At 72.3% G+C, this 54,037-nt stretch carries 60 protein-coding genes, 3 tRNA genes and 1 pseudogene (2 of these 64 only partly in view); 26 read left to right on the top strand and 38 right to left on the bottom strand.

Annotated features, from left to right (window positions below; translation table 11 throughout):
• On the bottom strand, positions 1 to 44 hold the start of the coding sequence (locus KSED_RS03015; RefSeq protein WP_012802105.1) for a response regulator. It extends 643 nt beyond the left edge of the window; only the first 44 of its 687 coding nucleotides appear in the window; its start codon is at positions 42 to 44; the stop codon falls past the left edge of the window.
• A gap of 48 nt (positions 45 to 92) precedes the next feature.
• Positions 93 to 1,367 (bottom strand): sensor histidine kinase, encoded by a 1,275-nt coding sequence (locus KSED_RS13425; RefSeq protein ID WP_049758305.1) that lies wholly within the window; start codon positions 1,365 to 1,367, stop codon positions 93 to 95.
• Between the two features lie 180 nt (positions 1,368 to 1,547).
• Between KSED_RS13425 and KSED_RS13420 the strand changes: the two genes are divergently transcribed.
• A complete protein-coding gene (locus tag KSED_RS13420; protein WP_012802103.1) occupies positions 1,548 to 2,330 on the top strand; it encodes a DUF4352 domain-containing protein in 783 nt (260 codons plus the stop codon).
• A 17-nt stretch (positions 2,331 to 2,347) separates the two neighbouring features.
• Here the strand turns inward: KSED_RS13420 and KSED_RS03000 are convergent, their stop codons facing one another.
• The 3 genes from KSED_RS03000 to KSED_RS02990 form a co-directional block, all read right to left on the bottom strand.
• Entirely contained in the window at positions 2,348 to 2,710 is a 363-nt protein-coding gene (locus KSED_RS03000; protein WP_049758304.1) for a PQQ-dependent sugar dehydrogenase, read from the bottom strand.
• Between the two features lie 96 nt (positions 2,711 to 2,806).
• Complete coding sequence (locus tag KSED_RS02995; RefSeq protein ID WP_012802102.1) at positions 2,807 to 3,229, bottom strand: cupin domain-containing protein; 423 nt, start codon at positions 3,227 to 3,229, stop codon at positions 2,807 to 2,809.
• A gap of 78 nt (positions 3,230 to 3,307) precedes the next feature.
• Complete coding sequence (locus KSED_RS02990) at positions 3,308 to 3,766, bottom strand: GNAT family N-acetyltransferase (RefSeq protein WP_012802101.1); 459 nt, start codon at positions 3,764 to 3,766, stop codon at positions 3,308 to 3,310.
• Positions 3,767 to 3,854: 88 nt separating this feature from the next.
• Here KSED_RS02990 and KSED_RS02985 point away from each other — a divergent pair, with 88 nt between their 5' ends.
• From KSED_RS02985 to KSED_RS02965, 5 genes are all read left to right on the top strand, one after another.
• Positions 3,855 to 4,937 carry a PHP domain-containing protein gene (locus KSED_RS02985; RefSeq protein WP_012802100.1) on the top strand — a complete coding sequence of 361 codons (1,083 nt, stop codon included), beginning with the start codon at positions 3,855 to 3,857 and terminating at the stop codon, positions 4,935 to 4,937.
• Between the two features lie 40 nt (positions 4,938 to 4,977).
• A tRNA-Glu gene (locus KSED_RS02980) sits at positions 4,978 to 5,050 on the top strand.
• A gap of 144 nt (positions 5,051 to 5,194) precedes the next feature.
• Positions 5,195 to 5,268 (top strand) — tRNA-Asp (locus tag KSED_RS02975).
• 29 nt (positions 5,269 to 5,297) lie between these two features.
• A tRNA-Phe gene (locus KSED_RS02970) sits at positions 5,298 to 5,370 on the top strand.
• A gap of 118 nt (positions 5,371 to 5,488) precedes the next feature.
• Complete coding sequence (locus KSED_RS02965) at positions 5,489 to 6,100, top strand: DedA family protein (protein ID WP_041291152.1); 612 nt, start codon at positions 5,489 to 5,491, stop codon at positions 6,098 to 6,100.
• 68 nt (positions 6,101 to 6,168) lie between these two features.
• On the opposite strand, the gene KSED_RS02960 is transcribed toward KSED_RS02965, so the two are convergent.
• Positions 6,169 to 8,058, bottom strand: coding sequence for a chorismate-binding protein (locus KSED_RS02960; protein ID WP_049758602.1), 1,890 nt, complete (start codon positions 8,056 to 8,058; stop codon positions 6,169 to 6,171).
• A gap of 85 nt (positions 8,059 to 8,143) precedes the next feature.
• Entirely contained in the window at positions 8,144 to 8,467 is a 324-nt protein-coding gene (ilvN, locus tag KSED_RS14475; RefSeq protein WP_012802097.1) for an acetolactate synthase small subunit, read from the bottom strand.
• 175 nt (positions 8,468 to 8,642) lie between these two features.
• Between ilvN and lpdA the strand changes: the two genes are divergently transcribed.
• Complete coding sequence (gene lpdA, locus KSED_RS02950) at positions 8,643 to 10,037, top strand: dihydrolipoyl dehydrogenase (protein WP_012802096.1); 1,395 nt, start codon at positions 8,643 to 8,645, stop codon at positions 10,035 to 10,037.
• 194 nt (positions 10,038 to 10,231) lie between these two features.
• Positions 10,232 to 11,497, top strand: coding sequence for a carboxylate--amine ligase (locus KSED_RS02945; RefSeq protein ID WP_012802095.1), 1,266 nt, complete (start codon positions 10,232 to 10,234; stop codon positions 11,495 to 11,497).
• A gap of 57 nt (positions 11,498 to 11,554) precedes the next feature.
• Here the strand turns inward: KSED_RS02945 and KSED_RS02940 are convergent, their stop codons facing one another.
• Entirely contained in the window at positions 11,555 to 12,187 is a 633-nt protein-coding gene (locus KSED_RS02940; protein ID WP_012802094.1) for an IMPACT family protein, read from the bottom strand.
• Between the two features lie 91 nt (positions 12,188 to 12,278).
• On the opposite strand from KSED_RS02940, the gene KSED_RS13415 reads away from it, so the two are divergent.
• The 3 genes from KSED_RS13415 to KSED_RS02925 all read left to right on the top strand — a co-directional run bounded on the left by KSED_RS13415 (position 12,279) and on the right by KSED_RS02925 (position 13,713).
• Positions 12,279 to 12,980, top strand: a complete 702-nt coding sequence (locus KSED_RS13415) for a copper resistance CopC family protein (RefSeq protein ID WP_012802093.1) — start codon at positions 12,279 to 12,281, stop codon at positions 12,978 to 12,980.
• 114 nt (positions 12,981 to 13,094) lie between these two features.
• Positions 13,095 to 13,310, top strand: coding sequence for a hypothetical protein (locus KSED_RS02930; RefSeq protein ID WP_143827332.1), 216 nt, complete (start codon positions 13,095 to 13,097; stop codon positions 13,308 to 13,310).
• Between the two features lie 208 nt (positions 13,311 to 13,518).
• Positions 13,519 to 13,713 carry a DUF3073 domain-containing protein gene (locus tag KSED_RS02925; protein ID WP_012802091.1) on the top strand — a complete coding sequence of 65 codons (195 nt, stop codon included), beginning with the start codon at positions 13,519 to 13,521 and terminating at the stop codon, positions 13,711 to 13,713.
• Between the two features lie 95 nt (positions 13,714 to 13,808).
• On the opposite strand, the gene purM is transcribed toward KSED_RS02925, so the two are convergent.
• Positions 13,809 to 14,936, bottom strand: a complete 1,128-nt coding sequence (gene purM, locus KSED_RS02920) for a phosphoribosylformylglycinamidine cyclo-ligase (RefSeq protein ID WP_012802090.1) — start codon at positions 14,934 to 14,936, stop codon at positions 13,809 to 13,811.
• An 82-nt stretch (positions 14,937 to 15,018) separates the two neighbouring features.
• A complete protein-coding gene (gene purF / locus KSED_RS02915) occupies positions 15,019 to 16,575 on the bottom strand; it encodes an amidophosphoribosyltransferase (protein WP_012802089.1) in 1,557 nt (518 codons plus the stop codon).
• A gap of 87 nt (positions 16,576 to 16,662) precedes the next feature.
• Here purF and KSED_RS02910 point away from each other — a divergent pair, with 87 nt between their 5' ends.
• On the top strand, positions 16,663 to 16,953 hold the full coding sequence (locus KSED_RS02910; protein ID WP_143827331.1) for a hypothetical protein: 291 nt from the start codon (positions 16,663 to 16,665) through the stop codon (positions 16,951 to 16,953).
• A gap of 7 nt (positions 16,954 to 16,960) precedes the next feature.
• Here the strand turns inward: KSED_RS02910 and KSED_RS02905 are convergent, their stop codons facing one another.
• Both KSED_RS02905 and KSED_RS02900 read right to left on the bottom strand, forming a co-directional pair.
• On the bottom strand, positions 16,961 to 17,377 hold the full coding sequence (locus KSED_RS02905) for a sterol carrier family protein (protein WP_012802087.1): 417 nt from the start codon (positions 17,375 to 17,377) through the stop codon (positions 16,961 to 16,963).
• A gap of 1 nt (position 17,378) precedes the next feature.
• The gene (locus KSED_RS02900) at positions 17,379 to 18,608 is read right to left on the bottom strand and encodes an arginine deiminase (RefSeq protein ID WP_012802086.1); all 1,230 of its coding nucleotides are present in this window, start codon (positions 18,606 to 18,608) and stop codon (positions 17,379 to 17,381) included.
• Between the two features lie 128 nt (positions 18,609 to 18,736).
• On the opposite strand from KSED_RS02900, the gene KSED_RS02895 reads away from it, so the two are divergent.
• The 3 genes from KSED_RS02895 (at position 18,737) to KSED_RS02885 (ending at position 22,038) form a co-directional block, all read left to right on the top strand.
• The gene (locus KSED_RS02895; RefSeq protein ID WP_012802085.1) at positions 18,737 to 19,792 is read left to right on the top strand and encodes a zinc-dependent alcohol dehydrogenase family protein; all 1,056 of its coding nucleotides are present in this window, start codon (positions 18,737 to 18,739) and stop codon (positions 19,790 to 19,792) included.
• A gap of 79 nt (positions 19,793 to 19,871) precedes the next feature.
• On the top strand, positions 19,872 to 20,741 hold the full coding sequence (locus tag KSED_RS02890) for a spermidine synthase (protein WP_143827330.1): 870 nt from the start codon (positions 19,872 to 19,874) through the stop codon (positions 20,739 to 20,741).
• A 49-nt stretch (positions 20,742 to 20,790) separates the two neighbouring features.
• Complete coding sequence (locus KSED_RS02885; protein ID WP_012802083.1) at positions 20,791 to 22,038, top strand: pyridoxal phosphate-dependent aminotransferase; 1,248 nt, start codon at positions 20,791 to 20,793, stop codon at positions 22,036 to 22,038.
• Positions 22,039 to 22,065: 27 nt separating this feature from the next.
• Here KSED_RS02885 and KSED_RS02880 read toward each other — a convergent pair whose 3' ends face one another.
• The 10 genes and pseudogenes from KSED_RS02880 to KSED_RS15740 form a co-directional block, all read right to left on the bottom strand.
• Positions 22,066 to 22,740, bottom strand: coding sequence for a hypothetical protein (locus KSED_RS02880; protein ID WP_012802082.1), 675 nt, complete (start codon positions 22,738 to 22,740; stop codon positions 22,066 to 22,068).
• A gap of 40 nt (positions 22,741 to 22,780) precedes the next feature.
• Complete coding sequence (locus KSED_RS02875; protein ID WP_012802081.1) at positions 22,781 to 23,215, bottom strand: hypothetical protein; 435 nt, start codon at positions 23,213 to 23,215, stop codon at positions 22,781 to 22,783.
• A gap of 76 nt (positions 23,216 to 23,291) precedes the next feature.
• Positions 23,292 to 23,657 carry a hypothetical protein gene (locus tag KSED_RS02870; RefSeq protein ID WP_012802080.1) on the bottom strand — a complete coding sequence of 122 codons (366 nt, stop codon included), beginning with the start codon at positions 23,655 to 23,657 and terminating at the stop codon, positions 23,292 to 23,294.
• A gap of 9 nt (positions 23,658 to 23,666) precedes the next feature.
• The gene (locus tag KSED_RS02865; RefSeq protein ID WP_012802079.1) at positions 23,667 to 24,023 is read right to left on the bottom strand and encodes a hypothetical protein; all 357 of its coding nucleotides are present in this window, start codon (positions 24,021 to 24,023) and stop codon (positions 23,667 to 23,669) included.
• A gap of 1 nt (position 24,024) precedes the next feature.
• Positions 24,025 to 26,421, bottom strand: coding sequence for a phosphoribosylformylglycinamidine synthase subunit PurL (purL, locus tag KSED_RS02860; protein ID WP_012802078.1), 2,397 nt, complete (start codon positions 26,419 to 26,421; stop codon positions 24,025 to 24,027).
• Positions 26,418 to 27,086: a phosphoribosylformylglycinamidine synthase subunit PurQ gene (gene purQ, locus KSED_RS02855; protein ID WP_012802077.1), complete on the bottom strand. Its 669-nt coding sequence runs from the start codon at positions 27,084 to 27,086 to the stop codon at positions 26,418 to 26,420. Before purQ ends, purL begins: the two co-directional genes overlap by 4 nt.
• Entirely contained in the window at positions 27,083 to 27,373 is a 291-nt protein-coding gene (gene purS, locus KSED_RS02850) for a phosphoribosylformylglycinamidine synthase subunit PurS (RefSeq protein WP_012802076.1), read from the bottom strand. Before purS ends, purQ begins: the two co-directional genes overlap by 4 nt.
• A 103-nt stretch (positions 27,374 to 27,476) precedes the next feature.
• Positions 27,477 to 27,914, bottom strand: a complete 438-nt coding sequence (locus KSED_RS02845; RefSeq protein WP_012802075.1) for a hypothetical protein — start codon at positions 27,912 to 27,914, stop codon at positions 27,477 to 27,479.
• A gap of 120 nt (positions 27,915 to 28,034) precedes the next feature.
• Positions 28,035 to 28,448, bottom strand: coding sequence for a VOC family protein (locus KSED_RS15820; RefSeq protein WP_169307769.1), 414 nt, complete (start codon positions 28,446 to 28,448; stop codon positions 28,035 to 28,037).
• Between the two features lie 38 nt (positions 28,449 to 28,486).
• A pseudogene (locus tag KSED_RS15740) lies at positions 28,487 to 28,591 on the bottom strand (hypothetical protein); the annotation flags it as partial.
• A 710-nt stretch (positions 28,592 to 29,301) separates the two neighbouring features.
• Between KSED_RS15740 and KSED_RS02830 the strand changes: the two are divergent.
• The 3 genes from KSED_RS02830 (at position 29,302) to KSED_RS02820 (ending at position 30,617) form a co-directional block, all read left to right on the top strand.
• Positions 29,302 to 29,916 (top strand): hypothetical protein, encoded by a 615-nt coding sequence (locus KSED_RS02830; RefSeq protein WP_012802072.1) that lies wholly within the window; start codon positions 29,302 to 29,304, stop codon positions 29,914 to 29,916.
• 135 nt (positions 29,917 to 30,051) lie between these two features.
• The gene (locus KSED_RS02825) at positions 30,052 to 30,255 is read left to right on the top strand and encodes a ribbon-helix-helix domain-containing protein (RefSeq protein WP_012802071.1); all 204 of its coding nucleotides are present in this window, start codon (positions 30,052 to 30,054) and stop codon (positions 30,253 to 30,255) included.
• A complete protein-coding gene (locus KSED_RS02820; RefSeq protein WP_012802070.1) occupies positions 30,252 to 30,617 on the top strand; it encodes a type II toxin-antitoxin system death-on-curing family toxin in 366 nt (121 codons plus the stop codon). The genes KSED_RS02825 and KSED_RS02820 overlap by 4 nt, the downstream gene beginning before the upstream one ends.
• 51 nt (positions 30,618 to 30,668) lie before the next feature.
• On the opposite strand, the gene KSED_RS02815 is transcribed toward KSED_RS02820, so the two are convergent.
• The 3 genes from KSED_RS02815 to KSED_RS02805 form a co-directional block, all read right to left on the bottom strand.
• A complete protein-coding gene (locus KSED_RS02815) occupies positions 30,669 to 31,679 on the bottom strand; it encodes a phosphoribosylaminoimidazolesuccinocarboxamide synthase (RefSeq protein ID WP_012802069.1) in 1,011 nt (336 codons plus the stop codon).
• On the bottom strand, positions 31,676 to 33,016 hold the full coding sequence (gene purD / locus KSED_RS02810; protein WP_012802068.1) for a phosphoribosylamine--glycine ligase: 1,341 nt from the start codon (positions 33,014 to 33,016) through the stop codon (positions 31,676 to 31,678). Before purD ends, KSED_RS02815 begins: the two co-directional genes overlap by 4 nt.
• Positions 33,017 to 33,144: 128 nt before the next feature.
• Positions 33,145 to 33,705, bottom strand: a complete 561-nt coding sequence (locus tag KSED_RS02805; protein ID WP_012802067.1) for a pyridoxine/pyridoxamine 5'-phosphate oxidase — start codon at positions 33,703 to 33,705, stop codon at positions 33,145 to 33,147.
• Between the two features lie 110 nt (positions 33,706 to 33,815).
• Here KSED_RS02805 and KSED_RS02800 point away from each other — a divergent pair, with 110 nt between their 5' ends.
• A complete protein-coding gene (locus KSED_RS02800) occupies positions 33,816 to 34,352 on the top strand; it encodes an O-acetyl-ADP-ribose deacetylase (RefSeq protein WP_012802066.1) in 537 nt (178 codons plus the stop codon).
• Between the two features lie 9 nt (positions 34,353 to 34,361).
• On the opposite strand, the gene KSED_RS13410 is transcribed toward KSED_RS02800, so the two are convergent.
• Positions 34,362 to 35,012, bottom strand: coding sequence for a hypothetical protein (locus tag KSED_RS13410; protein ID WP_012802065.1), 651 nt, complete (start codon positions 35,010 to 35,012; stop codon positions 34,362 to 34,364).
• A gap of 105 nt (positions 35,013 to 35,117) precedes the next feature.
• Here KSED_RS13410 and KSED_RS02790 point away from each other — a divergent pair, with 105 nt between their 5' ends.
• Positions 35,118 to 35,765 (top strand): TetR/AcrR family transcriptional regulator, encoded by a 648-nt coding sequence (locus KSED_RS02790; protein WP_012802064.1) that lies wholly within the window; start codon positions 35,118 to 35,120, stop codon positions 35,763 to 35,765.
• Positions 35,766 to 35,834: 69 nt separating this feature from the next.
• On the opposite strand, the gene KSED_RS02785 is transcribed toward KSED_RS02790, so the two are convergent.
• Entirely contained in the window at positions 35,835 to 36,590 is a 756-nt protein-coding gene (locus KSED_RS02785; protein ID WP_012802063.1) for an SIR2 family NAD-dependent protein deacylase, read from the bottom strand.
• Complete coding sequence (locus tag KSED_RS02780; protein WP_012802062.1) at positions 36,587 to 37,144, bottom strand: GNAT family N-acetyltransferase; 558 nt, start codon at positions 37,142 to 37,144, stop codon at positions 36,587 to 36,589. The genes KSED_RS02785 and KSED_RS02780 overlap by 4 nt, the downstream gene beginning before the upstream one ends.
• An 82-nt stretch (positions 37,145 to 37,226) precedes the next feature.
• Here KSED_RS02780 and KSED_RS02775 point away from each other — a divergent pair, with 82 nt between their 5' ends.
• Positions 37,227 to 39,494, top strand: a complete 2,268-nt coding sequence (locus KSED_RS02775) for a HelD family protein (RefSeq protein ID WP_012802061.1) — start codon at positions 37,227 to 37,229, stop codon at positions 39,492 to 39,494.
• Positions 39,495 to 39,551: 57 nt separating this feature from the next.
• Here KSED_RS02775 and KSED_RS02770 read toward each other — a convergent pair whose 3' ends face one another.
• A complete protein-coding gene (locus tag KSED_RS02770; RefSeq protein WP_143827329.1) occupies positions 39,552 to 40,667 on the bottom strand; it encodes a hypothetical protein in 1,116 nt (371 codons plus the stop codon).
• 320 nt (positions 40,668 to 40,987) lie between these two features.
• Between KSED_RS02770 and KSED_RS02765 the strand changes: the two genes are divergently transcribed.
• Both KSED_RS02765 and KSED_RS02760 read left to right on the top strand, forming a co-directional pair.
• Positions 40,988 to 41,623 (top strand): hypothetical protein, encoded by a 636-nt coding sequence (locus KSED_RS02765; RefSeq protein WP_012802059.1) that lies wholly within the window; start codon positions 40,988 to 40,990, stop codon positions 41,621 to 41,623.
• Complete coding sequence (locus KSED_RS02760; RefSeq protein WP_012802058.1) at positions 41,623 to 42,021, top strand: hypothetical protein; 399 nt, start codon at positions 41,623 to 41,625, stop codon at positions 42,019 to 42,021. The genes KSED_RS02765 and KSED_RS02760 overlap by 1 nt, the downstream gene beginning before the upstream one ends.
• A gap of 60 nt (positions 42,022 to 42,081) precedes the next feature.
• On the opposite strand, the gene KSED_RS02755 is transcribed toward KSED_RS02760, so the two are convergent.
• Positions 42,082 to 43,419, bottom strand: coding sequence for an adenylosuccinate synthase (locus tag KSED_RS02755; RefSeq protein ID WP_012802057.1), 1,338 nt, complete (start codon positions 43,417 to 43,419; stop codon positions 42,082 to 42,084).
• Positions 43,420 to 43,737: 318 nt separating this feature from the next.
• Between KSED_RS02755 and KSED_RS02750 the strand changes: the two genes are divergently transcribed.
• Positions 43,738 to 44,370: a GNAT family N-acetyltransferase gene (locus KSED_RS02750; RefSeq protein WP_049758600.1), complete on the top strand. Its 633-nt coding sequence runs from the start codon at positions 43,738 to 43,740 to the stop codon at positions 44,368 to 44,370.
• Between the two features lie 19 nt (positions 44,371 to 44,389).
• On the opposite strand, the gene KSED_RS02745 is transcribed toward KSED_RS02750, so the two are convergent.
• Positions 44,390 to 45,733 carry an SLC13 family permease gene (locus KSED_RS02745; RefSeq protein ID WP_012802055.1) on the bottom strand — a complete coding sequence of 448 codons (1,344 nt, stop codon included), beginning with the start codon at positions 45,731 to 45,733 and terminating at the stop codon, positions 44,390 to 44,392.
• 122 nt (positions 45,734 to 45,855) lie between these two features.
• On the opposite strand from KSED_RS02745, the gene KSED_RS02740 reads away from it, so the two are divergent.
• Entirely contained in the window at positions 45,856 to 46,488 is a 633-nt protein-coding gene (locus tag KSED_RS02740; RefSeq protein WP_012802054.1) for a FadR/GntR family transcriptional regulator, read from the top strand.
• Here KSED_RS02740 and KSED_RS02735 read toward each other — a convergent pair.
• Positions 46,475 to 47,923, bottom strand: coding sequence for a carboxyl transferase domain-containing protein (locus tag KSED_RS02735; RefSeq protein WP_012802053.1), 1,449 nt, complete (start codon positions 47,921 to 47,923; stop codon positions 46,475 to 46,477). The two genes, KSED_RS02740 and KSED_RS02735, sit on opposite strands and share 14 nt — an antisense overlap.
• Positions 47,924 to 48,034: 111 nt before the next feature.
• On the opposite strand from KSED_RS02735, the gene KSED_RS02730 reads away from it, so the two are divergent.
• Complete coding sequence (locus KSED_RS02730; protein ID WP_012802052.1) at positions 48,035 to 48,805, top strand: sulfite exporter TauE/SafE family protein; 771 nt, start codon at positions 48,035 to 48,037, stop codon at positions 48,803 to 48,805.
• A gap of 14 nt (positions 48,806 to 48,819) precedes the next feature.
• Here the strand turns inward: KSED_RS02730 and KSED_RS02725 are convergent, their stop codons facing one another.
• From KSED_RS02725 to KSED_RS02700, 6 genes are all read right to left on the bottom strand, one after another.
• A complete protein-coding gene (locus KSED_RS02725) occupies positions 48,820 to 49,269 on the bottom strand; it encodes a DUF3151 domain-containing protein (RefSeq protein WP_012802051.1) in 450 nt (149 codons plus the stop codon).
• A complete protein-coding gene (fbaA, locus tag KSED_RS02720; RefSeq protein ID WP_012802050.1) occupies positions 49,269 to 50,309 on the bottom strand; it encodes a class II fructose-bisphosphate aldolase in 1,041 nt (346 codons plus the stop codon). The genes KSED_RS02725 and fbaA overlap by 1 nt, the downstream gene beginning before the upstream one ends.
• A 129-nt stretch (positions 50,310 to 50,438) precedes the next feature.
• Complete coding sequence (locus tag KSED_RS02715) at positions 50,439 to 51,146, bottom strand: TrmH family RNA methyltransferase (protein ID WP_012802049.1); 708 nt, start codon at positions 51,144 to 51,146, stop codon at positions 50,439 to 50,441.
• A 12-nt stretch (positions 51,147 to 51,158) separates the two neighbouring features.
• Positions 51,159 to 52,595 carry an MFS transporter gene (locus KSED_RS02710; RefSeq protein WP_012802048.1) on the bottom strand — a complete coding sequence of 479 codons (1,437 nt, stop codon included), beginning with the start codon at positions 52,593 to 52,595 and terminating at the stop codon, positions 51,159 to 51,161.
• Positions 52,596 to 52,710: 115 nt separating this feature from the next.
• The gene (gene pyrE / locus KSED_RS02705; protein ID WP_012802047.1) at positions 52,711 to 53,268 is read right to left on the bottom strand and encodes an orotate phosphoribosyltransferase; all 558 of its coding nucleotides are present in this window, start codon (positions 53,266 to 53,268) and stop codon (positions 52,711 to 52,713) included.
• Positions 53,265 to 54,037 carry the 3' portion of an SDR family NAD(P)-dependent oxidoreductase gene (locus tag KSED_RS02700; protein WP_012802046.1) on the bottom strand. 118 nt of this gene lie beyond the right edge of the window, so 773 of the gene's 891 nt are visible here — the last part of the coding sequence; its start codon lies beyond the right edge, outside the window; it ends in the stop codon at positions 53,265 to 53,267. The genes pyrE and KSED_RS02700 overlap by 4 nt, the downstream gene beginning before the upstream one ends.

Raw genomic sequence — 54,037 nt, 5'->3', positions numbered from 1 at the left:
ACCAGAACCTTGGTCGGAGGGCCCTCGGCGGCGGTGCGTGGCATGGCGCACAGGGTAGGCGGCCCCACCGACGACCTCCGCCGCGGGCGAGCTCATTCCCCCTGGCGGCCACGCCACGGGAGCCAGGCACGGGCCCGGAAGACCCCGCCCGCTGGGCCGGCTTCGACACTCCCGCCGAGGAGCTCCGCCCGCTCCCGGACCCCGGCCAACCCCGCGCCCCCCGCACGCGGGACCCCCTCGAGGCGGTTCACCGTCTCCACACTGACCCCGTGCAGGGGCGATCCCTCCACCACCAGACGGACCGGGACGCCCGGGGCGTGCTTCCGCGCATTCGTGAGCAGTTCCTGGACGATGCGGTACACCGCCCGGGACAGCGCCTCGTCCGCCCCCTCGACGTCGTGGAGGTACACGGTGGCGACGACGGGGTCCCCCGCCGCGGCCACCTCGTCGATCACGGACGGGAGGTCGACCAGCGAGGGGGCGGGCGAACCGTCTGGGTCCTCCCTGAGGATGCCGACCAGGGACCGCAGGTCGTCCATCGCCTGACGGGCTCCCTGCCGCACCAGGGCGGCGCTGCGCGAGACCTCCTCGTCGCGCCCCTCGGCCTGCAGCTCCAGCGCGCCAGCATGCACTGACAGGAGCGACAACCGGTGCCCCAGGGTGTCGTGGACCTCTCGTGCGATGCGCTCTCGCTCCACCTGGCGCCCGAGCTCAGTGCGTGTGTGGTCCCGCTCCCCCTCTGCGCGGGCAGTGCGCGCCCGGGCCGCAGCCCCCTCCCGGCGTGAACGGACCGCCTGCGCGAGCGTGCCCACGAGGGTCATCAGCAGCGCCGTGAGGGCGACCGCGAACCACCAGGGGAGGGGGTCGCTGGACTGCGGCGCCTGCTGCCCCTCGGCGGGGGCGTGGAGGAGGAGCTTGAACAACGACCCCTTGTCCGTGGCCTGGATGCTGTCGCGCCACACGATCCACCACATCCCCACCGCCGTGAGCAGCCCGATCACCGGCACGTCACCACCGTCGGCGGAGTCATCCGCCCTCGCGGGCGCGTAGACGATGGCCAGCGCCCAGGCCACCACGGGGACGAACCACCCCAGCGGCCACAGGAGGGACGCGAGGGACGTGCCGTACCCGACAGCCACCGGACGCGCCCGCACTGCCAGGAGGAGCGCCGGTTGTCCCAGCACCCCTAGGCACCCGATGATCAGCCACATCATCCAGGCCGTTGCCTCCTGACCCGCCCGCTCGAAGGCGAGCCCGATGCTGAGCGTCGCGCAGAGCACCCCCAGCACCACGGTGGGGAGCATCATCGCCCACCACGCCACCCGCCGCCGGCCCCGCAGGGCGGCGGCCGTCGTCCGCATTGTCATGGCGCCACCGTAGGCGTCCGCACCGACGATCTCCTCCGCCAACCGGGTGGCCCGTGGTGGGCCGGGTTCCCCCCATCGGGCAGTCATCGCCAGCCGATCGGGCGAGGTGCGGACCCGGTCCGGGCACGTGTGATGGGTCCACCCCGGAGCAACCGGGGCCACCACCGTGGAGGAGAGACCATGAGCACACAGACCCCGCCGCCCCCGCAGGACGGACCCCAGCACGACCACTACGGACAGCACGGGCAGCACTCTGCGTGGCAGGCCGCCCCGACCCCTCCCCGCCGCCGCAACTGGTTCCGCCGGCACAAGTTCCTCACTGCCCTGCTCGCGATCGTGGCCCTCGTGGGGCTGACCCAGCTCGGTGGGGGGAATGACGATGCGGCCCCCAGCGCCAGCAACTCCCCCACGAAGGAGGCTGCCTCCGCCGCGGAGACGGGTCAGGATGCCGAGCCGGCGGGCGACGGCGGCGATCAGGAGCCGGCTGCCGACGAGCAGGCCGATCAGGAACCCGCCGACGAGGAGCAAGCCGAGGAGGCACCGGCACCCGCCCAGGACGACGCGCCGGGGGTGGGCGACCCGGTCTCGGCCGGCGACTTCGAGTACACGGTCACCAAGGTGACCCCCGGCGTGAAGCAGATCGGTGACTCGACCTTCGGCCAGAAGCCGCAGGGCCAGTTCGTGCTCGTCAAGCTCTCGGTGACGAACACGGGGTCGGAGGCCCAGATGTTCAACGACAGCGAGCACAAGCTGGTGGACACCGAGGGCCGCGAGCACTCCGCTGACGGGGAGGCTGCCATCTACGTGCCGGGCAACGACTCGTTCCTCGAGGACGTCAACCCGGGCAACACCCTCAAGGGCACCATCGTCTTCGACGTCCCCGCCGACGCCAAGCCCCAGGAGCTCAAGCTCATGGGCCCGGGCTTCTGGGACCCGGCCGAGGTGGTCGTCTCGGTGCGCTGACCCGCCAGCTCCCCGCCTCAGCCCCCGGGCAGGTCGACCCGCACGATGCGGTCGTCCCCGTCCCGGGGGCTCCCTCGTCCGTCCGTGTTGTTCGTGACCACCCACACCGCACCGTGCGGAGCGGCCACGACGTCGCGGAGACGTCCCAGTCCCTCGAGCACCACGCGGGCCTTCCCGGGGCCGTCGACCGGCACGGCCCGGAGCGACTCCCCCCGCAGCCCCGCCATCAGCACCCGGCCATCGCGCACGAGGATGCCGCTGGGGCTGGCCTCGGCCGGCTCGAACTGGGCGATGGGGTCGGTGAACCCCTCGCCGCCGTCGCCGGACATCCCCTCCACCTCGGGCCACCCGTAGTTCGCCCCGGGCTCGATGCTCGTCATCGCTGCGGAGCACCCAGCGAGGAGGACGGGACACACGACCGCCCCGGCGCGCACCCTCGCACTGCGACGGGCGGCCGGGACGGTCGTCATGTCAGCTCAGTGCTGCTCGTTGGGGTCGTCGTCCGCGTCGTCCTTCGTCGGGTGCAACGTGCCCTTCACGTGGTCCGGCGGGCCGTACAGCGAGTACAGCTTCAGCGGCTCGTCACCGGTGTTGGTGAAGTTGTGCCACTGGCCGGCCGGGACGATGGCCACCCAGTCGTCGCCGATGGTCTCGTCGAAGGAGAGGTCGTCCTTCGCGGGGCCCATCTGGGCGCGCGCCTGGCCCTGCTCCACACGGATGAACTGGTCGTGGTCGTCGTGCATCTCCAGACCCACCTCGCCGCCCGGCGGGATGGTCATCACGGTCATCTGCAGGAACTCCCCGGTCCACAGCGTGGCGCGGAAGTTCTCGTTGGCCAGCGTGGCCTCCTCGATGTTCACCGTGTACGGCTTCGGGCCGTGGTCACTCAGGTCAGCCATGGCTGTCTCCTCCTGCGTCGATGACGGGTTCACCCCCATGATGCCGCCCCCCACCGACAACGTCACGAGGGGGCTGTGTCAGGCACCCTGCCCCACGGAGGGACGGCGCTCCATCGGCGTGTGGGCGATGCCGTCCCAGTCGAAGTCCGGCCCCGTGCGCACGAACCCGAAGCGCTCGTACCAGCCGGCCAGGTGGGACTGGGCCTCGAGCTCCAGTGTCCGCCGGCCGCGCCGCTCGAGGACCCAGCCCATCAGCTCGGCCGCCAGCCCCGTCCCGCGGTGGTCGGGCGCGGTCACCACCCGCCCGATCACCAGCGGCCCCGCCGGCCCGTCGGCGTCCAGGAGCCGCAGCGTCGAGGCCACCTGACCGTCCCGCTCCACCCAGACGTGGGTCGTGGTGGGCTCCAGGTCGAGCCCGTCGACCTCCGGGTAGGGGCACTCCTGCTCCACCACGAACACGTCCACGCGCAGCTTCAGCAGGCCGTGGAGCTGGGCAGCAGAGAGATCCGGTCCGGGGCAAGCGATCACGTTCAGCATCCCGCCATCCTCCCGCACCCCTGCCGGTAGGGCGATCGCCCCGGTTACCGACCCGCGGGCCACGCCGCCCGGCGCTACCCTCGATGGGGTGAGCACGCCCCCCGAGGTCCCCTCCCCCGCAGAGGCCCGCGAGCACGCCCTCGCGGCTCTCCGGGAGGTCGCGTACCTGTACGAGCGCGCCCGGGAGTCGTCCCACCGCATCGGCGCCTACCGCCGCGCCGCCGAGACCGTGGAGAGGTTGGACGACCACAAGTTCGCCGACCACGTGGCCGCGGACTCGTGGCAGTCGCTGGACGGCATCGGGTCCTCCACGGCCGGGGTCCTGCGGGAGGCGGTCTCGGGGAAGGTGCCGGCCAAGGTCGTGGCAGCGCGCCGCGACCACGGCGGCCCGCTGCTGGAGATGACCGAGGCCGGGGAGGCGCTCCTGCACCGGCTGCGGGGCGACCTCCACAGCCACACCACCGACAGCGACGGCGGGTCGCCGTTGGTGGACATGGCCCGCACCGCCGACGACCTGGGGCGGGAGTACCTCGCGGTCACCGACCACTCCCCCCGGCTGCGCGTGGCCAACGGGCTCTCGGCCGAGCGCCTGGTCGCGCAGCGCGACACCGTGGCGGAGGTCCGCGAGCGCATGGAGGACGAGGGGCGGTCGATCGAGCTGCTGCACGGCATCGAGGTCGACATCCTGGACGACGGCGCGCTGGACCAGCACGAGGACCTGTTGGCGGTCCTCGACGTGCGGGTGGCCAGCGTGCACTCGAAGCTCCGCATGCCCGCGCGGCAGATGACCCCGCGCCTGCTCGCCGCGGTGGAGAACCCGCTCACCTCGGTGCTGGGGCACTGCACCGGCCAGCTGGTGACCGGCTCCCGGGGCACCCGTCCCCCCAGCGAGTTCGACGCCCGGGAGGTGTTCGCGGCCTGCGCCGAGCACGAGGTGGCGGTGGAGATCAACGCCCGCCCGGAGCGCAGCGACCCGCCGGACGAGCTGCTGGCCCTGGCCCTGGAGCTCGGGTGCCTGTTCAGCATCGACAGCGACGCCCACGCCCCGGGCCAGCTGGACCTGCTCCGCTTCGGCGCCCAACGCGCGGCCGATGCGGGGGTGCCGCCCGAGCGCATCGTCACCACCTGGCCCGCCCAGGAGGTCCGCGCCTGGGCCGCTGGGCGGCTCTGAGGTGCGTACACTGTGCGCGTCCTGCCCACGGGTGGGACGGGTCCCCATCGTCTAGCGGCCTAGGACCCCGGCCTTTCACGCCGGTAACGCGGGTTCGAATCCCGTTGGGGATGCTCTCGGCCACCCGCCCCACCGGGGCGCAGGGCCGGGCAACGGGAAGCCCGCAGGAGCAGAATCCGCACTATCAGGCCGATTTGGCGGTGCGCCCGCTGTTGCGTATGATTCCCCAGTCGCACGGCAACACAGTGCGAGTGCAAGGCCTCGTGGCGCAGTTGGTTAGCGCGCCGCCCTGTCACGGCGGAGGTCGCGGGTTCGAGTCCCGTCGAGGTCGCAGGAACGATGATCGTCGATCGTCGCCCTGGCCAGATAGCTCAGTTGGTAGAGCGTTCGACTGAAAATCGAAAGGTCGGCGGTTCGACCCCGCCTCTGGCCACAGCCACCATCGTGAGGAACGCCGCCCCGTCGCCGACGGGGCGGCGTTCCTGTGTGTGAGGCCCTCCTGACCCCGCGGAGGGACCGGAGGGGCACCCCCCGTTGACTACCCTGTGCGCATGGCGAATCTCAACGAGTGGATCACCTCTGTCATCGAAGCCCTGGGAGGACCGGGCCTGGCACTGATGATGCTGCTCGAGACCGTCTTCCCCCCGATCCCGAGCGAGCTGGTGCTCCCGCTGGCCGGGTTCACCATCGGGCAGGGTCAGATGGGGTGGCTCGAGGTGATGCTGTGGACCACCTCGGGCTCCGTCGCCGGTGCGGTGTTCCTGTACGCCGTGGCCCGGGCCTTCGGGCGTGAGCGCACCATCCGCTGGATGGCCAAGCTGCCGCTGGTGGAGGAGAACGACGGTGACGCCGCCCACCGGTGGTTCGACAAGTACGGCAAGGTAGCGGTCCTCACCGGGCGCTGCGTGCCGGGCGTGCGCAGCCTCATCTCCATCCCGGCCGGCACCTCCCAGATGCCCTTCGGCACCTTCTTCTTCTACACGCTGCTCGGCTCCTCGGCGTGGAACGCGCTGCTGGTGACCCTCGGCTACGTCCTGGGCTCCAACTGGCATGCGGTGGAGGGCACCGTCAGCATCATCAGCAAGATCGTGCTCGCGCTGCTCGTGCTGGGTGTGCTGTGGTTCGTCTACAAGCGGGTGAGCGCGCGGCGCGCGGCCCGCTGACCCCTCCCCCTGCGCGAGGACGGCCGGTGCCCGGGGGCGCCGGCCGTCCTCGTGTGTGGGACGTGCGATCAGGCACCCAGGGCGTGGCGCACCATCTCCCGCAGCACCGGCAGGCCGTCGGCGGAGAGCACGGACTCCGCGTGGCCCTGGATGGTCGCGACCCCCGGCCCTCGCAGGCCGCGCACGGCGCCGCTCCCGGGCTCGGCAGTGACCTCCAGCTCCCGTCCGGCCACCCGCACCCCGCCCGCGGCCGGGCCCCGTGCGACGAAGGTGTTGTAGAAGCCGATGCGGGCCGGCAGGCCGAACCAGTCCACCTCGAGCTGCACCCCTTGGTGCGGCTCGTCGAGGCGCTCGATGGGCAGGCCGGCCAGGTGCGCGAGCACCTGGTGGCTCAGGCAGACCGCCACCAGCGCCCCACCGGCCTCCAGGCGCGCGGAGACCAGCTCGTGGAGCCGCGCGATGCGGGGTTGCGTCAGGTCCGTCGGGTCACCCGGGCCGGGGCCGCTGAGCACCAGGTCGGGCGCGGCGGGGCCCGCCACGTCGTCCAGCGTGACCTCGTTCCACCGCTTCACCCGGCCCACCATGCCGAGGTGCCGCAGCTGGTGCACCAGCATCTGCGTCCACGCGTCCTCGGCGTCGATCACCAGCACCGAGGCGCCGGCGACCCCCTCGACGTGCGTGGGCGCCTGCGGGGCGAGCCAGAAGGGCGACAACCGGTCGTTGCGCGCGGCCAGTGCCGCCGAGACGCCCGGGAGCCCCGCGAGGTCCGGCGCCGCGCCCCGGGGCCGCTGCGGGCGCAGGCCCATCGCGGCCAGCATCCCGGTGGCCTTCACCGCGGTCTCGGCCACCTCCGCCTCCGGCGAGCTGTGGCGCACCAGCGTCGCCCCAGCCGAGACGCTCACCGTGCCGTTGTGGGGCAGCTGCGCCGTGCGGATGATGATGGGGGCGTCCAGTCGCTCGCGGCCCGCCTCGTCACGGTCGAGCAGGGCCAGGACGCCCGAGTAGTAGCCACGGCCGGTCGGCTCGTGCCGGTGGATCACCGTGCAGGCGTTCTCCATCGGCGACCCGGTGACCGTGGGGGCGAACATCGTCTCCCGCAGGACCTCCCGCGGGTCCATCTCCGTCTGCCCGTCGAGCACGTACTCGGTGTGGGTGAGGTGCGCCATCTGCTTGAGCTGCGGCCCCGTCATCCGGCCGCCGCTGGAGCAGACGCGGGCCATCATCTTCATCTCCTCGTCCACCACCATGAAGAGCTCCTCGGTCTCCTTGGTGTCCTCGAGGAAGCCCCGGAAGGCGCTGACGAGCTCCCCGGGCGAGGCGTGCTCCCCGTGGCGGAAGGTCCCCGAGATGGGGTTCATGACGGCCCAGCCGTCGGCCACCCCGACGTGGCGCTCCGGCGACGCACCCACCAGCGTGTGGCCCGGCGTGTGCACCACGAAGGTCCAGTGGGCGCCGGCCTCCTGGTCCATCAGTGCCCGGAACCAGCCCAGCGCAGCCGTAGCCGGCGCGGCGTCGACGTCGGCCACCACGTCGCGGCGGATCACGAAGTTGGCTCCCTCGCCCCGGCCGATCTCGTCGGTGATCACGCGGCGCACCATCGCGGCGTAATCGGCATCCGAGACGCTCATGCGCTCCCCGGTCACTGCCGGCGCCGTGGGCACCAGGCGCGCGAGGGCGTCGAGCACCCCATCGACCTCGAGGCGCTGCGCACGCTCCGGGAGGAGCACCCGCAGCGGCGCTCCGTCGTCGTGGGCCGCGAAGCCACGCTCCGCCACCTGGCGGTAGGGGACCATCGCCAGCACCGGGAGCTCCCCGGGGGAGGGGATCTCGGCCAGCCGGTCGAGGTCCTGCACCTGCCCGGTGAGGAGCAGCACGTGCGCCGGGTCCTCGGCGCGGTGGATCAGCGCGAACGGCGGGGCGTGCTCACCCAGCAGGGGCGCCAAGAGCTCTGCGGACACCGCGGGCTCTGCGGGCACTGCGGGCTCCACGGACGCGGGCTCACCGGCCCCGCCGTCCTCCGGCGCGATGGGGGTCCCCTCCACCTCAGAAGGCGCGCTGGGTCAGCGACCCGACGGTGCGGGGGGCGCGGTCGGCGGTCGTCTGCAGCTCGGTCGCCACGGCGTCGACGTCGTCGATGGCCTCGACGGCCACGACGTGCGGCACCTGCTCCACGTGGGTGATGAGGTCCTCGACGTCGAACTGGTCGTTCGCGCGCACCACGATCGTCATGTGGGAGACGCCCTTCTGCAGGGTGGGGGCGGCCGCGAGGTACTGGATGTTCGCGTCCCGGGTGGCGAACAGGCCACAGACCTTGGTGAGGACGCCGGGGTGGTTCTCAGCGGTGACGGACAGTGCGTGGCGCTTCATGGCGACCTCCGGGTCTCGAGGGGTCCCGCCGGCCGGCGGGACCTCAGTCAACCACCCGCGCCACGCCGCGAGAACCCGCACCCCGGGGACAGTGACGGAGTTCACGGTCGGCCCTCCAGGCACCCGGGGCGGGCACGGCGCAGCGCCGGTGGACAACGCTTGCCATACTGGGGCCATGGCCGATCACTATGACGTCGTTGTCCTTGGCGCGGGCCCCGGTGGCTACGTCGCCGCCATCCGTGCCGCCCAGCTCGGCAAGAAGGTTGCCGTCATCGAGAAGAAGTACTGGGGCGGTGTCTGCCTGAACGTCGGCTGCATCCCGTCCAAGGCGCTCCTGCGCAACGCGGAACTCGCGTACACGCTGACCAAGGAGAAGAAGACCTTCGGCATCGAGGGCGACGCCACCATGTCCTATGGGCCGACCCACTCGCGTAGCCGCAAGGTCTCCGAGGGCATCGTCAAGGGCGTCCACTTCCTCATGAAGAAGAACAAGATCACCGAGATCGACGGCTGGGGCACCATCCAGTCCGACTCGACCGTCTCGGTGGACCTCAACGACGGCGAGACCCAGGAGGTCACCTACGACCACCTCATCATCGCCACCGGCGCGACCACCCGGATGATCCCCGGCGTCGAGCTCAGCGAGAACGTCGTCACCTACGAGGAGCAGATCCTCGACGAGGAGCTGCCCGAGTCGATCATCATCGCCGGCTCCGGCGCCATCGGCGTGGAGTTCGCCTACGTGATGGCGAACTTCGGGGTGAAGGTGACCATCGTGGAGTTCCTGGACCGCATGGTGCCCACCGAGGACGAGGAGATCTCCAAGGAGCTCCTCAAGCACTACAAGAAGCTCGGCGTGGACGTGAAGCTCTCCACCAAGGTGGAGAAGGTCGAGGACACCGGCTCGGGCGTGAAGGTCACCGTGAGCAAGGACGGCTCCGAGGAGGTCCTCGAGGCCGACCGCCTGCTCTCGGCGATCGGGTTCGCCCCCCGCATCGAGGGCTACGGCCTGGAGAACGTCGGGGTCGAGACCACCGAGCGCGGTGCCATCGACATCGACCAGTGGGGCCGGACAGCGGTGGAGAACATCTACGCCATCGGTGACGTCACCGGGAAGTTGATGCTCGCCCACACTGCCGAGGCCATGGGCGTCGTCGCCTCCGAGCGCATCGCCGGTGCCGACACGATGCCGGTGGAGTTCGACTTCATCCCGCGCGCCACCTACTGCCAGCCGCAGATCGCGTCGTTCGGCTACTCCGAGGCCCAGGCCAAGGAGAAGGGCTACGACGTGAAGGTCTCGAAGTTCCCCTTCTCCGCCAACGGGAAGGCGATGGGCTTCGGCGATGCCCGCGGGTTCGTCAAGGTGGTGGCCGACGCCGAGCACAACGAGATCATCGGCGCCCACATGATCGGCCCGGAGGTCACCGAGTTGCTGCCGGTGCTGACCCTGGCCCAGAAGTGGGACCTCACCGCCGACGAGGTGGCTCGCAATGTGTTCGCCCACCCGACGCTGTCCGAGTCGGTCAAGGAGGCCGTCGAGGGCATCGCCGGCCACATGATCAACCTCTGAGTTCACCCTCTGGGCACCCGCCCAGCACGATGCCCCGTCCACCGGTTGGTGGGCGGGGCGTCGTCGTGCGAAGGGGCCCAGCCCAGGTGGCCGCCCACCGAGGCGTGGCCCCGTTCCGAGAGCGCGCCGGACTGAGGCGCACCAGGCAGCCTGCGCATAGGATCGCCGGAGCACCCCAGATGTCAGGAGACGACGTGCCCAAGACCCCCGCAGCAAGCCCCGACGCCCCGGCGTTCGACCTGGTGATGGTCGGTGGCGACATCGGCGTCTATGCCCTCGCCCGCGCCTTCAACGATCGCTACGGCACGATCCCCACGGTCGTCTCCCGCGTCGAGACCGGGCCGGTGATGCGCTCGGAGATCATCAACCACCACCTCATCGGCGAGGACAAGACCTCCGACGACACCATCGACGAGCTGGTGCGCATCGGCAGGAAGCACCACGGCCGCCACCCGCTGGTGCTGCTGACCAACCAGGACACGATCGTCCGCATGGTGATGGAGCGCGTCGACGAGCTCGCGCCGTACTACACGATCCCCATGCCCGGCGTGGACCTGCTGGACCGCATCAGCGACAAGGTCGAGTTCGCCCAGGCATGCGCCGAGCTGGACATCCCCCACCCCGCCACGCAGGTGCTCGACTTCGCCGGCTCCGACGGTGCGGACTGGGCCGCGCCGGCCGTGGAGCAGCCCTTCCCCGTGGTGGCCAAGCCCGCAACCACCAGCCAGTACGAGACCCTCAAGTTCGCCGGCAAGAAGAAGGTCTACTTCCTGGACACCCAGGAGCAGTACGACGACATGGTCCGCGTCCTGCGCGCCGCGGGCTTCACCGGTCAGTTCCTCGTGCAGCAGCTCATCGGTGGCGACGACACCTACATGCGCTCGGTGACCGCCTACCGCGACCGCAACGGCGAGACCACCCTGCTGTGCAGCGCCCACGTGCTGCTGGAGGAGCACTCCCCCACCGCCCTGGGCAACCCGGCGGCCATGTTCACCACCGCCCTGCCCGACCTGTGGGACTCGGCGGTGAAGTTCCTGGACCACATGGACTACCAGGGCTTCGCGAACTTCGACGTGAAGGTCGACCCGCGCGACGGCACCGGCTACTTCCTGGAGATGAACTCCCGCATCGGCCGCAACAACTACTACGTGACCGCCGCCGGCGCGAACGTCGCCGAGTTCGTGGTGACCGACGTGGTCGAGAACAAGCGCCACACCCCGGTGCGGGTGGAGAACGAGATCCTCTACACGGTCCTGTTCAAGCCCTTCCTCATGCGCTACGTGCTGGACCCCGAGCTGCGCCGCCGGGTCAACGCGGCCGCCCGCAACGGCATCCACCACCCGCTGTGGAACCCCCGCAAGGACTCGCTGTGGCGCCAGGGCTACACCGTGGTCGCCATGCTCAACCACGTCCGCAAGTTCCTGAAGTACTACCCGAAGCCCAGCTCGCACGGCTTCTGATCCCCCGGCCCGATGGGGTGAGCCGCCCGGCGTGGGCGGCTCACCCCATCGGGCGTCTCAGGGGGCGTCCACCCAGCGCTCGTCGCCGGGCACGAGCACGCCCCCACCCCCGGTGGCCACGGCCACGGCCGAGGCGAGCGCGTCCTGCTGGTCGGGCGGGGTGGCGACGTGGAGGGTCGCCCGCTCGGCGTAGTCGGTGCCGGTGACCACGAACCCGGCCACCCGCAGGTCGTTCTCGATGCGGCCCGCCTCGGCGTGCGCGACGACCAGCGAGTGCTCGCACACCAGGCGGCGCTCGCGCGGGCGAGCGTCCTCCAGGGCCGCGCGCACCGCGTCCCCGTAGGCGCGCACGAGCCCGCCGGCGCCCAGCTTGGTGCCACCGAACCAGCGGGTCACCACCGCCGTGACGTCGCGGTAGCCCGAGCCGCGCAGCACGTCGAGCATGGGGGTGCCGGCGGTGCCGGCGGGCTCCCCGTCGTCGTTGGAGCGCTCGATGCGGCCGTCGGGCCCGAGCACGAACGCGCTGCAGTGGTGCCGCGCGTCGTGGTGGGTGCGGCGCTCGGCCTCGATGACGGCGCGCGCGGCCTCCTCGGAGTCGCTGGGCGCGATGCGGCACACGAAGCGTGAGTTCTTCTCCTCGATCTCGCCATGGGCGTCGCGGGCGAGGGTGCGGTAGGAGGTGACGGGCATGGCCTCAGGGTAGGCGGCGACTGCCAGCCGTCGGGGGCGCGTCCACGAACCCGGTTCTACTACGCGATATCGGAGTTCTAGGATGGGCGCCATGACCACGCACCACTCTGCCCGCGCCCGCCGCACCCGCGCCCTCGCCGCCGTGGGGGCGGCGGCCCTGACGTGCACGTTCGCCGCACCTGCCGGGGCCCACGACGTGCTGGAGGGTGCCGAGCCCAGCGCCGGGGAGACCCTCACCGAGGCCCCCGACGAACTGGTCCTGACCTACAGCGACGCCGTGCAGCAGGTGGGCAACCGCGTCTCCGTGACCGACTCCGCCGGCGAGGTCGTGGCCGAGGGCGAGCCCACCGCCGACGGGTCGGTCGTGACCTTCGACCTGCCCGAGGATCTCGCGGACGGCAGCTACACGACCACCTGGCGGGTGGTCTCCTCCGACGGGCACCCGATCTCCGGCACCACGGACTTCACCGTGGCAGCCGACAGCGACGATGCGGGGAGCTCGCCCGCGGAGAGCTCGGAGCCTGCCGAGTCGAGCGGGGCGCCGAGTGGGAGCTCCGAGCCCGCCGGGTCCCCCTCGTCCGAGCCGACCGCAGCGCCGAGCGACTCCGCCTCCACCGAGCCCACCGAGAGCACCACGACCGAGGCCACCGGCACCCCCTCGGACGAGGCGGGCTCCGACGCACAGGACTCCGACCAGGACTCCAGCGGCGGCCTGAGCACCACCGGCTGGGTGGGCCTGGGTGCCCTGGCCCTGGTGCTGCTCGCCGGAGGGGCGCTCCTGCTGCGCCGCTGAGCGCGGTCCGGGTGCCCCCGGGGGGCCGGACCGGGGCAACGGCCGGGGAATTGTTCTCGACCTGTGACCTTCTGGGCCTGTCGAGCGGCCCGTGCCCGTGGAACACTGACCGGCATGACTGACAACGTTGTGGCGACCACGACCCACGCGGCCGCGCCGGAGTCCGCTACCCACGGGGGCGACGACGAGGGCATCAAGAAGCACCGCATGAGCCCCGCGGTCCACGCGGCCCTGTTCATCCTGCTGGGCATCATCGTGAGCCTGGTCATCATCGGCATCTGGCCCCTGATGGAGATCCTCGGCAACGACGTGGACACCAGCAAGCCCTGACCCTCCGACCGGGCTCTGCTGCCCGCGAGCCCACCCGCCGGGCCGGGGGTCGGTGTTGTAAACTCTGCGACACGACATATACGAACCCCGGGGCCGCTACGCCTCGCACGACACTCGCGTGACGCCGCACCGTTCAGGACTGATGACGCCACGCGATTGACATGTGTAGCGCGATGCCGCTCCGCCAGACCGGTTAGGGGGTCACGCCATGGGGCGCGGCCGAGCCAAGGCAAAGCAGACCAAGGTTGCTCGGGAGCTGAAGTACTACTCCCCCGACACCGACCTGAGCGCGCTGGAGAGGGAACTGCGCGCCTCGTCGGACCGCGAGTCCTCCCGCAACGGGTACTCCAGCTCCTCCGACGACGAGGACGACGAGGACCGCTGGCCGGCCAACGACCGCTGACCAGCAGTCCCCACACCGCGAACGCCCCCGCTCACCGGGGGCGTTCGCGCGTCCGGGGGCCCATCCGGAGGTCCGATGCCGGCCCGATGCCCGCCTCAGGCGTGGTCGCCCACCAGCGCCGCGGCCCCGCCCTCGACGCCCTTGGCCCCGGTCACCCAGTCACCGGTCGCGACCTGGGCACCCAGTCCCGCCTCGGCCGACCCGTGGACCTCACCGGCCACCCAGGCATCGATGCCGTGACCCGCCAACAGCTCGACCGCCGTGTCGACGGACTCCTGCGGCAGCAGCGCCACGAACCCGACGCCCTGGTTCAGGGTCTTCTCCAGGTCGGCACGGTCGACCCCGCCCCAGCGCTGCACCGCATCGAACACCGGGGCCGGCGCCCAGGTGGAGCGGTCGAGCGCGGCGTACAGGCCCTGCGGCATCACGCGGGCGAGGTTCGCGGCCAGCCCGCCGCCGGTCACGTGGCTCAGGGCGTGCACGCGCGTCGCCCGGATCACCTCGAGCAAGGGCAGTGAGTAGATGCGCGTGGGCTCGAGCAGCTCCTCGCCGAGGGTGCGGCCGAACTCCGGCACCTCCTCCTCCAGGGAGAGCCCGGCGTGCTCGACCACACGGCGCACCAGCGAGAAGCCGTTGGAGTGCAGGCCCGAGGAGGCGATGCACAGCACGGCGTCGCCCTGCGCCACCCGCTCTGGGCCGAGCACGTCCGGCGCGTCCACCACGCCGGTCGCCGCGCCGGCCAGGTCGTACTCGTCCGGCGCCATGAGCCCCGGGTGCTCGGCCGTCTCCCCGCCCACCAGCGCCACCCCGGCGAGCTCGCACCCGCGGGCGATGCCGGAGACGATCGCCGCGATCCGCTCCGGGACCACCGAGCCGGTGGCGATGTAGTCGGTCATGAACAGCGGCTCCGCGCCGCAGACCACGATGTCGTCGACGACCATCGCCACCAGGTCCTGCCCGATGGTGTCGTGCCGGTCGAGCGCGCGGGCGATGGCGATCTTCGTGCCCACCCCGTCGGTGGAGGTGGTGAGCAGCGGCCGGGACATGCCCTGAAGGGCGGAGGCGTCGAAGAGGCCCGCGAAGCCACCGAGCCCGCCGACCACCTCGGGGCGGGTCGCCCGGGCGACGGAGGACTTCATCAACTCGACGGCGCGGTCGCCGGCCTCGGTGTCGACGCCGGCCTGGGCGTAGGTGATGCCGGGGGTGTTCTGCGGGGTGTTCATGAGGACCTTCTGCGGGGTGGTCGGTCTGCGGTGGACGGTGCGGGGCCTGCCGTCCGGGTCGCCCGGGCAGCCGGCAGCGGGTTCAGGGGCGGCCGGGGTTCTGCGCGAAGTCGCGCACCTGCTGGGTGCCCACGTCCGTCGGGTCGGTGGCGCGGGCGGCCCGCTCGAGCTCCAGCCACTTCTTGCCGGTGCGGCCGTCGGTGGGCAGGGGGATGGGGTAGACACCGTCGAAGCAGGCGGCGCAGAGGCGGTCGGCTGGCTGCTCCGAGGCCGCGACGATGTCCTCGACCTCCACGTAGCCCAGCGAGTCCGCGCCGATCGAGGTGCAGATCTCCTCGACGGTCATGTTCGCCGCGGCGAGCTCGGCGCGGGTGGCGAAGTCGATGCCGTAGAAGCAGGGCCATTCCACCGGCGGCGAGCTGATGCGCACGTGCACCTCGGCAGCGCCCGCCTCGCGGAGCATCTTCACCAGGGCCCGCTGCGTGTTGCCGCGGACGATCGAGTCGTCCACGACCACCAGGCGCTTGCCGGCGATGACGTGCTTCAGCGGGTTCAGCTTGAGCCGGATGCCCAGTTGCCGGATGGTCTGCGTGGGCGAGATGAAGGTGCGCCCCACGTACGAGTTCTTCACCAGCCCCAGGCCGTAGGGGATGCCGGACTCCTCGGCGTAGCCGATGGCCGAGGGCGTCCCGGACTCGGGCACCGGCATCACCATGTCGGCCTCGGCCGGGTGCCGCCGGGCCAGCGCACGCCCCATCTCCACCCGGGCGTCGTAGACCTCCCGGCCGGCGATCTTGGTGTCCGGCCGCGCGAGGTAGACGTACTCGAAGATGCAGCCCTTGGGCTCGGGCTCGGCGAAGGAGACCGACTCCAGCCCGTCGTGGTCGATGGCGATCAGCTCACCGGGGGCGACCTCGCGCACGAAGCTGGCGCCCACGATGTCCAGGGCCGCCGTCTCCGAGGCGACCACCCAGCCGCGGCTCAGGCGGCCGATCACCAGCGGGCGCACACCCTGCGGGTCGCGGGCGGCGTACAGGCGGTTCTCGTCGAGGAAGACCAGCGAGAACGCACCGCGCACGGTGGGCAGGATCCGCTGCGCGCGCTCCAGCACGGTGCCCTCCCCGGTGCTCAGCAGCGAGGAGAGGATCGCGGTGTCGGTGGTGCTCCCCCGGCCCAGCTCCCCGGCAGCCTTGCTCACGTCGCCGTCCAGCAGCTCCTTCAACCGGTCGAGCAGCTCGGCGGAGTTAATGATGTTGCCGTTGTGCGCCAGCGCGAGCGTGCGGTCGTCCGAACCGGCCAACGTGGGCTGGGCGTTCTCCCAGACCGAGGCCCCGGTGGTGGAGTAGCGGGTGTGCCCGATGGCCATGTGCCCCTTCAGCGGGCGCAGCACCTGGTCGTTGAACACCTGGGAGACCAGGCCCATGTCCTTGTAGACCAGCAGCGACGAGCCGTTGGACACCGCGATGCCGGCGGACTCCTGGCCGCGGTGCTGCAGGGCGTAGAGCCCGTAGTAGGTCAGCGTCGCGACGTCCTCGTCGGGCGCCCACACGGCGAACACCCCGCACTCGTCCTGCGGGAGCGCCTCGTCGGGGAGCAGAGCATGGGACAGACGGCCATCACCTCGGGTCACGGGGCACATGGTCCCACAGGGTGGCGCCCATCATGCAGTCGCCCGATGGGGGGGTGGTGCCGGCAGCAGGCCCAGCCGTCCACGTACCGTGGAACCGTGCAGGACGAGACCCAGGAATTCCCCGACCAGAACTCCCCCACCCCCGACCCCACCCCGGTGCACCGCGCGCCACGGGTGCTGCCCTTCGTGCTCATCGGCACCGTGCTGGGCGTGGCCCTCGCCGGGCTCGTGACGGTGATGGGGCCGTCCTCCCCGATGTACTCCCCCGGACGGTCCTTCGCGTTCCTCGCCGTGATGTTCGGCATCGCCGGCCTGCTGCTGGGCGGGGTCGTCTTCGCGATCGTCGACGCCATCGCCCTGAAGCGCAGCGAGCGCCGCGGCAGCTGATCCGCCCTCAGGCCCGCCGGGCCCCTGCGTCCTCGACCAGGGGCAGGTGGGAAGCCAGGTCCGCCCGCTGCCCGGAGGCCTGCACCGAACCGGCGCCCACTGCATCGACCCACGCCAAGCGCCCCGTCGCGAGGGCGAGCCACGTGGCCGCGTCCATCTCCACCACGGCCGGCGGCGTGCCCCGGCGGTGCGTGGAGCCCTCGACGCACTGCACCACGCCCAGCGGCGGGACCCTCACCTCCACCGAGCGTCCCGGAGCGCGGGCGCCCAGCTCCTCCAGCGTGAACCGCACCGCGGTGGCCAGCACCTGCCGGTCCACCGCGACGGGCGCGGGCTCCCCCTCGTCCTGACCCGACTGCGCGGCGAGCCACTGCCCCACCGCCGCGTGCCCCGCGGACGGGTCGATGCGGCGGCGGGGCGGCACCTCAGACGGCCTCGCGCTCGATGGGGCAGCTCATGCAGCGGGGGCCACCCCGACCCCGGCCGAGCTCGCCGCCGTCGATCGTGAGCACCTCGACGCCCTGCGCGCGCAGGTAGTCGTTCGTGGTGGTGTTGCGCTCGTAGCCGACGACCACGTTCGGCTCCAGGGCGAGCACGTTGCAGCCGTCGTCCCACTGCTCGCGCTCGGCGGAGCGCTCGTCCTGGTCGGCGGCCAGCACCTCGATCCGGTCGACCCCGAGGGCCTCGGCGATCGCCGCGTCCAGCCGCTCCGGCGCGTTGTGGGTGAACTCGAGGCCCGCCTCGGCACCCTCGCCGTCGGCGCGGATGGTCCAGCTCTGCATGGGCGGCAGGTTCTGGTACCGGGTGAAGGTGGTGGGGTTGAGCATGGTCATCACCGTGTCCAGGTGCATCAGGGCCCGGGCCTTCGGCATGTCCAGTGCCAGCACCGTCCTCGCCTGGCCGGAGCGCAGCAGATTCTGCGCCACGCGCTCCACACCCTGCGGGTTGGTGCGCTCGGAGACACCGATCATCACCGCCTCGTTGCCGATGACGAGCATGTCGCCGCCCTCGGTGGTCGCCGGGCCGCTCTGCAGCCCGTCGTTCCAGCGCGCGAAGTCGGCCTCGGCGAAGAGCGGGTGCCAGCGGTAGATGGCCTCGAAGTGGACCGTCTCGCGGCGGCGGGCCTTCTTGTGCATGGAGTTCACCGAGACACCGCCGAACATCCACGCCGAGGTGTCGCGCGTGAAGAGGTGGTTGGGCAGCGGGGCCAGCACCATGTCCCGGTCGGTGAGGGTGTTCAGGTACAGGCTGGTGCTGCGCGGGAGGCGGGCGTTCAGCTCGCCCTTCGTGAGGCCCCCGACCAGGTAGGTGGCGAGCTCCTCGTCGGACATGGCCTGGAAGACGCCGCGCAGCTCGTCGGCGGCCTGCGGACCCACCATGCGCTCGTCCAGCGAGTTGTCCAGCACGTGCTTCTTGGCGTCCGGCACGGCGAGCGTCTCGCGCAGCAGGTCGGAGAATTCGTGCACGACGACGCCGCGCCCCTCCATGACCGCCCGGAACTCGTCGTGCTCGGCCTGCGCCTTCTCGAGCCACAGCACCTCGTCGAACAGGTAGCGCTCACAGTTCGTGGGCGTCAACCGGCTCATCTCGAGCCCGGGACGGTGCACGATCACCTGCTTGAGTTTGCCCACCTCGGAACCAACGTGGAACGGCATGGAGAGATCCTTCCTCTCCCGGGACGGCGGAGGCGGCGCGGGGCCGTGCCTCCGGCGGGACGCCGACCCCCCTTGGGCCAGCAGGTCCCGGCTGCCCGGGGTGCATGTCGCGTGCAAGGATCGCACGTATGAAGGCCACCGTGATCCATGCCCCCGGGGACGTCCGCCTGACCGAGGTCCCCGACCCGCAGGTCGTGCTGCCCACCGACGCCGTCGTGCGCGTTGTCGCCAGCTGCGTGTGCGGCTCCGACCTGTGGCCCTACCGGGGCGCCAACGCCGTGGACGAGCCCCGCCGCATCGGCCACGAGTTCGTCGGCGTCGTCGAGGAGGTGGGCCCCGAGGTGACGGGTGTGCGTCCCGGCCAGTTCGTCATCGCCCCCTTCGTCTGGTCGTGCGGCGAGTGCGCCGCGTGCCGATGGGGCATGCAGACCTCCTGCGAGCGTGGTGGCGGCTGGGGCGGTGAGGACCGCGACGGGCATTTCGTGGACGGCGGGCAGGGCGAGGCCGTGCGGGTTCCCCGCGCGGACGGCACCTTGGTCCCGGTCGACGGCATCGACGCCTCGGTGGACGAGCGCCTGCTGGCCTCCCTGCTGACCTGCTCGGACGTCATGGGAACCGGGTGGCACGCGGCCCTGCGCGCCGGGGTGCAGCCCGGCGAGACCGTCGCCGTCGTGGGCGATGGCGCGGTGGGTCTGTGCGCGGTGCTGGCCGCCGGCCTGCAGGGCGCCGAGCGCGTCATCGCGATGTCGCGCTACCCCCAGCGGCAGGCGGTGGCGCGAACGTTTGGGGCCACCGACATCATCGAGACCCGTGGTGACGAGGGGGTCGAGGCGCTGCGCGAGCTCACCGACGGATGGGGCGCCGACCGTGTCCTGGAGTGCGTGGGCACCCACGACTCGATGCTGCAGGCGATCCGCTCCGCGCGGCCCGGCGGGACGGTCGGCTACGTGGGGGTGCCGCACGGCATCGAGCTACCGATCGAGCTGATGTTCCGCCGCAACGTGAACCTCGCCGGCGGGGTGGCGCCTGCGCGCGAGTACGCGCCGATGCTGCGCGACAAGGTGCTGGCCGGCGAGATCGACCCGGGCCAGGTCTTCGATGCGGTGATGCCGCTGGCGGAGGTCGCCCGGGCGTACACGGCCATGGACGAGCGCACCGCCATCAAGGTCATGCTGCGACCGTGAGCGGCTCCCCGACCGGCACGAGCGCCCGGCAGCTCGTGGCGGGGGCTCGGGAGCACGGCACCGTGCTGGGGCGGTCCTGATGGGGCGACGTGAGCGCGCCGGCCGCCGCCGCCCAGTGCCCCCGGCGCCCCGCGGCCGGGAGGAGGACGTGCTGCCGGACCGCATCGGCTTCGAGGAGGCCGAGGGCGGCGGCGTCATCGTGCTCCGCGACGGGCGACCCCAGTCCCACGTGGACACCGACGACCCGCGGCGGCTGGACTTCCCGTACATCGCCCACCTGGCCGCGGTACTCGACCTTGTGGCCACGCCCTCCCCGCCGGAGCGGATCGGGGTGACCCACGTCGGTGGCGCGGGACTGACGCTCCCCCGCTACGTGCAGGCCACCCGGCCCGGCTCGCCGCAGATCGTGCTGGAGCCCGACGCGGCCCTGACCGATGCGGTGCGCGCCCGCCTCCCGCTCCCGGCGGGTCACCGCATCCGGGTGCGCCCGCAGGCCGGCCGCACCGGCGTGGCGGGACTCAAGGACGCCAGCGCCGATGCCGTGGTGGTGGACGCCTTCGACGCCGGGCGCGTACCCGACGAGCTCGTGACCGCGGGGTTCGCGGCGGACTGCCTCCGGGTGCTCGCGCCCGGTGGGGTGCTGGCCATGAACGTGGCCGACGAACCCGAGCTGGCGCGGACCGGGGAGGTGCTCGGTGCGTGGGTGGCCGGTGGGTGGCGCGCGGAGGAGATCGCCCTCATCGGCGCCCGGGAGGTGCTGAACAGCCGCCGGCCGGGCAATGTGGTGGTCGTCGCCCGGCGCGGTGGGACGGACGAGGGCACGGCGCCGGGCCGGGGCGCCCCGGCTTGGGCCACCGCTCTGGAGCGGCGCGTGGGGCGCTCCGCCCTGCCCACCGAGGTGCGGGCCGGTGCCGTCCTGGCCCGATGGACGGGGCCGCCTCGCGCTTGACCGGCCCGGGTGATCGGCGGCGCTCACGTCGCGTGGGACGATTCCGAACATGACGACGCCCGGTGACCGGACCACGCCTCGCTCCCTGCCGCAGAGCGCCAAGCTCGCGGACGTCCTCTACGAGATCCGTGGCCCGGTGAACGCCGAGGCGCAGCGCATGGAGGCCGCCGGCGAGCACATCCTGAAGCTGAACATCGGCAACCCAGCGCCGTTCGACTTCCCGCCGCCGCCGGACATCGTGCGCGACATGATCGCCACCCTGCCGGTCTCGCACGGCTACTCCGAGTCCAAGGGCATCCTGTCGGCCCGTCGGGCAGTGGTGGACCGCTACAACGAGACCCCGGGCTTCCCCGAGGTCGACGTCGACGACGTGTACCTGGGCAACGGCGTCTCCGAGCTCATCATGCTCGTGCTCAACGCCCTCCTCGACGACGGCGACGAGGTGCTCGTCCCCTCCCCCGACTACCCGCTGTGGACCGCCGCGACCTCGCTCGCCGGCGGCCGCCCGGTGCACTACCGGTGCGACGAGGAGGACGGCTGGAACCCGGACGTGGCCGACCTCGAGTCCAAGGTGACCCCGCGCACCAAGGCGATCGTCGTCATCAACCCGAACAACCCCACCGGCGCCGTCTACAGCGACGAGACGCTGCGGGCGATCACGGACGTCGCGCGTCGCCACGGGCTGCTGCTGTTCGCCGACGAGATCTACGACCGCATCACCTACGACGACCTGCCGGTGACCAACCTGGCCACCTTCGCCCCGGACCTGCTGTGCGTCACCCTGTCCGGGCTGAGCAAGACCTATCGCGTGGCCGGGTACCGCTCCGGCTGGATGGTCATCACCGGACCGCGCGACCACGCCGCCGGCTTCCTGGAGGGCGTGGAGCTGCTCACCTCCACCCGGCTGTGCGCCAACGTGCCCGGCCAGCAGGCCATCCAGGCCGCTCTGGGGGGCAAGCAGTCGATCGAGGACCTGCTGCTGCCCACCGGCCGTCTCACCCGCAGCCGGGACGTCGCCTGGGAGGGCCTCAACGCCATTGATGGGGTGAGCTGCGTCAAGCCGACCGGCGCCCTGTACGCCTTCCCCCGGCTCGATCCCGAGGTGCACCCGATCGCCGACGACCAGCAGTTCGCCCTGGACCTGCTGCGCAGCGAGAAGATCCTCATCACCCACGGGTCGGGCTTCAACATCCCCACCACCGACCACTTCCGCGTGGTGACCCTCCCCCACCCGGACACGCTCACAGTCGCCGTGGAACGGATGGGGAACTTCCTCGCGAGCTACCGCCAGGCCTGAGCGGGGCGCGGCAGACCCAGCGGCCCCTCACCCCTGGGCGGCGCGGAGCTGCTCGACCATGCCCGCCAGCGTGTGGGTCTCCTGCCAGCCGAGCGGGGAGCCGATGCCCGCGACCGGGTCGCTGACCTGCGAGACGGCGCCCTCGCTGTTCGAGCACGGCTCCACGTCGAGCTCGTACCAGAAGCCCTCGGCATGCGGCACCGCACCCTGCTCGGTGTCCTCCCAGAACACGAGGTAGGGACCCTCGGGGCGCAGCTCCTCGACCTCGGCCAGCGAGAGGCCGTCGCCCAGGAGGACGACCGTGAGGTGCTGGCCGTCCTCCGCGCCCTCCACCCCGTCGAGGACGGTCACCGGCAGCTCGTAGGCGCCCTTGGCCCCCGACTCCCGGAGGTCCCCGGCGGGCTCCACGAGGGCGATGCCGTCCAGCTCGGTGAGGGCCTTGGCCGGAGCGGGAAGGGTGGGCCAGTCGGCACCCGCGAGCCCCGGGGCGAGCCTCTCGTGCCAGGGGTCCACGGAGCCGACCGCGCAGACGGCGTCGCCGGAGGGCGAGCCGCCCGGATCCGATGTGCCGGACGGCGCCGCCGCAGTGACGGACTGCGACGGGGCTGCCCCCTCCTCCCCGGTGCCGCAGCCGGTGAGGGCCATCGCGCCGAGGGCTGCGATGGCGAGGACGTGGGTGCCCCGCAGGGTCTGTGTGCTCATGACACGAGCATGGGGCTCCAGTCGGGTTCTGCCTAGTGGCTCACAGCCGGATCGGCGCACTGTGCGAACACTGTGACGCCCCTGTGAGGCGCCGCCGGTCCCCCTTCACCGACCGCAGCACCCGGGCGGTGACGGCGGTCGACGCCTCACCACCCCCGAGGCCCGACTCGGTCTGTTCGCCGGGCCACACCCGCCCGGTGTGCACCACGGCGATCCCCTCGGCCTGCGCCACCAGCTCATCCAGGGTCGGCACGGGACGGTCCTCCGCGTCGCGGGAGCTCACCATGTGTCCCAGCTCGGTGTTGTCCGGCGCCCGGTCGCACTGTTCCAGCTTCTCGTCGTGCTTCTCGCCCTCCTCGGGACCGCACCCGGCCGTCAGCGGCACGGCCATCGCGAGCACCGCCAGGGCACCGACAACCCGGGGGCGCGTGATGCCGGTGGGCAGCGGGAGGCGGGTGGGGAACGGTGTGTCCATGGGATGAGTGTGCGCCCGGGAGCCGCCCCGCCGCGCTCGGATCGGTCAGCCCGGGGGTGGATTCTTTGCCAATGCCTCAGCGCAGGGCGTCGGCCGCCCAGCCGAGCTCGGGCAGCGACATCGCGAGCGTCACCATCATCGCCACGGTGAACGCACGGTCGGTGCGCGCCCGCCAGAAGGTGACCAGCACGGCCCCCACCGACAACGCGCGCAGCCCCAGCACGCTGAGGTAGCCCGCGCCTCCCCCGCCCGGCAGCGGTCCCCCGGTGACGCTCGCGACGGCCGCCCAGGCCACCCACCCGACGACCACCGCCGTCGCCACCCCGGCCACCCCACGCTTCAGGGGGCCGGCTGGCTCGCTGCGGCGGGTGGCGGCGAACACGGCCAGCGCGGTCACCAGCACCACCGCCATGGTCGGCACCCACAGGTCAGCAGGGTCCATGCAGTCTCCTCAGAACTGGATGCCGAGCACGAGCAGCAGCCCGAGCGCGGCGGCCACCATCGCGGCGGCAAAGCGGTGGGTCGTCCGGTCGCGCCAGAACTGCACCGTGAGCACGACCGCCGGCACCAGCAGGACCATCAGCGAGGCCGCGAACGGCGCGTTGAGCGCCTCGAAGCCCTGCGCGTCGCGCGTCCGCGCCACCACGGTGCCCAGCAGGGCGTAGGCCCCGGCAACCAGCACCATCACGACCGCCGCGGCCGGCGTCATCCACCCGGGGGCGGGGCGCCCACCGCCGGAGACGGCACGGCCGATCACCACGACCGCCACCGCGATGAGCGCCGCCAGCGGCAGCAAGACGACGTACACGTCAGTGCCCGTGCGCCTCGGCAACGGCGGCTTCGACGACGGCCTCGTCCCCGGCGAGCAGCTCGCGGAAGGTCCGCTGGCGCGCCGTGGAGATCTCCGATGCGGTGAGCACCAGCTCGCCCGCGCCCGTCTCCACCCGCAAGGAGTCGCCGGGGGTGGTGGTGCCGAGCGCGACGGCCGGCACGCCGTGCTCGGCGACCAGGGCGTCGAAGGCCTCGCGGTGCTCGGGCGCGACGGCGACCAGCACGCGGCCGCCGGACTCCGAGAACAGCGCCGCAGCGGCATCGAGCGCGCCCTCGCCCGCCGCAGCGCCACCAGCACCCAGCAGCGAGGCCAGGTCCACCCGGGCACCGGTGCCGTGGCGCTCCACGCCCTCGGCCAGGGCGACCGCGAGGCCCCCCTCGGAGAGGTCGTGCGAGCCGGCCACCAGGCCCTCGTCCGCCGCGCGGCCCAGGAGCTCGCCCAGCCGGCGCTCGGCCGCGAGGTCCACCTGCGGCGGCACACCGCCGAGGTGTCCGTGCAGCCCGGCCCAGGCCGAGCCGTCCAGCTCGTCGCGGGTCTCGCCGAGCAGCACCAGGTCCAGCCCGGCGGCCCGCCAGGCGGTGGGGATGCGGCGGGCCACGTCGTCCAGCACACCGAGCACCGCGACCAGCGGGGTGGGGTGGATGGCGGTGTCCCCGGTGGAGTTGTACAGCGACACGTTGCCGCCGGTCACCGGGATGCCCAGCTCCAGGCAACCGTCGGCCAGGCCGCGGATGGCCTCGGCGAACTGCCACATGGTGCCCGGCTCCTCCGGGGAGCCGAAGTTCAGGCAGTCCGAGACCGCCCGCGGCGCCGCACCGCTGGCCGCCACGTTGCGGAAGGCCTCGGCCAGGCTCAGCTGCGCCCCGGCGTAGGGGTCCAGGTAGCTGAAGCGGTTGTTGCAGTCGGTCGAGACGGCCACGCCGCGGCCGGTCTGCTCGTCCACGCGCACGATGCCGGCGTCGTCCGGCATGGCCGATGCGGTGTTGCCCTGCACGTAGCGGTCGTACTGGTCGGTGATCCAGGACGCATCCGCCAGGTTCGGGCTGCCGAGCAGGTCGAGCAGCGTGGCACGCAGGTCGGCTGCGGAGCCGGGGCGCTCCAGGCCGGCCGCCGTGACGGTGTCGGCCTGCACCGCGTCGAGCCACTCCGGGCGGGCGTAGGGGCGCTCGTAGACCGGGCCGTCGTGGGCCACGGTGCGCGGGTCCACGTCGACGATGGTCTCGCCCTGCCAGTCGATGACCAGCCGCCCGGTGTCGGTGACCTCGCCGAGCCAGGAGTACTCGACCTCGTAGCGGGCCATGACCGCCTCGAAGGCCTCGGCGTTCTCCGGCGTCACCACGGCCATCATGCGCTCCTGCGACTCCGACATGAGGATCTCGCCGGCGTTCAGGGTGGGGTCGCGCAGCAGCACGCTGGTGAGCTCGATGTGCATGCCGCCCTCGCCGTTGGAGGCCAGCTCGCTGGTGGCGCACGAGATGCCGGCCGCCCCGAGGTCCTGGATGCCCTCGACCAGGCCCTCCCGGTACAGCTCCAGGCAGCACTCGATGAGGACCTTCTCGCTGAACGGGTCGCCCACCTGCACGCTCGGGCGCTTGGACGGGCCGTCGGCGTCGAACGAGCCGGAGGCCAGCACCGAGGCACCTCCGATGCCGTCGCCGCCGGTGCGGGCGCCGAAGAGCACCACCCGGTTGCCCACGCCCGAGGCGTTGGCCAGGTGGATGTCCTGCTTCTTCATCGCCCCCACGCACAGGGCGTTGACCAGCGGGTTGCCCTGGTACACCGCATCGAACCGGGTCTCCCCGCCGATGTTGGGCAGACCCAGGGAGTTGCCGTAGCCGCTGATGCCGGCGACCACCCCGGGCAGCACGCGCAGCGTGTCCGGGTGGGACGGGTCGCCGAAGCGCAGGGCGTCCATGACCGCGATGGGGCGCGCCCCCATCGAGATGATGTCGCGGACGATGCCGCCCACGCCGGTGGCGGCGCCCTGGTAGGGCTCCACGAAGCTCGGGTGGTTGTGGGACTCGACCTTGAAGGTGACCGCCCAGTCGTCGCCGATGTCGACCACGCCAGCGTTCTCGCCGATGCCGACGAGCAGGTGCTCACGCATCTCGTCGGACTGCTTCTCACCGAACTGGCGCAGGTGCACCTTGGAGGACTTGTAGGAGCAGTGCTCGGACCACATGACCGAGTACATGGCCAGCTCGGCGTTCGTGGGGCGGCGGCCGAGGACCTCGCGGATGCGGGCGTACTCGTCGGCGGCCAGGCCCAGGTCGGCCCAGGGCTGCTCGGTCTCGGGCGTGCTGGCGGCGTGGGTGACGGTGTCGAGGTCGGCGTTCACCGCATCGGGGCCGGTGGTCTGGTGCGTGGGGGTCATCGGGCCATCTCCCGCAGGACGGAGGTGAAGAAGGGCAGGCCGTCGGTGGAGGGGCCGTAGCCCTCCTCGACGCAGTGCTCCGGGTGGGGCATGAGGCCCACCACGTTGCCGCGCTCGTTGGTGATGCCGGCGATGTCGCGCAGGGAGCCGTTCGGGTTGTGCTCGAGGTAGCGGGCCACGACGCGGCCCTCGCCCTCGAGGGCGTCGAGCGTGGCGTCGTCGGCCACGTAGCCGCCCTCGCCGTTCTTGAGCACGATGGTGATCTCCTGGCCCTCGGCGTAGCCGGAGGTCCAGGCGGTGGTCGCGTTCTCGATGCGGAGGCGCTGGTCGCGGCAGACGAAGGTCTGGTGGTCGTTGCGGATCAGGGCGCCGGGCAGCAGGTGCGACTCGCACAGCACCTGGAAGCCGTTGCAGATGCCGAGCACGGGCATGCCGCGCTGCGCCTCGGCGATGACGCGGGTCATCATCGGGGCGAACCGGGCGATGGCGCCGCAGCGGAGGTAGTCGCCGTAGGAGAAGCCGCCCGGGAGGACCACCGCATCGATGCCGGTGAGGTCCTCGTCGCCGTGCCACAGGGCCACGGCCTGGCCGCCGGCCAGCTCGATGGCGCGGGCCGCGTCGCGGTCGTCCAGGGAGCCGGGGAAGGTGACGACGCCGACCTTCACGCCGTGGCCTCCTGCGCCTTGTCGGCCTCCAGCTCGGCCGCGGTCGCCTCACGGACGCTCACGACGTCCTCGATGACGGGGTTGCTCAGCAGCGTGGTCGCGGCCTCGCGGGCGGAGGAGAGGACGGCATCGGTGACCTCCCCGTCGACGGCGAGCACGAAGCGCTTGCCCTGGCGGACCTCGGTGAAGCCCTCGATGCCGAGCTTGGGCAGGGCGCCGGCGATGGCCTTGCCTTGCGGGTCGAGGATCTCCGGCTTCGGCATGACGTCGACGATGACGTGGCCCATGGACGCTCCTGGGGGACGTGGCGATCGGGCCGCTGACTGCGCACCCGCGTGCAGACCGGAGTCTACTGGCGCAGTGCACCCGCCCCTCGCGAGCCCGTTGCGGTCAGAGGGGGCCGGTCCCCGCGGAGAAGTGCAGCTCGCGCTCTCCACACCGCATGTCGGGCGTGAACCCCTCGTCCTCGCCCGGGGTCCACCCGGTGCCACCGACCGCCAGCTCCTCCCCCGCGCGGACCACCTCCCCGCCTGCGAAGGTGATCTGCTCGCCGGGCGTGCTCGTCGTGCCCTCCGGGTAGACGGTGGTCGCCTCGGAGCCGTCGGCGCCCACGGTGTACCAGCACGCGTGGTCTGCGTCCCAGGTCAGCTCACCGATGATGAGGGGCTCCCCCTCGGCGTGGTTCGGCGGGTTGGTGTAGACCACCATCCCGTCGGACACCTGGACCGACGAGGGTTGCAACGCACCCAGGAGGCCGTCGCAGCCCGCCAGGCCGATGACTCCGGTGGCGGCGAGGCCGATGGTCAGGAGACGAGTGGTCGTGGTCATGGTTCCCCCCTCGGTTGATGGTGAAGCCAGCATGGCAGACCCTGCGCCCCACTCACCAGAGCGCTGATCCGACTGTGCTCGATCTGTGATGAGGACCGTGCGCCTCACCTGAGGAGAGGGTCAGCACTCGTCGGCGTCCGGTGGGGCGAAGGCACAGAACTCGTTGCCCTCCGGGTCGGCCAGGACCACCCAGCCAGGCTGTCGGTCGACGACCGTGGCACCGGCCGCGACCAGGTCGGCCTCCCCACCCCAGAGGTCCGGGTGCACGCGGTTCTTCTCCACCTTCGGCTCGGGCACCGGCACGAAGACCACGGACTCCGCCGGGAAGGGGTCCGGCAGGTCGAACCACCACCAGCCTGGTCGTCGTCGTGGCCGATCTCGCCACCGTCGGGATCGCGCAGGACGGTCCAGGCGAAGGACTCGGCATCGAGGACGGCGGCGCCGCTCTCGACGAGCCGCTCGACCGAGGTGGTGTTCACGTCCACGTGCAGGCGGTTCTTCACCCGGTGGGACTCGTCGACACGGTTGATCCACACGGTCTGGTCCGGGGTGTCCCCGCGCAGGACAGCACCGTTGCCACTCTCCTGCCCCTCCAGCCCCAGGGCGACGGACCAGAACCGCAGGGCTGCAGGGACGTCCACCGCATCAATGCAGAAGTCCTTCCAGCGCGCGATCATGTATGGAACGCTAGCGGGTGGTGACGGATAGTCACCCAGTGCGGCACTGTGCTGCCGGGCCCATGGTTCGGCAGCCGACCGATGAGAGTACCCGCCCGCTTGGCGAGCTGGCCGCGGCCAAGGGGTTGACACCCCCCCTGAGGACTCATGCTGATCGCATGGGCATCCGGCTATTGACCGCCACAACCATCAGTTTGATACTCATACCCTCCCCGGCAGCTGTTGCTGATTATCCGGAGGAGCCTTGGGGGAGGCCGGCGGATGGGAACCATACGTATTGCTACGCCAATATGACGGCCGACGAACAGGAGGCGGCGGGCTACGCCATGCGGCGGTTGCGAGACACCACGGACCTCACCATCGAGTACATCGGATACGGATGCGGCCGCTACTTCGGTTATAACGATATGACGTGGTTCAGTGAAGATCTCCCTCCCGGAGTCAGGGGGCGGTACCAGTGCGATGACTGTAGAGGCGGGCGTAGCTACAAGGGTTCTGTGTACATCGACTTCCCAGAGTTGAAGCGAGGGGCCAACGACTGGTCCGACATCCGCAAGACAACAGTTCATGAAGTTGGCCACAGCCTGAGTTTTCGGCACGACAGCGTCAGCGCCATGATCCAGGGAGAGGTCCCCTCCACGCACTGGCGATGGCGATCGTTCAGTGCGTCTGACCGCGATGACATCAACCGCGCTTTCTAAGGGAACATCATGAATATTCGGCCCCAGCACACGCTCCTCACCTCCGTCGCGGCGTTGGCCCTCATTGGGTGCTCGGCCCAGGAGGAGGAACGCTCCTTGCACGACCTCACCACCGACAGCGGGACCCACGTCGACTACGACCCGGTGGACTCCAAGGCCACGGTGGACGACCGCGCCGCTGGCGCTGCCCTCGTCCGGCTCACGGGCGTGCAGCCCGGTCACCAACGCACGATCCTGGGCGAGGTCCGCTACGAGTTCGCTTCGTTGACCGCGGAGGTGGTCGAGCCCCTGCACGGCCCCGGCCAGGCGGGAGATGTGGTGCATCTCGAGATGATTCGGCCGGAGGGAGCAGACCTCGATGACCTTCGCGCTGCGCTCCCGGACGGGGAGGTGGTCGCCGTCTGGAGCCAGTGGACCGGCGACTCCACCGAGGACGCGTCCCTGAGCCTTCCCGACGGAGGTGTCGCGGACGACCCCGCCAAGTTCTTGTTCCCCGATGGTCTCTGGTACCAGGACTCGGGCGAGCTCGAGAACCCCATGGTGGCAGGTGAAGAGCCAGGCTCGCCGTGGGCGGGCGCCGAGGACGTCGCAGGCGTCGCCCGCAGCGTCAGGGACGGTGGCTGAAGGACGGCAACCGCGGCAGGTCACCACCCGAGGCGGCGGGGACGTCCACTGCGTCGAGGCAGAGGTCCTTCCAGCGTGCGATCATGCCGCTCACGCTACCGACGCTGCGTGATACCGCATCGATACCATGCCGGCATGGCCATGACGCTGCGACTGACCGATGAGGACGCCCGGCTGCTCGGGGAGCTGGCCGCGGCCCAGGGCGTGAGCCGCCAGGAGGCCACCGTTCGCGCCATCCGGGAGACTGCCGCGCGGCGCGGACATGAGAGCACGGTGCGCACCCTCTCCGCAAAGGCACGCGAGCGCTACGCCGACCTGCTCGACAAACTCGGCACGTGACCACCTACCTGACCCTCGAGGACCTACTCACCCTCACAGGCGACCTCGGCGTGGGCCCGGTGCGTGACGTTGGGCTGCTCGAGTCAGCGGCCCACCGGCCCTCGACCTCCGTGTGGGGCCAGGAGGCCTACCCGGAACTCGACCTGAAGGCAGCGGTTCTGCTGGAGTCCATCGTGCGGAACCCCCCGCTGGTGGACGGCAACAAGCGCCTGGGTTGGTTGTCGCTCGTGGTGTTCTACGGCCTCAACGGAGCCGAGCTCGACGCACCGGACGACGAGGCCTACGACCTCGTCGTGGGCGTGGCGAGCGGTGTCGTGGAGCCGGCTGAGGCCGCCGCGGCCCTTGGGCGATGGTGGGGCTGATCAGCCCAGCGTCTCCAAGACGGCCCAGACCCCTGCACCGACACCTTCAGTTCAACGGAAGGACTCGCCCGTGAGGCGCTCGTAGGCCTCCACGTACTTGCCCCGCGTCGCCGCGGCCACGTCAGCGGGCAGAACCGGCGGCGGGGTGTCGGACTCCTTGTCCCACCCGGACGCCGGCGAGGTCAGCCAGTCGCGCACGTACTGCTTGTCGAAGCTCGGCTGCTGGCGCCCCGCCTCGAACCCCTCCGCTGGCCAGAAGCGTGACGAGTCCGGGGTGAGCACCTCGTCGGCCAGCACGATGCGGACGCTCCCGGCATCGAGCTCCTTCTGGGTGACGGTGCGCAGGTCCCGCTCGGCCTCGACCCCCTCCAGGCCGAACTCCACCTTCGTGTCGGCCACGATGATGCCGCGCCCGGCCGCCACCTCGTGCCCCCGCCGCAGGATGGCGACGGTGAGATTGCGCGCCGCGCGGGCCAAGGGCTCACCGATGGTGGTGACCACCTGCTCGTAGCTGATCGGCTCGTCGTGCTCCCCCGCCGGCGCCTTGGTGGAGGGGGTGAAGATGGGGTCGGGCAGTTCGTCGCCGTCGACGAGGCCCTCGCGCAGGCGCACCCCGGAGACCGTCCCGGCCCTCCGGTACTCGCTCAGCCCGCCACCGGTGAGGTGGGCTCGTGCGACGCACTCCACCGGCAGCATCCGCAGCCGCTTCACCAGCACCGCACGGCCCGCCACCTGCTCGGGAACCAGCGGCGCCTCGGTGGCCAGCACATGGTGCGGCACCAGGTCGGCCAGCTGGTCGAACCACCACAGGCTCATCCGGGTGAGCACCTCCCCCTTGTCCTCGATGGGGGTGGACAGGACGTGGTCGTAGGCGCTGATGCGGTCGCTGGCCACCATGAGCAGCACCTCGTCCGCGGCGAACCCCCCGGGCAGCGGGGCGTCGGGGCCGGGTGCGTAGAGCTCGCGCACCTTGCCTGCGTGGACGAGCTCATACCCGGGGAGGGTTGGCCCGGTGGGGGTGCCGGGCTGCGCAGTGCGCTGGGGGTCTGCAGGAGTGGTCACAGGACGATCCTTCCGGCCGCTGCGTCCGCGGCGATGTCGGTGCGCGCCCACCCGCCGGGCAGGTCGATGAGGGACAGCGCGGCGTAGGCGTTATGCCGGGCGTGTGCGAGGTCGGCGCCGCGGGCCACCACATCGAGCACGCGGCCCCCGGCGGCCACCAGGCGCGGGGACCGGTTCGTCGTCCCGGCGCCGCTGGCCAGGTCGCCCGAGGCGTCCTCGGTGCGGGTGCCGGCGTGCAGCACGACGGCCCCGCGCGCCTCGGCCTCGGCGATGCCGGTGAGCTGACCCCCCGGCACGGGGCTGACCGGGTACCCGTCGGCGGCGAGGACCACGACGACGGCGGACTCGTCGGCAAAGGTGAGGTCCGCCGCATCGGACAGACTGCCGGTCGCGGCGGCGAGCAGCAGCGGCGCCAGCGGCGACGTGAGGCGCGCGAGGACGGCCTGGGAGTCCGGGTCGCCGAAGCGGACGTTGAACTCGACCACCCGGGGGCCGGCGGCGGTGAGCGCCAGGCCGACGTAGAGGACGCCCACGAAGGGCGTGCCGCGGCGGGCCATCTCGTCGGCCACGGGCTGGGCGACGGTGCGGACCACCTCGTCCTCGAAGCCCTCGGGCGCCCAGGGCAGCGGGCTGTAGGCACCCATGCCGCCGGTGTTCGGGCCGAGGTCGCCGTCGCCGGCCCGCTTGAAGTCCTGCGCGGCGGGCAGGGCGCGGGCGGTGATGCCGTCCAGCAGGCAGAACACGCTGGCCTCGGGGCCGTCGAGGTACTCCTCGATGACGACCTGGCCCTCCTTGGCGATGCAGTCGGTGGCGTGCTGCTCGGCCTCCGCGCGGTCGGTGGTCACCACGACCCCCTTGCCGCCGGCGAGGCCATCGGCCTTGACCACCCACGGGACGGGCGTACCCGCACCGGAGGTGGCGAAGGCATCGAGTGCCTCGGCGACCGTGGCGTCGTCGGTGCAGGTGCGGGCCTGCGCGGTGGGGACCTGCGCGGCGGCCATGACCTCCTTGGCGAAGGCCTTGCTGCCCTCCAGGCGGGCGGCGGCCTGGTCGGGGCCCAGGGTGGGGACTCCCGCATCGCGCAGGGCATCGGCGACGCCCGCCACCAGCGGGGCCTCGGGACCGACCACGACGAGCTCGGCACCCAGCTCCTGGGCGAGGGCGACGACGGCGGCCGGGCTGGCAGCATCGACGGCGCGGCACTCGGCGAGCTGCGCCATGCCGGGGTTGCCCGGGGCCGCGAAGAGCTCGAGCGGGTGGGCGGGGTCTTGCGTGCGGCGGAGGGCCTCGAGGATGCCGTGCTCGCGTCCCCCGGTGCCGATGACGAGGATCTTCACGCCGCGAACCCTATCGGCACCCCACCCCCGGGCAAGGTGGCCACCTGATGTGCCCGGGTTGTCGCGACACGCCGGGGTTTCGCGCGATGCGTGAGCATCAGGTGGCCAAATTGCCGAGGGGGGTGGGCTCAGCCGGCGGGGGTGCGGACGAGGCCGCGCTCCCACCCGGCCGCACCGAGCAGGTACTCCAGGCGGGTGTGGTGGCGGTCCTCGCGGGCCTGCATGAACTCGAACTCCTCGGGCAGAAGTGCGTAGAGCTGCCAGTCCGGGTTCGGTTCACCGTCGTAGGACGGCCGACCCTGCCAGTCCCGCTCCGAGGCTTCGCGGCCCAGCTCCTGCACCCCGCCGGTGATGCGGACCGTGCGCCCGGCCTCCTTGAACCAGAACAGCATCGAGGCCCGCGGGATGGTGGCCAGCTGCTGGCTCTTGCGGCTGCTGCGGTGCGTGGAGAAGTGGTAACCGTCGGTGTCGACGTCCTTGAGGATCAGCGTGCGGGCCACCGGGGTGCCGTCGTCCCGGACGGTGGCCAGGGTCATGCCGTGCGGTTGGCGCTCGCCCGCCTCGATGGCGTCGCCCAGCCAGCTCGCGAAGAGGTCGTGCGGGCTGGCCGGGGCCCGGTCGGGGTCCAACTCGGGCAGGTCCGCCGGGAAGGACGGCAGGGCACGGAGGCGGTTGCGCAGCGTGGTCATGCCTCGACGGTATCGAGGACCTGCGTCCTGCAGGCAGGAGTACCCACCGCCCCACCCCCGCGAGCAGCACCTCCCAGCCCACGCCCGCGCGAACCCTCCACACTGGAGGCATGAGCACACAGGACGAGGTCCGCATCGAGTGCGTCCAGGGCGACATCACGACCCAGGAGGTCGACGCCATCGTCAACGCGGCCAACTCCGGGCTGCGGGGCGGCGGCGGGGTGGACGGCGCGATCCATCGCGCCGCCGGGCCGGACCTGCTGGCCGAGTGCGAGGAGCTGCGGGCCGGGCCGCTGCCCGACGGGCTGCCGGTGGGCGAGGCCGTGGCCACCGGCGCCGGGAACCTGCCGGCCCGGTGGGTGGTGCACACCGTGGGGCCCAACCGCCGCGCGGGGCAGACCGACCCCGCCCTGCTGCGGGCCACCTTCGCGAACTCGCTGCGCGTGGCCGATGAGGTGGGGGCGGCGTCCGTGGCCCTGCCCGCCGTGGGTGCGGGCGTGTACGGGTGGTCGGCGGCCGATGCGGCAGCGGCGGCGATGGCGGCGGCGCAGGAGTTCGCCGCGGACGCACCGCAGTCGGTTCGGCTGGTGCGGTTCGTGCTGTTCTCACCCGAGCTGCTGTCCGCCTTCGAGGCCGCGCGGGGCTGAGGGGCAGCGTCAGCCCCGCGACGAGTCGGTCCGCCAGGCCGACACGAGCATCCACACCGCGGCCAGCGCGACCGCCACGCCGTACGCCATCCGACCCACCGGCGGCAGGTAGAACTGCGGAAGGAAGACCGCCATCAGCGCGGCGAGCGGCCAGGCCGCCCGGCTCCCGGCGGCTCGCTGCCAGCCCCGGCCCAAGCACCCGGCGGCCAGCGCGAGGAGCAGGAGCCCCGCTCCGAAGGCGGTGATCGCCACCGGCTGGGAGCGGATGGCCTCCTCGAGCGTCATCACCCCCGCGGTGCCGGACTGGGCGGCCCGGCCTACCGCGTGGAGCCCGAAGGCCTCCGCGCCGTAGTACGGCAGCACGAGCACGAGGCCGAGCAGGCCAGACGCGCGCGCGGTGCGGGTTGCGAGGTCGGGGCCCACCTCATGGACGCGTAGCAGGAGGCGCACGAACGAGGCCAGGGCCACCACCCCCAGGCAGTGCGAGGCCACCCACAGCGGTGAGGCGAAGGCGGCTGCCGCCTCGAGGGTGGCGCCTCCCCCGACATCGCCGTAGGGGCGCAGGAGCAGGTAGCCGCACATCCCCGCGCCGAGCCCTGTGAGCGGGGCGACGAGGCGGCGGGGGTCGATGGGGTGGAGGGTGCGGGCGGTGGCAGACATGGTTCTCCTCTCATTCCGAGAGCGGCGCTCTCAGCGCCCCTCACGGTAGAGAGCGCTGCTCTCGCAAGTCAAGAGCACTGCTCTTTCAGTGAGAGGATCGGGCCCATGGGCACACGTGAGGAGACGAAGCAGCAGACCCGGGCGCGGATCCTCCACGCCGCGCGGAAGGAGATCGCAGAGCGCGGGGGCGTGGGGCTGTCCATGCGGGCCGTGGCCCGGGGCAGCGACCTGGTCTCGTCAGCGGTGTACCGCTACTTCCCTTCCCGGGAGGCTCTGCTCACCGCGATGATCATCGAGAGCTACGAGCACCTCGCCGGAGCCCTGGGAGAGGCTCCGGACGGCTCACCCGCGGATCGGTGGCGGCACCTGGCGTCAGCCTTCCGCGACTGGGCGCGCCAGCACCCCCACGAGTTCCAGCTGATCTACGGCACCCCGATCCCCGGCTACCAGGCACCGCCGGAGACGGTGCCTGCCGCGACGGCCGTGGCGAGCCCCTTCCTGGCGGCGGCCCGGAACGGGGCCGCGGCGGCCTCGAGGTTCGCCGGGGCGGAGCTGCTGGACCAGCTGGCGGGCCCAGCGTCCGAGCTCGACGCGGAACCGGCCCGGCTGGGGGCCGTGCTCGCCGAGCTGGCGGCCCTCGTGGGCGTGGTCAGCTTGGAGCTCGCCGGACACCTCGTGGGGACCGCCGACCCCGCGGACCACCTCTTCGCAGCCCTCGTGGAGCGACAGGTGACCACCCTGGGGCTGGACTGATGGCCGCGGCGAGCAGCTCGGCGATGCGCATCGTCGCCGCTCCGGGCCGAGAGCGAGACGGGAGAGCGGCTACAAGGCGGCGACGAGCGCCGGAAGCGCCTGGCCGGCGGGCGCCTCGATGACGTGGTCCGCCCCGTCCGGCAGCGAGGACCCCGCGGGGTTCACCTCCACCACGGGAACCCCGGCTTCCCGCGCGATGCCCGGGACGGCAGCCGCCGGGTAGACCATCCCGGAGGTGCCCACCACCACAACCATCTCGGCCCACTCCGCAGCGGTCACCGTGGCCTCCAGCGCCCCCGCGGGGAGCATCTCCCCGAACCACACCACGCCCGGCCGCACCAGACCACCGCAGCGCCCGCACACCGGTGGCTCCAGCCGCTCCACGGGCTCGGGCACCGGCGGGTACTCCGCGTCGGACGCCGCCCCGCACCGTGCGCACCGCAGCGCGAACAGGTCGCCGTGCACGTGGGCCAACACCTCGGCGCCGGACCGCTCGTGCAGGCCGTCCACGTTCTGGGTGCTGACGCGCAGGTCCACCCCCTCGTGCTGCTGCCAGGCCGCGATGGCGCGGTGCCCCGCGTTCGGCTCCGCACCCCGCACCAGGTGCGCCCGCCACGCGTACCAGGCCCAGCACTGGGCGGGGTCAGCCGCCCACGCCTCCGGGGTCGCGAGCTCCATCGGGTCGAAGCGCGCCCACAGCCCGGTCGCGGCGTCCCGGAAGGTGGGCACGCCGGACTCGGCCGATGCTCCGGCCCCGGTGAGCACGAGCACCCGCCGGGCCGAGCGCGCCAGGTCGACCACCGCATCGGGGACGAGGCCGCTCATACCCGGTCCTCCGCGGTCTCGTCCGCGTCCGGCCGCTCCAGGACGAACAGCCGCACCGTCTCGTCGTAGTAGTCGTCGGTGAGCCCCGCGTCGCGCATGCCCAGACGCGTGCACACCCGCATCGAGGGGTGGTTCTCCGGATCGGTCACGGCCACCACCCGCGGCAGCCCCGCGCCCCAGGCGTGCTCCAGCACCCGGCGGGCGGCCTCCGTGGCGTACCCGTTCCCCTCGTGGTCGACGTGGATCCGCCAGCCGAGCTCGAGGTCGGACTCCCCGTCGGCGCGGGGGTTGTCCGCCGAGAACGGGATCGGCTTGAGCATCAGCAGTCCCACCGGCCTGCCGTCGGCCAGCGTGACGCACCACATGCCGTGCACCGGGTGGTCGGCGTAGGAGGTGAACCGCTCCAGCTGGTGGGACGTGCGCTCCGGGGTGGTGGTGGCCTGGGAGGGGATGAACCGCTCGATGCCGGGGTGCCGGTGCAGGTCGGCGACGAAGTCGTGGTCGCCCGTGGTGAAGGGCCGGAGCACGAGGCGCTCGGTGGTGAGGGTCTCCATGGATCCGAGGCTACCGTGCGGCCCGGCCGCGGCCCGTAGACTGATGGCCCTTTGCCGACGGCACCCACAGCAGGAGCACGCGTTGAGCACGTCCCGTGAGCAGGACCCCCTCGTCGAGCAGCAGATCGCCCTCGAGCAGGCGCACGTCGATCGCGTGCACGCCGAGCTGGCCAAGGCCGCCGAGCGGGCCGGCCTGGTGGAGGCCGAGGGGCTGGCCCGCGGGCGCACCATGCGCACCGGCGACGTCCGCGACGAGGAGATGTCCGGCCTGTTCGAGCGCGACGCGCTGGTGTTCTCCAGCCACAAGCGCCGCACCTCCCTGGAGATGGAGCACGAGGGCCTGGTCTTCGGGCGCCTCGACCTGGACCACTCGATGCCGGATGCCGGCCCCGCGGAGGGCGAGGCACCCACCGTCGAGGAGGTGCGCTACATCGGCCGCCTGGGCGTGCGCGACGACGACTACGAGCCGCTGGTGGTCGACTGGCGCGCCCCGGCCGCGAGCGCCTTCTACCGCGCCACGCCCGTGCAGCCCCACAAGGTGGTGCGCCGTCGCGTGCTGCGCTGCCGCGCCGAGCAGGTCATCGGCATCGAGGACGACCTGATGGTGGCCGAGCCGCCGGAGGACCTGCCGGTGGTCGGCGACGGCGCCCTGATGGCCGCCCTCACCCGCTCCCGCGGTGGGCGCATGCGGGACATCGTGGCCACCATCCAGCAGCACCAGGACGAGGCCATCCGCGCCGAGGCCCGCGGCGTCACCACCATCACCGGTGGCCCGGGCACCGGAAAGACGGTGGTTGCCCTGCACCGCGCCGCCTACCTGCTCTACACCGACCGGCGCCGCTACGAGCACGGTGGCGTGCTCGTCATCGGTCCGAGCGCGGCGTACACCGCCTACATCGAGCGCGTGCTGCCCACGCTGGGTGAGGACTCGGTGGCCCTGCGCGCCGCCGGTGACGTGGTGGACGGCATGACCGGCCTGCGCCTGGACGCCCCGGAGGCCGCGCGCGTGAAGGGGATGCTGCGCATCCGCAAGGTCCTCGCCCGCGCCGCGAAGGCCCCGGCCCCCGACGCCCCGGTGGAGCTGCGCTGCTTCGTCTCCGGGCACGCCATCCGGCTGGTGGAGCAGGACCTGCGACGCATCCGCAACACCGTGCTGCGCGGCGCCAAGCGCAACGACGCCGCCGCGGCAGCCCGCGAGATGCTCTCCCAGGCCGCCTGGACCCAAGCACGCTCGCAGACCTCCGGCGAGATCCTGCGCGAGGACCGGGAGCGCTTCTTCAGCCGCTTCGAGGACTCCCGCGAGGTGGATGCCTTCATGGAGTCCTGGTGGCGTCCCGTGGACCCGCGCGAGGTGGTGCTCTGGCTCGCCGACGCCGAGCAGCTCGCCGGCTGGGCCCGGGACGCGCTGGACGCCGAGGAGCAGGCCGCTCTCGCCGCATCGATGCAGGTGGCCCTGGACACGGGCACCTGGTCGGTGGCCGACGCGGCCCTGGTGGACGAGGTCTCCGCCCGCATCGGGCAGCCGCAGGTGGAGGTCGACACCGAGCGGGGCTTCTACGAGGTCGAGGAGCTGGACGACGCCAGCCAGTACGGCGTCTCCGCGCTGAAGGGTGGCGAGGGCCGCGCCGAGACCGAGTACCACCAGGTCTCCCCCACCACAGCCTGGGAGAAGCTGCTGTACGGCACCGTGGAGCAGCCCGCGACGTACGCCCACCTGCTGGTGGACGAGGCGCAGGACCTCTCCCCGATGCAGTGGCGCATGCTGGGCCGCCGTGGCCGGACCGCGTCGTGGACCGTGGTGGGTGACGCGGCGCAGGCCAGCTGGCCCGATGCGGCGGAGGCCGAAGAGGCCCGCGACGAGACCTTCGGCGCCAAGCCGCGCCGCTCGTTCCACATGGACACGAACTACCGCAACGCCAGCGAGATCTTCGCCTACGCCGCGGAGTACATCCGCCGCCACGAGCCGGAGGCGGACATCCCGAACGCGGTGCGCGAGACCGGGGTCCAGCCACGGGAGGTGGGCGTCACGGCAACGGGGAAGGACTCCGGCGCGTGGGCGACCGCGGCCGTGGAGGCGGCGCGCGAGCTGGTCGATGAGGTGGACGGCGCGATCGCGGTGATCACCCCGGCGGTCCACCGGGTGGACGTGGAGGCGGCGCTGGAGCCGCTGCGCGGCGAGCACCCGCGCGTGGTGGCGATCGACCCGATGAGCACCAAGGGCCTGGAGTACGACGCGACCGTGGTGGTGGACCCCGAGGAGATCGTGGCCGAGTCCCCCGGCGGCGCGCGTGTGCTGTACGTGGTCTTCACTCGCGCCGCGCACCGGATGGTTGTGCTGGCCGAGGGGTGAGGGCTGCGGGAGGCCGATGGTGGCCGGGACGCGGCCGCACCGGGGCTCCGAGGCGCCTCAGGGGTTCTGCGGCCCCGGCGAGACCCACTCACCCGGGACGGCATCGCCCTCCTCTTGGGTGCCGTTGAGGAAGTAGCTGTCCACGTACCGCGTGAGCGCCAGCCCACCCTCCTTCACTCGGGCGATGTCCTCCGCAGAGGGTTCCCGGTCATCGCCGGGGATGGCCAGGTAGGCGGCGCTGCGCCCCTCGGTGATGCCGACGCTGAGGACGGTCCACGGGTCGGGGACCTCGCCGACGGCGTCGAGCAGGCCCTCCATCTGACCGGCCGGCAGCAGGCGGGTGTCGAACGCGAGGTTGACCGGGTCGGTCGCCCCCGGCACAGCCGAGGCGGCCACCTCGCCCTGCACCACGGCCCCGGCCGGCCACGAACGCACCGCCCGGTCGAGCTCGACCGCCTGGGAGCGGTCCATCTCCCCGACCTCCATGGACAGGTGGCCGTCCGGTGTCTGCTGCATCGTCCGGACCTCGATGCCCTGCCCTGCGAGCTCCGCGCCGATCGCGGCGAGCGACGCAGTGTCCTGGCCGGCCCCCGCCTGAAAGGTGAACGACGACCCGCCCTGCCCCTGGATGGTGACCGTCAGGTCGTTGCCGACGGCACCACCGCTGATTGCGATGGACCGCGCGAGGTCGGCCATGTCCGCATCCCGCACCACCGCCGAGACGCTCGACGGCGTCACCATGGCCACGTGGTCCACGTCGGGATCGAGCGGCTGCGCGTCGGGAGCCGCAGCCTCGAGGTCGGAGGCCAGACCCAGGGTCCGCCGGTCGACCAGGTCGTCGCCCTGCAGTCGGAAGGTGACGCCCTCCCGCTCACCGACCCGGTACTTGGGGTCCCCTCCCTCGGTGAGGGCACCGGCCATCGCCCCGGCGACGGAGAGGATCTGCTCATCGCTGGTCTCGGGCGAGAAGTGCAGCGTCGTGATGACCTCGGGGTTGGTTCCGCCGAACAGGGTGTCCGGTTCCTCGAAGGTCACCGAGTCGACCGACTGCACCTGCGGCTGGTCCCGGGCCCACGACTCGAACTCCTCCACCTGCCCCCCGTCCACACCTGACCCACACCCGGCGGTCAAGCCCAGCCCGGCCGCGGTCAGGACCATCCACATGCGCCTCATGCGGCCACGGTAGGCGGCCTGCGGGACACAGGGATCCTCCTGTGGTTCCGCCGGCTCCTCCCGACCACCGACCGGAGCAGGAGACCCCCCGGCGGGGCGCGCTCTCTCTCCGTGGTGTTCACCCGTGCCGCGCACCGGGTGGCGGTGACCACCGAGGGGTGAGCGCACCCGCCTGTCGCGCGCCATCTGCCGTAAGCCGCTCGCCCAGTGCGTGTTTCCAGAAACCATTGCCGGCCTGGGGGGCAGCCCTAGACTGCCATCAGCCCTTCACAGGGGGGGCACGACTGACGGACAACACCATGACATCCCATCGCGTTACCGTGGCGCTGGCAGGCGCCCTGACCCTCCTCTGGTCTGCGGCACACGGCGAGGACGAGGCGGCCATCTCGCCAGCGCAGTCCCAGCAGGTCGACGAATTCACCAGTTCCCAGGACCTTGGCATGCCCACCGATGACGTGTCCAGGTACGTTTCGGGACAGGACGAGTTCGCCGTCCTCGTGGACGAACTGCAGCGCGACATGCCCGAGGGGTATGTCGACGCCGAATGGGATGGCCCCGGCTCACGGGGCACCTACATCGCGATGCGCCCGGACCATTACGAGGCTGCTGTGACCGCGGTGACGGCATCGGACCCCTCCCTCGTCGAGAGATTGCTGGTGTCCTACGCGGTCCCGGCCACCACCCGTTCCGAAGCGGAGTACGACTTGGTGGACCAAACCGCAAGGCTGACCGACGGCGCCCAGGACATTTCGGCGACCATCGACCCGAAGACCAACGAAGCAAACATCACCGTCATGACGCGACCTTCCGCAAACACTCGGCTGGCGCGAGTCGGCGGCATGTCACCGGTGCATGTGGAACAGCAACTCGAACTGCCCGATTTCGTGAAGTCCGCCTCGGTCGAGTTCGCGGCGAAGGAATCGGGGCCGGAGTTCGCTTCCGGCGGGAACTGGTGATGTCCATGGACCGCTTCTTCAATCCGCGTCGCGCCGGTGCACTCCTGGGCTGCGCTCTGACCCTCTGCGTGACCAGCGGCTGCGGCCAGGACGGCACTCAGGCCGCCACATGGCAGGGTGAGTGGGGCCACACCGACAAGGGCTACACCGCGACCCTCTCCGAGTCGGACGGGTGCCTGAAGGCCACGGTCGACGGCACGGAGTATCTGGCGGTACTGCCTTCCGGTTCGTCCGTGCAGGGCGACACGGTGAAGACGCCGGACAAGGAGTACGACCTGGCCTCCGAGGTCACGATCGGCGGATGGGGGGCCAGCCGGCAGGAGGCCGAGGACACCGTCTCTGTGACGATCCCGGAAGTCTGCACCGACCAGACCGACCGCGTCTGGCTTCTCACCTGAGGCCAACGACACGAGTGGGCTCCGCCGGGACGTCCCGGCGGGGCCCACTGTGTTTTCGACTCAGCGCCCAGGCGCCAGCTCGTGGCGCACGATGGACTGCTCGCGACCCGGGCCCACGCCGATCACGCTGATGCGGGTGCCCACGAGCTCCTCCAGCCGCAGCACGTAGTCCTGGGCGGCCTGCGGCAGCTCGTCGAAGGCGCGGCACCCAGTGATGTCCTCGGTCCACCCGGCGTGGTCCTCATAGACCGGCTCGGCGTGGTGGAAGTCGCTCTGCGACATCGGCATCTCGTCGAAGTACACCCACTCGCCCTCGCGGCGGCCGTCACCCAATCCGGACGCCTTGGCGGCCGGCACCCGGTAGCCGGTGGCAACGCGCAAGGTCTCGAACCCGGTGAGCGTGTCCAGCTTGGTCAGCACCATGTCGGTCAGCCCGTTGACGCGCGTGGCGTAGCGCCCCACCAGCGCGTCGGCCCACCCGCACCGACGCGGACGCCCCGTGGTGGTGCCGAACTCGAACCCGGCCTCCCGCAGGGCGTCACCCGTCTCGTCGAGCAGCTCGGTGGGGAACGGCCCCTCCCCCACGCGGGTCGTGTAGGCCTTGAAGATGCCGACCACCCGGTCGATGCGGCCCGGCGCCATGCCCGACCCGGTGGACGCCCCCGCCGCCACGCAGGAGGACGAGGTCACGAACGGGTAGGTGCCGTGGTCCACATCGAGCATGGTGGCCTGGCCCGCCTCGAACAGGACGGTCTCCCCCGCATCGAGGGCGCGCGCGATCTCCAGGCCGGAGTCGACCACCATCGGGCGCAGGCGATCGACGTAGCTGCGCAGCTCGGTGACCACCTCGTCGGCCTCCACGGCGCGGCGGTTGTAGGTCTTCACCAGCAGCTCGTTCTTGAGCACCAGCGCGGCCTCGACCTTCTGGCGCAGGATGGACTCATCGAACAGGTCCTGCACGCGGATCCCGGCGCGGTTCATCTTGTCGGCATAGCTGGGGCCGATGCCGCGGCCGGTGGTGCCGATCTTGCGCTTGCCCAGGAAGCGCTCGGAGACCTTGTCGAGCGTGGTGTTGTACGACGGGATCACGTGGGCGTTGGCGCTGACCTTCAGCTTGCTGGTGTCGACCCCGCGGGCCTCCAGGGCCTCGATCTCCTCGAAGAGCACGGCCAGGTCCACGACCACCCCGTTGGCGATGATGGGGGTGACACCGGGGGTCAGGATGCCGCTGGGCAGCAGGTGCAGGGCGTACTTCTCGCCGTCGATCACCACGGTGTGGCCGGCGTTGTTGCCGCCGTTGAACTTCACCACGTGGTCGACGCGTGCGCCGAGCTGGTCGGTGGCCTTGCCCTTGCCCTCGTCGCCCCACTGGGCGCCCACGATCACGATCGCCGGCATGCCGGCTCCTTCCGCCCACGCCACTCGGATGCCCGGACGGACCACCCGCCGGACGCACCGGCCGGTGGCGTCTGCCGACGCGCCCTGGGGCGGTGAGGCAGGGCCGCCCTGCGCGGAGGCCGGTACCCCGGGAGTCTACCGATGCGGGCGTGCCCGCCTGCGTCAGGCTGCCTGCCCCGCCAGGGGGGCCACCCCATCAGGCTGCCCGCCCCACCGAGGTGGCCACTCGTGGTCACCTGGACTGTCGAGGTGACCACGAGTGGCCACCTCGGGGTGGGGGCCGATGCGGGAAGCGCTCGCACGGTGGAGCATGGCCGCATGACCACCGACGCCCCCTGGCTCACCCCACCCCCGGCCGATGTGGGCCGGATGGTCCGCCTCGTGCCCCTCGCCCCCGACCACGCCGAGGGATGGTTCTCCGCCGCCCAGGCCACCGGCCCGGAGGCGTGGCGGTGGCTGTCCCGACCCTTCCCCCGCACGCTCACCGACGCCCGCGCCGACATCGAGGCCGCCCTGTCGGAGCAGGAGCGGGGCACGCGCCTCCCCCTGGCCCAGCTCGATGCGGTGGACGGCACCTTCGTGGGCACCACCTCGTACTACGCGCCGGACGCGGACGTGCGCTCGGTGGCCATCGGCTACACGTGGCTGGCCGGGTGGTTCCAGGGCCGTGGCCACAACGCCGAGAGCAAGCTGCAGCTGCTGCACCACGCCTTCGAGGGGCTGGGCGCCGAGGTGGTGGTCTGGCACACCGACGCCCTCAACGCCCACAGCCGGGCGGCGATCGAGAAGCTCGGCGCCCACCACGACGGGGTGCTGCGCCACCACAAGCGGCGCCCGGACGGGACCGTCCGGGACACCGCCTGCTTCTCGCTGCTGGCCGACGAGTGGCCCGCGGCCCGAGAACGGCTGGAGGGCCGCGTCTCCGCGGCCCTCCAGCCCGGGGCCGGTTGACGTCCGGACGGGCCCGGCGTCAGACGGTCGGCACCACCAGCACCGCCCAAGCCACCAGCGGGGCGACCACGACGATCGACATGCCCCACTGCATCAGGCGCTTGAACACCATCTCGCGCTGCTCGGGCTCCGCGTTCGCCACCACCAGGGCGCCGTTGGTGGAGAACGGGCTGCAGTCCACCACCGAGCTCGAGATGGCCAGCGCCGCGATGAGGCCGATGGCGGACACCTGGTCGGTCAGCAGGAAGGGCACGGCCAGCGGGATGAGCGCACCGATGATGCCGGTGGTCGAGGCGAAGGCCGAGACCACGGCGCCGATGAAGCAGATGAGCAGCGCGGCCACGAGCGGGGCACCGACGTTCGCGACGCCGTCGCCGAGCCAGTCCACGACGCCCTGGTTCTGCAGCAGCGTCACGTAGGTGACGATTCCGCCGATCAGCAGGACCGTTCCCCAGCTGATCTTCTCCACCGCACCCTTGGCCGATGCGGGGAACACCAGCGTCAGCGCGACGGCGATCGTCAGCGCGGTGAAGCCCACGTCGAGGTCGAACCCAAGGGCGCCCACCAAGAGCGCGAGCATGCCCACCAGGGTCAGCGAACGCTGGGCGTCCAGGCGGGTGGCCTGGGCGGCCTCCTGCTCCTGCTCGGTCGAGCGGCGGGCCTCCACCGCGGAGTGCGGCTCACCCGAGCGCTTCTCGCTCCACGGGGTCGGCCCCTCGTCCACGAAACCACCCACCGCGATGGGCTCGCGTCCGCGGGCGACGAGCTGCCGCCCACCGAAGGCCACGTAGGCCAGGGCCGCGATGGCGGCGCTGGCGAAGAAGGTCGTGAGGAACAGCACCAACTGGTTGCCGGGGATGCCGTTGCCCTCGACCACGCCGTTGGTGATGGAGCCGAAGATGCCGATGGGCGAGAAGCTGCCGGCCGTGGCGCCCTGCACCACCATCATCCCCATCATCAGCGGGTGGATCTGGTAGCGCAGCGCGAAGCCCATGGCCACCGGCGCCACGATGGCGACCGCGGCCGGGCTCACCGCACCCATGGCCGTGACCGCGGCGCAGACGAGGAACATCGCCCACGGAACGAGCGCCACGCGCCCTCCGACGGCGCGGACGGCCGAGTGGACGATCCAGTCCACCGTCCCGTTGTTCTTCGCCAGGGCGAACAGGTAGGTGACACCCACCAGGATCACGAACAGGTCGGCCGGGAACCCACTGAGCACGTCGTCGACCGAGACCCCGTAGACGCTGAGGCCCACGATGAAGCTGGCCACCAGGGCCAGCGCACCCATGTTGACCCCCCGCAGGGTGGCGATGAGGAACACGATGGCCAAGACCGCCAACGCGATGATTTCGTGCGACATGCAGCCTCCTGATGAGCGCGCGGGCCGATGTGACCCACGCCATGATCCGGCCGATTGTGTCAGTGGACTGGCCACCTGACAACCAGTCCAGCAAAGTCCGTCTTGTGGCTACACTCCGGCGCATGGCCGGCTCACCCGATCGCCCGACGTTCGCCCCCCTGCGGCGCGAACGCCTGCACGACCGCCTGGCCACCCACATCTCGAACTTCATCGACGCACAGGGCCTGTCCGCCGGCGACCGCCTCCCGAGCGAGCGCCAGCTGGCCGCGGAGCTGGGCGTCAGCCGGGCCACCCTGTCCCGCGCCCTGGCCTCCCTGGAGAGCAAGGGCCGCATCGAGGTGCGCCACGGGGTCGGCGCCCTGGTGCGCTCCCCCGGCGGGGCCGGTGAACTCGACGCGCTCGCCTCCACCCTCACCGCCACCCCGCGCGATGAGGTGGCCGTCGCCCGGGAGGCCGTGCTCGCCGGGATCGCCCGGGCCGCGGCGGCCAACCCGAACGACGCACTGCGCGCCGCGATGCTGGCGGGCGACGGCACGACCCGCACCTTCAGGGACACCTGGCGCTGCATCCGTCACCTGGCGCACTCCGAGCTGCTGACCGACCTCGACGCCATGCTCGGCGCCAGTGCCCCGGACCCGGCCGACTCCCCGGCCCTGGAGGACGCCCTGGCCCGGCTGGCGCGCGCCATCGTCCGGGGGGACGCCGCGACCGCGGCCACGCGCTGCGACGGGCTGCTGCGCCTCAGCGACTCCTGAGCCGCCCCACCACCTCTGCCGCGACGGCGCGGGCCAGCTCCTCGGTGGACCGCCCGGCCTCGGGGACCACTCCCTGCACGATGCCGGCCCGCGCCATCGCGCCGGCCCCCACCTGCTGCGAGCGCGCAAGGTCCGCGGCGTGCTCTACGTCGCCGTGCACGATGAGGCTGGCCCCCTCGGGCGGCAGGGGTGCCAACCACGCGTTCTCGAGGGCGAGCACCTCGTCGGCGGCGAGCAGGGCCAGCGCACCGCCCCCGCACCCCTGCCCCAGGATCACCGCCAGGGTGGGCACCTCCAGGGTCGCCAGCCGGCCGATGCAGCGGGCGATCTCCCCGGCCATGGCGCGCTCCTCCGCATCGACCGAGAGCTCGGCGCCCGGGGTGTCGATGACGGTCACGACGGGCAGGCCCAGCTCCTCGGCCAGTTGCATGGCCCGGTGCGCCTGACGCAGGGCGGCCGGTCCCATCGGAGAGGTACGGCTCTGCCGCGCGCGGTCCTGGCCGATGACGACGCAGGGCAGCCCGTCCAGCCGGGTGAGCGCGACCAGCACCGAGTCGTCGATCTCCCCCTTCTCGGTGCCGCGGATGGTGATGGTCTCGGCCGCGGCGTGCGCCAGCAGGTCGCGCACGCCCAGGCGGTCGCCGCGGCGGGTGGTGACGACGGCCTCCCAGTCGTCCTCGGGCGGCGATGCGGTGAGCGGGGCCCGCTCGAAGCGCGGCTCGGTGGCCGGGTCCGCCAGCACCGCCAGCGAGGTCGCGACCAGCTGCGGCAGGTCCTCGGTGGCCACCACCCGGTCGATCACGCCCAGCTGCGCGAGGTGCTCGGCGCGCTGGACGCCCTCGGGGAAGGGCTCGCCGTGCAGGCCCTCGTAGACCGACGGGCCGAGGAAGCCGATGAGGGCGCCCGGCTCGGCGACGGTGACGTGCCCGAGGGATCCCCAGGACGCGAAGACGCCCCCGGTGGTGGGGTGCCGCAGGTGCACCAGGTAGGGCAGACCGGCCCGGCGGTGCTCCATGATCGCCCGCGAGATCTCGATCATCGTGACGAACGCCGGCGTCCCCTCCTGCATACGGGTGCCGCCCGATGCGGTGCTGGCCAACAGGGGCAGGCCCTCGGCCGTCGCCCGCCGCACCGCGGTCACGATGCGGTGCGCCGCCGCCCGGCCGATGGAGCCGCCCAGGAACCGGAACTCCCCCACCAGGACGGCCACCGGGCGTCCCTGCACGGCGCCACGCCCGGTGAGCACCGACTCGTCCTCGCCGGACTTCTCCGCGGCACGCCGCAGCGCGTCGCGGTAGGAGTCGCCCACCTCGCCGTGGTCCACCGGCTCGTCCCAGCTGGTGAAGGACCCGGCGTCCAGGACGAGGTCCACCAGCTCCCGGGCCCCGTAGCGGCGCGGCGTCTGGCCACTGGCATCGTGGGCGGTCGCGGTCATGGCTCCTCCGGGGGATCGCGGCAGGCGGCCGGGCCGGTGTGGTCCAGTGGCCTGACCAGTGGGACAGGTGCCACTATGGCACGCCCGGACCCAGACCACGAGAGGACGACCATGACGCTCGGCGACGCGTTGATCGTGCTCGTCGCCGGTTTCGGCGCCGGCGCCCTCACCTCCAGCGTGGGCGTCGCGTCCCTCGTGAGCTTCCCGGTGCTGGTGGCCCTCGGACTGCCGCCGGTGCTGGCCAACATGACCAACGCCGTCGGCCTGGTGCCTGCGGGTGTCGGGGGCGGGCTCGGCTATCGCGAGGAGGTCCGCGAGCACCCGCGCCTGAACCTGCTGGTGCTCGTGCTCACCGGCCTGTCCGGCCTGGCCGGCGCCGCGCTGCTGCTGGTGCTGCCGCCCGGGGTCTTCGAGCTGGTCGCCCCGTGGCTGCTGCTGTTCACCTGCGCCATCGTCGCGGTGCAGCCACGCCTCTCCCGGTGGCTGGCACGCCGGCGGGAGTCCCACGGTGAGGGTGGCGACCGGGTGACGCTCTCCCCCATCGCGATCGGGTTCACCCTGCTGATCGGCGCCTACGGGGGTTACTTCGGCGCGGGCGCGGGCGTGATGATGCTGGCGCTGCTGGCCCTCTCGCTCGACCTGGACCTGCGCTTCCTGGCGGCCATGCGCACCACGTCGATGCTGGCCTCCAAGCTCACCGCCGCCTCACTCTTCGTGGTGGTCGCGGAGATCGACTGGCTCGCCGCGGGCATGCTGGCGCTGGGCTCGGTCTTCGGCGGGTACGCCGGCGCGCGGGTGGCGCGCCTGCTCCCGGACCCGGTGCTGCGGGGCGCCGTCATCGTGGCCGGTGTGGCCGCGGCGGCCTACCTCTTCGTCGCCTGACGCCCCGCCGCACCTCAGACCGCGGGGCGCTCGATCCCGAGCTCGGCCGCCGCGGTGGCCGAGGAGTCGGCCAGGAAGCTCGCGCAGCGCTGCTCCTCATCGGTCTCCCCGATGACGCCCGCGGCCTTCGAGAGCACGGCCAGGCACCGCAGGAAGCCACGGTTCGGCGCGTGCTCCCACGGCACCGGCCCCTGGCCCTTCCAGCCGGCACGGCGCAGCGAGTCCAGCCCGCGGTGGTAGCCGGTGCGCGCGAAGGCGTAGGCCTCCACGGTCAGCCCGTCCTCCAGCGCGGCCTCGGCCAGCTCGGCCCAGGCCGCCGAGGAGGTCGGCCTCGCGGCGGCCACGGTCCGCGCGTCCTGCCCCTGCTCGAGGGCGGCCACGGCCGGGTCCTCGGGCAGGTGCGTCTCCGGGATGCCCAGCAGGTTGCCGCTGCTGCTCAGGGAGCCTCCGGTCCCGCCGGCCATCAGCGGTGCGTCCCGGCCGAGCGGAGGTTCTCGCAGGCGGTCACCACGCGAGCGGCCATGGCCTCCTCGGCCACCTTGCCCCAGGAGCGCGGGTCGTACTGCTTCTTGTTGCCCACCTCGCCGTCGATCTTCAGCACGCCGGAGTAGTTCTCCAGCATGTAGCCGGCCACCGGGCGGGTGAACGCGTACTGGGTGTCGGTGTCCACGTTCATCTTCACCACGCCGTAGTCCACCGCGTCGGAGATCTCCTGCTCGGTGGAGCCCGAGCCGCCGTGGAAGACCAGGTCGAAGGGCTTCTCGGCCACCGACGAGTGCTGGCTCGGGCCGAACTTCTCCACCACGGCCGCCTGCGCCTGCTGCAAGATCTCCGGGCGCAGCTTCACGTTGCCGGGCTTGTAGACGCCGTGCACGTTGCCGAAGGTCAGGGCAACCATGTAGCGCCCTTTCTCCCCCAGACCGAGGGCCTCGACGGTGGCGATGGCGTCCTCGGGGGTGGTGTACAGCTGCTCGTTGATCTCGTTGGCCACGCCGTCCTCCTCGCCGCCGACCACGCCGATCTCGACCTCGAGGATGATGTCAAGGGCCCTGCAGCGCTCCAGCAGCTCGGAGGCGATCTGCAGGTTCTCCTCCAGCGGCACCGCCGAGCCGTCCCACATGTGCGACTGGAAGAGCGGGGTGCCGTGCGCCTTGTACTCCTCCTCGGAGGCGTCCAGCAGCGGGCGCACGAACCCGTCCAGCTTGTCCTTGGGGCAGTGGTCGGTGTGCAGCGCGATGTTCACGTCGTGGTTCTTCGCCACCTCCCGGGCGAAGGCCGCGAAGGCGCGGGCTCCGGTGACCATGTCCTTGACGGTGGGGCCGGAGAAGTACTCCGAGCCACCGGTGGACACCTGGATGATGCCGTCGGAACCGGCCTCGGCGAAGCCGCGGATGGCGGCGTTCAGCGTCTGCGACGAGCTCACGTTGATGGCCGGGTAGGCGAACTTCTCCGCCTTGGCCCGGTCGAGCATGTCGCGGTAGACCTCGGGCGTTGCGATGGGCATGTGGTTCTCCTCGGTGAGTCCGTCCAGAGCCGGGGCACCGATGCGTGGTCCACGCCGCGCGCGGCCGGCGCCGGTGCCGTGCGGTCGCCATCTTGTCAGAGCCGATGGGGCAGCGGCACCTGCCCGCCGTCAGGCCGGCAGGCCGTGGATGTGCTGGCGCACCCAGGCGTGCATCGCCACCGCCGCGGCCGCCCCGGCGTTGATCGACCGGGTGGACCCGAACTGCTCGATGTGGAGCACCGCCTCACAGCGCGCGACCACCTCCGGCGTCAGGCCGGGCCCCTCCTGGCCGAAGACCATCACGCACTCGGCAGGCAGCATGTACCCCTCGAGCGCCACGGATCCGGGCAGGTTGTCGATGCCGATCAGCGGCAGCCCCGTGCCCCCGTCCTGTCGAGGAGCGGCGGCCGCCCACGCGGCCAGCTCCCCCGCATCGGCGTGGTGGAACTCGTGCTGGTAGCGGTCGGTGACCATGGCCCCCCGCCGGTTCCAGCGGCGTCGCCCGACGATGTGGAAGGCCGCCACGTTGAACGCGTTGGCGCTACGGATCACCGAGCCGATGTTGAAGTCGTGCCCCCAGTTCTCCACGGCCACGTGCAACCCGTGGCGCCGCTCGTCCAGGGCCGCGACGATCGCCGACTGGCTCCAGTAGCGGAACGCGTCGGCCACGTTGCGGCGGTCGCCGTGCTCGAGCAGCTCGGGGTCCAGGTGCGCCGGCAGCTCGCCCGCGTCGTCCCGGGGCCAGGGGCCCTCCCACGGACCCACCCCGACGACGCGCGCCGGGCCGGTGCCCGCATCGTGCTCGGGCTGGCTGGAGCGGGGCGTGGGGTCAGGCACCGGACCAGCGTGTCACGCGCGGGCGGACACCCTGGACGTGGCCGGCTCCTGCTGCCCCAGCGAGTCCGGCTCCACCGGCAGGTCCGCGGTTGCCTGCTCGTCCTGCTCCCGCTGCTCCTGCTCGCGTTCCTGGACGGCCATGTCCCGGGCGATCCCAGGCAGGCGCCACCCGGAGACGACCAGCAGCACCAGCGCGGCGGCGCCGAGCGCCAGGAAGGCCGGGCGGGGGTCCATCACCGATCCGATGATGGCACCCACCCCGAGCGCGCCGACCGTCCCCAACCGGGTGAGACCGCCCAGCCCCGCCATCACGGCGCCGCGCCGCTCGTCGGGGGTGCTGGTGACGGTGACGGTGATCGCGCTGGCCACGACGAGCGCCTGCATCACGCCCAAGGCCACCTGGCCGACCACGTAGAACCAGAAGTTCGGCGCCAGACCGATCCAGAGTAGGGCCACGCCGCCGGTGACCAGACCGGCGACGAAGGCCCAGACCCGCTGGGAGGGGGCCAGGATGCGGGCCGTCATCCACGCGCCGACCACGCCGCCCACCGCGGCGAAAGCCTCGCTGGCGCCGTACTGCGCCTCGCTGGCGCCCAGCGGACCGCGCACGAGGAAGACCTCGATGACGTTGGAGGCGCCCTGGGCGATCATGAACGACACCATCACGGTGACGATGACGGCCGCCGTCGGCACCGAGCGGACCGCCGCGATGCTGCGCGAGACCTGCCCGAAGGGGGTGCGCCGCCAGAAGCGGGCCCAGGGCGTGGCCTCCGCGGCCTTGCGACGGGCCTCCTCACGGGCGTCACGCAGCAGCGCGTCGGCCGGCCCGCCACGACGGGTGCGGACGGACAGTGCGGGCACGAGCACCAGGGCGGCCAGCGCCGCGGTCACCCCCAACGCGACGGTGCCCGAGGTCCACCCTACGAGCACGCCGCCCAGCGCTGCGCCCAGCGGACCGGCGACGCTGGTGATGCCCTGCTGCCAGGAGGCCACGGCCCCCACCCGGCCCTCCCCCACGATGCGGGGGACCAACGCCTCCCAGACCGGGGCGTTGAACGTGGCGCCCGCCTGATACACAAAGGCCAGCACGATCACCAGGGGCAGCGCGATCGATGCCGGAGCCCAGGCCACGGCGGCGGTCACCCCCAGGGCGCCCAGGACCTGCACCAGGACCCCGACGGTCAGGACGTGGCGGGAGTCGTGCTGGTCGGCCACCTCTCCCGCGGTCCCCATGAAGAACAACGCAGGCAGCGCCACGGCCAGCATCACGGCGGCCAGGCCGACCGCACCGTGCGGGGAGGCCTCGACCCAGAGCATGAGCGCCACCATCAGCATCCTCGAGGCGGCGGTCACCAGTCCGCGGCCGGCCACCACCCACGGCACGTCCGGCACCCTCCACAGGGACTGCTGTGGCGGGGTGCTGAACTCGGCGGTCAGGGTGGCAGGCATGGCCCCTTGACCCTAGGTCGCCGGGCGGGGGAAGAGGAGCCAGCCGTGTAAAGACTTGGTATGGATTGCGGTCGCCCGCTGCCCGCCGAGAGCCGCCGGGCAACGGTCCGGTGACTCAGGCCAGGCCGATGTCGCCCAGCCCCAGGGCCGCCCGGTACTCGACGCCCTGCGCCTCCACGGCCTCCCGCGCCCCGGAGGACCGGTCCACGATCACGGCGACGGCCACCACCTCGGCACCGGCCTCCCGGGCGGCCTCGACGGCGGTGAGCGGCGAGTTGCCCGTGGTCGAGGTGTCCTCCACCACCACCACCCGGCGCCCCTCGATGGAGGGACCCTCGATGCGCTGCTGCAGGCCGTGGGCCTTGCCGGCCTTGCGCACGACGAACGCGTCCAGGGGGCGACCCTGCGCGGCCGCGGCGTGCAGCATCGCGGTGGCCACCGGATCGGCCCCCATGGTCAGGCCACCCACGGCGTCGAACTCGAAGTCCGCGGTGAGCTCCAGCATCGCCCGGCCCACCAGCGGCGCCGCACTGCCCGAGAGCGTCACCCGGCGCAGGTCGACGTAGTAGTCGGCCTCCTTGCCGGAGGAGAGGGTCACCCGGCCGTACACCACCGCATCGGCGGCGATGGTGTCGGCGAGCTGCTGCTTGACGGAGGACGCTGCGCTGGTCATGCCCCGGAGGGTAGCGAGTCGCCGGCCGGCTCCTCGAGGTGCTCCTGGGGCGGACCCTCGGCCCGGGTCGTGACCGCCCGGCGGGCAGCGCGGGCGGCGCGGTCCCGCTCGTTCGCCCGCTGCACCAGGGCCAGCACCACCCGCCGCGGCAGGCGCGGGAGCACCAGCATCGCCGCCTTGTACGGGAGCCCGGGCACGCAGGTGACCTCCCCGGACCCCACCGCGGCCAGGGACTCGCGCACGACCTTCTCGGCCGGCAGCCACATCCACTCCGGCGCTCCGCCGAACTTCTCCCCGCTGCGCGCGTGGAACTCGGTGTGCGTCAGCCCGGGCAGCAACGCCTGGACGTGCACCCCGGTGCCGTGGAGGTCCAGCGCCAGGCCCTCGGAGAACCGGGTGACCCAGGCCTTGGCGGCCCCGTAGCTGCCGTAGGGCAGGAAGCCCGCCACCGAGGAGACGTTGATGATGACCCCCGCGCCCCGGTCCGCCATCCGCTGGGCAGCGGCCTGGCTGAGCACCATGACGGCCCGCACCATGACGGTCAGAGCGTCCTCCTCGTCCTCGATCTCGCTGCGGAGGAAGCCAGATCCCAGCCCGTAGCCGGCGTTGTTGACCAGCACCGTCACGGGCGCCTCGTCCTGGCGGATCCGCCGCGCGACCCGCTCGATGTCGGCGCGCTGGGTCAGGTCGGCCGAGAGCACCTCGGTCGGGACGCCGTAGTGCGTGCCGAGGTGGATGGCCAGGGCCTCCAGGCGCTCGCGGTCGCGGG

The sequence above is a fragment of the Kytococcus sedentarius DSM 20547 genome (assembly GCF_000023925.1).
In the GTDB taxonomy this organism is placed as follows: Bacteria; Actinomycetota; Actinomycetes; order Actinomycetales; family Dermatophilaceae; genus Kytococcus; species Kytococcus sedentarius.
Note: the sequence above shows the minus strand (reverse complement) of the source record. Positions and strands in the feature narration are given on the sequence as shown.

Bases quoted from the DNA above. Each gene is read 5' to 3' on its own strand.
- KSED_RS13425 (WP_049758305.1), bottom strand. From the start codon at position 1,367: ATGACAATGCGGACGACGGCCGCCGCCCTGCGGGGCCGGCGGCGGGTG.
- KSED_RS13420 (WP_012802103.1), top strand. From the start codon at position 1,548: ATGAGCACACAGACCCCGCCGCCCCCGCAGGACGGACCCCAGCACGAC.
- KSED_RS03000 (WP_049758304.1), bottom strand. From the start codon at position 2,710: ATGACGAGCATCGAGCCCGGGGCGAACTACGGGTGGCCCGAGGTGGAG.
- KSED_RS02995 (WP_012802102.1), bottom strand. From the start codon at position 3,229: ATGGCTGACCTGAGTGACCACGGCCCGAAGCCGTACACGGTGAACATC.
- KSED_RS02990 (WP_012802101.1), bottom strand. From the start codon at position 3,766: ATGCTGAACGTGATCGCTTGCCCCGGACCGGATCTCTCTGCTGCCCAG.
- KSED_RS02965 (WP_041291152.1), top strand. From the start codon at position 5,489: ATGGCGAATCTCAACGAGTGGATCACCTCTGTCATCGAAGCCCTGGGA.
- ilvN (WP_012802097.1), bottom strand. From the start codon at position 8,467: ATGAAGCGCCACGCACTGTCCGTCACCGCTGAGAACCACCCCGGCGTC.
- lpdA (WP_012802096.1), top strand. From the start codon at position 8,643: ATGGCCGATCACTATGACGTCGTTGTCCTTGGCGCGGGCCCCGGTGGC.
- KSED_RS02940 (WP_012802094.1), bottom strand. From the start codon at position 12,187: ATGCCCGTCACCTCCTACCGCACCCTCGCCCGCGACGCCCATGGCGAG.
- KSED_RS13415 (WP_012802093.1), top strand. From the start codon at position 12,279: ATGACCACGCACCACTCTGCCCGCGCCCGCCGCACCCGCGCCCTCGCC.
- KSED_RS02930 (WP_143827332.1), top strand. From the start codon at position 13,095: ATGACTGACAACGTTGTGGCGACCACGACCCACGCGGCCGCGCCGGAG.
- KSED_RS02925 (WP_012802091.1), top strand. From the start codon at position 13,519: ATGGGGCGCGGCCGAGCCAAGGCAAAGCAGACCAAGGTTGCTCGGGAG.
- purM (WP_012802090.1), bottom strand. From the start codon at position 14,936: ATGAACACCCCGCAGAACACCCCCGGCATCACCTACGCCCAGGCCGGC.
- purF (WP_012802089.1), bottom strand. From the start codon at position 16,575: ATGTGCCCCGTGACCCGAGGTGATGGCCGTCTGTCCCATGCTCTGCTC.
- KSED_RS02900 (WP_012802086.1), bottom strand. From the start codon at position 18,608: ATGCCGTTCCACGTTGGTTCCGAGGTGGGCAAACTCAAGCAGGTGATC.
- KSED_RS02895 (WP_012802085.1), top strand. From the start codon at position 18,737: ATGAAGGCCACCGTGATCCATGCCCCCGGGGACGTCCGCCTGACCGAG.
- KSED_RS02890 (WP_143827330.1), top strand. From the start codon at position 19,872: ATGGGGCGACGTGAGCGCGCCGGCCGCCGCCGCCCAGTGCCCCCGGCG.
- KSED_RS02885 (WP_012802083.1), top strand. From the start codon at position 20,791: ATGACGACGCCCGGTGACCGGACCACGCCTCGCTCCCTGCCGCAGAGC.
- KSED_RS02880 (WP_012802082.1), bottom strand. From the start codon at position 22,740: ATGAGCACACAGACCCTGCGGGGCACCCACGTCCTCGCCATCGCAGCC.
- KSED_RS02875 (WP_012802081.1), bottom strand. From the start codon at position 23,215: ATGGACACACCGTTCCCCACCCGCCTCCCGCTGCCCACCGGCATCACG.
- KSED_RS02870 (WP_012802080.1), bottom strand. From the start codon at position 23,657: ATGGACCCTGCTGACCTGTGGGTGCCGACCATGGCGGTGGTGCTGGTG.
- purL (WP_012802078.1), bottom strand. From the start codon at position 26,421: ATGACCCCCACGCACCAGACCACCGGCCCCGATGCGGTGAACGCCGAC.
- purS (WP_012802076.1), bottom strand. From the start codon at position 27,373: ATGGGCCACGTCATCGTCGACGTCATGCCGAAGCCGGAGATCCTCGAC.
- KSED_RS02845 (WP_012802075.1), bottom strand. From the start codon at position 27,914: ATGACCACGACCACTCGTCTCCTGACCATCGGCCTCGCCGCCACCGGA.
- KSED_RS02830 (WP_012802072.1), top strand. From the start codon at position 29,302: ATGAATATTCGGCCCCAGCACACGCTCCTCACCTCCGTCGCGGCGTTG.
- KSED_RS02825 (WP_012802071.1), top strand. From the start codon at position 30,052: ATGGCCATGACGCTGCGACTGACCGATGAGGACGCCCGGCTGCTCGGG.
- KSED_RS02805 (WP_012802067.1), bottom strand. From the start codon at position 33,705: ATGACCACGCTGCGCAACCGCCTCCGTGCCCTGCCGTCCTTCCCGGCG.
- KSED_RS02800 (WP_012802066.1), top strand. From the start codon at position 33,816: ATGAGCACACAGGACGAGGTCCGCATCGAGTGCGTCCAGGGCGACATC.
- KSED_RS13410 (WP_012802065.1), bottom strand. From the start codon at position 35,012: ATGTCTGCCACCGCCCGCACCCTCCACCCCATCGACCCCCGCCGCCTC.
- KSED_RS02790 (WP_012802064.1), top strand. From the start codon at position 35,118: ATGGGCACACGTGAGGAGACGAAGCAGCAGACCCGGGCGCGGATCCTC.
- KSED_RS02785 (WP_012802063.1), bottom strand. From the start codon at position 36,590: ATGAGCGGCCTCGTCCCCGATGCGGTGGTCGACCTGGCGCGCTCGGCC.
- KSED_RS02780 (WP_012802062.1), bottom strand. From the start codon at position 37,144: ATGGAGACCCTCACCACCGAGCGCCTCGTGCTCCGGCCCTTCACCACG.
- KSED_RS02770 (WP_143827329.1), bottom strand. From the start codon at position 40,667: ATGAGGCGCATGTGGATGGTCCTGACCGCGGCCGGGCTGGGCTTGACC.
- KSED_RS02760 (WP_012802058.1), top strand. From the start codon at position 41,623: ATGTCCATGGACCGCTTCTTCAATCCGCGTCGCGCCGGTGCACTCCTG.
- KSED_RS02755 (WP_012802057.1), bottom strand. From the start codon at position 43,419: ATGCCGGCGATCGTGATCGTGGGCGCCCAGTGGGGCGACGAGGGCAAG.
- KSED_RS02750 (WP_049758600.1), top strand. From the start codon at position 43,738: ATGACCACCGACGCCCCCTGGCTCACCCCACCCCCGGCCGATGTGGGC.
- KSED_RS02745 (WP_012802055.1), bottom strand. From the start codon at position 45,733: ATGTCGCACGAAATCATCGCGTTGGCGGTCTTGGCCATCGTGTTCCTC.
- KSED_RS02740 (WP_012802054.1), top strand. From the start codon at position 45,856: ATGGCCGGCTCACCCGATCGCCCGACGTTCGCCCCCCTGCGGCGCGAA.
- KSED_RS02735 (WP_012802053.1), bottom strand. From the start codon at position 47,923: ATGACCGCGACCGCCCACGATGCCAGTGGCCAGACGCCGCGCCGCTAC.
- KSED_RS02730 (WP_012802052.1), top strand. From the start codon at position 48,035: ATGACGCTCGGCGACGCGTTGATCGTGCTCGTCGCCGGTTTCGGCGCC.
- KSED_RS02725 (WP_012802051.1), bottom strand. From the start codon at position 49,269: ATGGCCGGCGGGACCGGAGGCTCCCTGAGCAGCAGCGGCAACCTGCTG.
- fbaA (WP_012802050.1), bottom strand. From the start codon at position 50,309: ATGCCCATCGCAACGCCCGAGGTCTACCGCGACATGCTCGACCGGGCC.
- KSED_RS02710 (WP_012802048.1), bottom strand. From the start codon at position 52,595: ATGCCTGCCACCCTGACCGCCGAGTTCAGCACCCCGCCACAGCAGTCC.
- pyrE (WP_012802047.1), bottom strand. From the start codon at position 53,268: ATGACCAGCGCAGCGTCCTCCGTCAAGCAGCAGCTCGCCGACACCATC.